Source organism: Streptomyces sp. NPDC048496 (assembly GCF_043200055.1).
Taxonomy (GTDB): domain Bacteria; phylum Actinomycetota; class Actinomycetes; order Streptomycetales; family Streptomycetaceae; genus Streptomyces.
On record NZ_JBICXB010000040.1, the window covers coordinates 1 to 55,098 of the forward strand.

A 55,098-nucleotide genomic window follows, 5' to 3' on the forward strand; every position below is an offset into this window, starting at 1 on the left:
CCTGCATCGAACGCGGCACCCGCCGCGACGACACCCTCGCCAACGCCTACCGCGACTGGCTAACCGCCGCTTGACAGCCAATAGGAGCATCAATCGCCGAGGCCGTTGTGTTCCAGCAACATGTCCTTCACAGAACACGCGCCACAATGAGGAACCATGATCCGTTTCGAGCACGTCACCAAGCGGTACGCCGACGGCACGACCGCAGTCGACGACCTTTCCTTCGAAGTGGCCGAGGGTGAACTGGTCACGCTCGTAGGGCCGTCCGGCTGCGGCAAGACCACCACCATGAAGATGGTGAACCGGCTGATCGAACCGACCGAGGGCCGGATATTCCTCGGCGGTGACGACATATCCGCCATCGACCCCGTGCGGCTCCGCCGCCGTATCGGCTATGTGATCCAGCAGGTCGGGCTGTTTCCGCACAAGACGGTGCTGGAGAACACGGCGACGGTTCCTCATCTCCTGGGCTGGAAGCGGGGAAAGGGCCGCGAGCGCGCCGCCGAACTCCTCGACCTCGTCGGACTCGATCCTTCCGTTTATGGTGACCGATATCCGGACCAGCTCTCCGGTGGTCAGCGCCAACGCGTGGGAGTGGCAAGGGCGCTGGCCGCGGATCCGCCGGTACTGCTGATGGACGAGCCTTTCGGCGCGGTCGACCCGGTGGTCCGTGAACGGCTGCAGAACGAATTCCTCAAACTCCAGGCCCAGGTCCGGAAAACCGTGTTGTTCGTCACGCACGACATCGAGGAAGCCGTTCGGCTCGGCGACCGTATCGCCGTCTACGGGCAGGGCTCCATCGAGCAGTTCGACTCCCCCGCGACCGTGCTCGGCGCCCCGGCCACCCCGTACGTGGCGGACTTCGTCGGCGCCGACCGGGGCCTCAAGCGGCTCTCCGTGACCCCCATCGAGGAGAGCGATCTCGACCAGCCGCCCGTCGTCCATCTGGACGACCCGCTCTCCCGGGCGACCGGGCGGCTGCGTGCCGAGGGTGCGCGCTGGGCCGTCGTCCTGGACGCCGACGACCATCTGCACGGCTGGATCCCGGCAGGCACCGCCCCCACCGAGGCCAAGGGCACGGTCCGCGAACACGCCCGCCGCATGGAGGCGTGGCTCCCCGTCGGCGCCCCGCTCAAGCAGGCGTTCGCCACGATGCTGCAGCACGACGCGGGCTGGATCGCGGTCATCGACAAGGAGAGCACCGGCCGGTTCCTCGGGGTACTCACCCCCGCCCGCCTCCATGAGGCGCTGCGCCGCTCGATCGACGCGGACGCCCAGGACCTGCCGCGCGCCGACGTGAATGTGGAGACGGTGGCCCGGGCAGGCTCGCTCTGAGAGCCCGTCGGGTGACCTTCGTCCGCCCGATCACAGGTCACCCGACAGGCTCTGAGCCGGGGGGCACGCGCCCGGCATCTCCACGAGCCTGCCGCACCCGGTCAGTTCTCGCTCAGCCGGCTGCTCAGCCACTCCAGCGCCGCAGGGATCTCCCGCCGCCAGGTGTTGAAATTGTGCCCGCCACTGTTCAGCACGATCGAGGAGACCTGGGCGGGCGCCTTCACCTTCGCTATGAACCTCCGCGTACTCCGGTAGTCCCCCTCGCCGTGCCGTGACGTCGTCACCAGGAACGACGAGTTGGGCTGGGGCAGATGGTCCAGGCACCACAGCAGGTTCGCGCGCTCTCGCTCCGCCCGGTTCCCGTGGAAGAGATCACCGGTCGTCGGGTCCTCGGCCGCCTTGTAGTACGCGGACAGACCGGCGCTCGCCGCGAACCTGTCCGGGTGGTGCAGGCCGATCTTCAGTGCGCAGTACCCACCGGTCGAGTCGCCGATGATGCCCCAGTTCCGTGCCCGCTTCCCGATCCGGTACGAGTCCGAGACCGCCTGAGGCAGATCCTTCGCGAAGAACGTCTCGGTCTGCGGCCCGCCCGCTATGTCCACGCACTCGGTGTCCCGCGGCGGCGCGACCGTGGGCCTCAGCATCACCAGGATCATCGGCTGTGCCCGTCCGGCTTTCACCCGATCGAGTGCGGTGCGTGGATACGCAAGACCCTTCAGGAGGTTCTCCGCGACGCCCGGATAGCCGGTGAGGACGACGACCGCGGGGAACTTCCGGTTGGCGTACTCCGGCTGGAAGTACTCCGGCGGCAGATACACGTACGCCGAGCTCTTGATCTTCGACCGCCGCCCCGCGATGACGATCTTGTCGATCCGGCCGGCCGTCGTCGGGCGCACATCACCGGGGACGTCCGGCCGCTGTATCCCGACCCGGACAATGTTCTTCGATGCCAGGGTCCTGGCCGCCCCGTCCGTGACCACGCCCAGTTCCTGCTGCCCACCGAAGAGATCGGTCCAGGAGCCGTAGAACAGAAAAGAATTGTTGGCCATCAGGCCGACCGACGTGAAGACCATCACCTGGGTCGCCAGCAGCAGGCCGACCCGGCCGAACACCGCGGGCACACTGCGGCGGGCCAGTCTCGGCCAGATCAGGACCGTGGCAGCGAACAGAACGACGGTCAGCACAGTGGACAGGGTCAGAACTGTCTTGCTGGTGAGCCCCATGGTTGAGTGAACTTTCTTGTCAGGAATTTTCCGGGTTGCGGGTGAACCCACCGCCCGGAAGCCTCGTCCTAGAGGTCGAACATCGTCCGGACCGCTTCGGCCGACGGACTCAAGAATCTCTCGCGGAGCCACGGGAAGCGATGTCTATCACGCTAGATGGGGATAAATCGGAATCGGTTCCGAATGCTGTACGCAAGTTCGTACGCGGACCGCGCCCCGAATCCGTACCGGCGCTCGTCGGCGCCTCTTGCACCCTCGTCGGTCTCATCGACGTCGCCGCAGGGGTGTTCCCCCGCTTCCGGCACAGCCGGATACACACGCTCGCCGAAGTCCTTCCAGGAGCCCTCGGCCCCTTCGCCGCCGCGCTGTCGCTGAGCGCAGGCGTCCTGCTGCTGCTCCTCGCCCACGGCCTCAAGCGGCACAAACGGCGGGCCTGGCGCGCCGCCGTGCTCCTGCTGCCGGCAGGCACGGCAGCGCAGTTCGTCTACCGGCACTCGATCCTCGGCGCCCTCGTCTCCCTCACGCTCTGCTTTCTGCTGGTCCGCCACCGGAGTGAATTCGCCGCGCTCCCCGACCCGCGCAGCCGTTGGCGGGCGCTGGCCAACTTTGTTCTCCTCGGAGCGGGTTCGCTCGGCCTGGGGCTGATCATCGTCTCCGTTCACCCCGGCCACGTCGTCGGCAACCCCTCCATCGCCGACCGTCTCCAGCACGTCCTGTACGGGCTGTTCGGCTTCGAGGGCCCCGTCGAGTACGCCGGAGTGACCTCCTGGACCGTGGCCTACTCGCTCGGCGCACTCGGTCTGCTGACCGCCGTCACCACCATCTACCTGGCATTCCGCCCCGAACATCCGGCCGCCCGGCTCACCGAGGAGGACGAGGTCCAGCTGCGGGCCCTCCTCGACAAGCACGGCGGCCGCGACTCGCTCGGCCACTTCGCGCTCCGTCGCGACAAGGGCGCCGTCTTCTCCCCCAGCGGCAAGGCCGCCGTCTGCTACCGCGTGGTGTCCGGGGTGATGCTGGCCAGCGGCGACCCGATCGGCGACGTGGAGGCCTGGCCGGGCGCCATCGAACGCTTCATGGACGAGGCCAAGGCGCACTCCTGGACCCCCGCGGTGATGGGCTGCAGTGAGACGGGCGGCGAGGTCTGGACCCGCGAGACCGGGCTCGACGCGCTGGAGCTCGGCGACGAGGCGGTGGTGGATGTCGCGGATTTCTCGCTCGCCGGGCGCGCGATGCGCAACGTGCGCCAGATGGTGAAGCGCATTGAGCGGAACGGTTACGAGACCCGCGTCCGGCGCGTCCGTGACATAGGCGAGACCGAGCTCGCCCGCATCCGCCGGGCCGCCGCCGACTGGCGCGGCACCGATACCGAGCGCGGCTTCTCCATGGCGCTCGGCCGGATCGGCGACCCGGCCGACGGCGACTGCGTCATCGCCACCGCCCACAAGGCCGACGAGCACACCGCCGACTCCCCGTACGGCGATCTGAAGGCCGTGCTCCACTTCGTCCCATGGGGCACGGACGGCATGTCCCTGGAGCTCATGCGCCGCGACCGCGCCGCCGACCCCGGGATGAACGAGCTGCTGATCGTCGCCTCCCTGCACGACGCGCCCCGGCTCGGCATCGCGCGTGTCTCACTGAACTTCGCGATGTTCCGCTCGGCGCTCGCCCGCGGGGAGAAACTGGGCGCGGGCCCGGTGCTGCGGGGCTGGCGCGGGCTCCTGATCTTCGTGTCGCGCTGGTTCCAGATCGAGTCGCTCTACAAGTTCAACGCCAAGTTCCAGCCCCGCTGGGAGCCCCGCTTCGTCGTCTACCGCACCAGCCGCGACCTGCCCCGGATCTCGTTCGCCGCGATGCAGGCCGAGGGCTTCGTCAACGTCGGGCTGCCCCGTCCGTTCGGCCGCCGATTCCCGGCCTCCCGGCCCCGGCCCTGCGCACACACACCGGGTCCCGAACCGGAGCGCGGTACCAGCGCGGCGTAACACCGCTCCGTACGGGCCTACGCTGGTCGCATGAGTACGTTGCGTGGACGAGGCACGGTCCAGGGCCTGCCGGAGTGGGACCGCTGTGCGGTCATGGGTGTCGTCAATGTGACCCCCGACTCCTTCTCCGACGGAGGCCGCTGGTTCGACACCACGGCTGCGATCAAGCACGGCCTCGACCTGGTCGCCGCAGGCGCCGATCTGGTCGACGTCGGCGGCGAGTCGACCCGTCCCGGTGCCAGCCGGGTGGACGAGGCCGAGGAGCTGCGGCGCGTGATCCCGGTCGTCCGGGGGCTGGCCCAGGAAGGCATCACGGTCTCCGTGGACACCATGCGGGCCCGGGTCGCCGAACAGTCCGTCGCCGCAGGCGCGGCGCTGGTCAACGATGTGAGCGGCGGGCTCGCCGACCCGGACATGATCCCGGTCGTCGCTGCCGCCGGAGCGCCGTTCGTGGTCATGCACTGGCGTGGCTTCAGCGAGTCGATGAACAGCCGTGCGGTGTACGAGGACGTCGTCGCCGAGGTCGTCGCGGAGCTGCGGACGCGGATGGACGCGGTGGTCGCCGGCGGTGTCGCCCCCGAACGGATCGTGATCGACCCCGGCCTGGGCTTCGCCAAGGACGCCGCCCACGATCTCTCCCTCGTCGCCCACCTCGACGAGCTGCGCGCGCTGGGCCGCCCCCTGCTGGTCGCCGCCTCCCGCAAGCGGTTCCTCGGCCATGTGCTGGCCGGTGAGGGCGCCGCACCGCCGCCCGCCCGGGAACGCGACGCGGCCACCGCCGCGATCTCCGCCCTCTCCGCCCGGGCCGGCGCCTGGGCGGTCCGGGTCCACGAGGTCCGGGCGACTGCCGACGCCGTCCGGGTCGCCCGCGCCGTCGAGGGAGCCGCGTGAGCGACGACCAGGAACAGGTGGCCGCCGACATCGCAGCGGTCGAACAGGCCAACACCGCCTTCTACGAGGCGATGGAACGCGGCGACCTGGACGAGCTCTCCGGGCTCTGGCTGCCCGGCGAGTACCTCACGATCTCCTGCGTCCACCCCGGCTGGCCGGTGCTCAGCGGACGCGGCGAGGTACTGCGCAGTTACGCCCTGATCATGGCGAACACCGAGTACATCCAGTTCTTCCTGACCGATGTCGGGGTCTCGATGACCGGGGACACAGCCCTGGTCACCTGCACCGAGAACATCCTCAGCGGCGGTCCCGCGGAGGACGGCGGCGAGCTCGGGCCGCTGGTCGGCCAACTCGTCGTCGCCACCAATGTGTTCCGCCGCACCGGGGACGGCTGGAAGCTCTGGTCCCATCACGGGTCCCCGGTGCTGACCGAGGACGAGGACGAGGACGAGGACGAGGACGAGTCGCCTTCCTGACCCCCCGCGGGGGCGCGGCCCCGTGCGGATACGCCCCTGAGGGGATTGAACTCCTGGCTGCGGGGTAAGGGACGCGCCCACCAGCCCCGCACGGTCCCGTCCATAGCCCCCGCGGGCGAGCACTGTCCGCGCTCGCAGGTAGATTCGAAACAGGGCACCTTGCCATCCGCACGCGGCCCCGTGTCTCCACGACCAACAACAGCAGGAGTGATTCGCGTGGATCGTGTCGCGCTGCGCGGCCTCAAGGCCCGTGGGAACCATGGCGTCTTTCCCCGGGAACGGGAAGAGGGCCAGACCTTCATCGTCGACCTGGTTCTCGGCCTCGACACCCGTCCCGCGGCAGCCGCGGACGACCTGACCAAGACCGTGCACTACGGCGTGGTCGCCGAGGAGGTCGTCGACATCGTCCAGGGAGAGCCGGTCGATCTGATCGAGACGCTCGCGGAGCGCATCGCCCAGAAGTGCCTGGGACACGAAGGCGTCGAGGAGGTCGAGGTCGTCGTGCACAAGCCGGATGCACCGATCACCGTCCCGTTCGACGACGTGACCATCACCATCACCCGGAGCCGAGCATGACAGCATTTTCTGCCCAGGGGCAGGGCGACCCGACCGTACAGCCGGTGCCCGCCTCCGTGGTCGAGCAGGTCGACGCGGCGGACATCACCCTCTCCAACCCCAAACCGGCCGTGATCTCGCTCGGCTCCAATCTGGGCAACCGCCTGGAGACCCTGCAGGGCGCCATCGACGCCCTGGAGGACACCCCCGGCCTCCGGGTCAAAGCGGTGTCCCCGGTGTACGAGACGGAGCCGTGGGGTGTCGCCCCCGGCTCCCAGCCGTCGTACTTCAACGCGGTGATCGTCGTGAAGACGACGCTGCCCCCGTCCTCCCTCCTGGAGCGTGGCCAGGCCATCGAGGAGGCCTTCGACCGCGTCCGCGAGGAGCGTTGGGGCCCGCGCACCATCGACGTGGACATCGTGGCGTACGCGGATATGGTCTCCGACGACCCGGCGCTGACCCTTCCCCACCCCCGGGCCCACGAGCGGGCCTTCGTGCTCGCCCCGTGGTACGACGTCGCCCCCGAGGCGCAGCTGCCCGGCCACGGCCCGGTGGCGGAGCTGCTCGGCACGATCGGCCGCGACGGCGTACGCCCCCGGACCGATCTGGAACTCCGCCTGCCCGAGTAGTCGTTAGGCTCAGGGCAGGTCAGCACAGGACACAGAACAGACAGCCGGACAGACGGGCGGACGGCCCGGTCGGCTCGGCCGGCGGCGAAGGGCGGCTTTCTCGGTGAAGCAACTACGGCTCGGGGTACTGGCCGGACTCTTCGCCGCGGCCGGCGTGCTGTCCTGGGGCGGTGCCCGCCTCTGGGACTCCCTCTCGACCCTGCCGAGCGTGCCGATCGCCGCGCCCATCGTGCTCGCGGTGATCGCCGTCATCCTGCTCGCGACGGCGCTCTCCATCCGCTCCCGGCTGCGCGCCCAGCGGGAGCGCCGCCCGGGGGCGAAGGGTGTCGAGCCGCTGATGGCCGCCCGCGCCGTGGTCTTCGGCCAGGCCAGCGCCCTCGTCGTGTCGCTGGTCGCCGGCCTGTACGGCGGCACCGGGGTCTTCCTGCTCGGCTCACTCGACATTCCGGCCCGCCGCGACCAGGCGATCTACGCCGGCTTCGCGGTGCTGGCCGGGATCGGGGTGGTCGCCGCCGCCTTGTTCCTGGAGCGCGTCTGCAAGCTCCCGGAGGACAAGGACGACGACAAGAGCGCCGCCTCGGCCTGACGTTCCGCCCCCCGCCCGGCCACCGGCACCGCCTTCGGCTCTCAGCCGGCCATGATCAGGCTCATTGCCTCGGCGCGCGTCGCGGGGTCACGGAGCTGGCCGCGTACCGCCGAGGTCAGCGTCTTCGCTCCGGGCTTGCGGATGCCACGCATCGACATGCACATGTGCTCGCACTCGACGACGACGATGGCTCCGCGCGGCTCCAGGATCCTCATCAGTGAGTCGGCGATCTGCGTGGTCAGCCGCTCCTGGACCTGCGGGCGCCGGGCGTAGACGTCGACCAGCCGGGCCAGCTTCGACAGGCCGGTGATCTTGCCGGTGGTCGCCGGGATGTACCCGACATGCGCGACCCCGCGGAACGGCACCAGGTGGTGCTCGCAGGTCGAGAACACCTCGATGTCCTTGACGAGCACCATCTCGTCGTGGCCGAGGTCGAACGTGGTCGTCAGGACGTCCTCGGGCTGCTGGTTCAGACCCGCGAATATCTCCTTGTACGCCCGCGCCACCCGTCCCGGCGTCTCACGCAGCCCCTCCCGGTCCGGGTCCTCCCCGACGGCGAGGAGAAGCTCACGCACCGCTGCCTCGGCCCGCTTCTCGTCGAACTCACCGATCGAACCCTGGCCGTCCAGCGTCACCGGGTCGGTCATCTGTGCCTCGTTCCTTCAACTGTCACCTGCGCGGACATCGCGCAGACATACAAAAAGCCGCGCCCCCACAGGCTAAAACCTGGGGGGCACGGCATCCATTCCGGGTCGGTGGACCCCCGTGACAGGGGCCACACCGGGGTCCGCACTAGCTCTCGGGACGGTCCTCAGGGATCGCCTCGGTGGCCGCGGCGGTGTCCGCCGGGGTCGACCCGTTGGCCGTGGTGACCCCGTTGGTGAGGGCGAGCTCCTTCGGCGAGAGCACCGGCGGCCGCGTCGACGGCGTACGCCGTGCGGAGCCGGTCCACGCCGGGCGGGCCGGACGCTTCACGATTCCGGCGAAGATCTCGGCGATCTGCTCCTTGCCGAGGGTCTCCTTCTCCAGCAGCTGGAGAACCAGGTTGTCGAGAACGTCGCGGTTCTCGACGAGGATCTCCCACGCCTCGTTGTGCGCGGTCTCGATGAGCTTCTTGACCTCTTCGTCGACGAGCGCCGCGACCTCTTCCGAGTAGTCGCGCTGGTGGCCCATCTCCCGGCCCAGGAAGGGCTCGGTGTTGTCGCCGCCGAACTTGATCGCGCCGAGCCGCTCCGTCATGCCGTACTGCGTGACCATCGCGCGGGCCGTGGCACTGGCCTTCTCGATGTCGTTCGCAGCGCCGGTGGTCGGGTCGTGGAAGACCAGCTCCTCGGCCGCGCGCCCGCCCAGCATGTAGGCCAGCTGGTCGAGCATCTCGTTGCGCGTCGTGGAGTACTTGTCCTCCTCCGGCAGGACCATCGTGTAACCGAGGGCACGACCGCGGGAGAGGATCGTGACCTTGTGCACCGGGTCCGAGTTGGGGGAAGCCGCCGCGACCAGGGCGTGTCCGCCCTCGTGGTACGCGGTGATCTTCTTCTCCTTGTCGGACATGATCCGGGTCCGCTTCTGCGGGCCCGCCACGACGCGGTCGATCGCCTCGTCCAGCATCTCGTTGTCGATCAGCTTCTGGTTGCTGCGCGCCGTGAGGAGCGCCGCTTCGTTCAGCACGTTCGACAGGTCGGCACCGGTGAAACCGGGCGTACGACGGGCCACGGCGCCGAGATCGACGTCCGGGGCGACCGGCTTGCCCTTCTGGTGCACCTTGAGGATTTCGAGACGGCCCTGCATGTCCGGCCGGTCGACCGCGATCTGCCGGTCGAAGCGGCCCGGGCGCAGCAGCGCCGGGTCGAGGATGTCCGGCCGGTTCGTGGCGGCGATCAGGATGACGCCGCCCTTCACGTCGAAGCCGTCCATCTCGACGAGCAGCTGGTTCAGGGTCTGCTCACGCTCGTCGTGACCACCACCGAGACCCGCACCGCGGTGCCGGCCGACGGCGTCGATCTCGTCGACGAAGACGATCGCCGGGGCGTTCGCCTTGGCCTGCTCGAACAGGTCACGGACCCGGGAGGCACCGACACCGACGAACATCTCGACGAAGTCGGAACCGGAGATCGAGTAGAACGGGACGCCGGCCTCGCCCGCGACGGCGCGTGCGAGCAGCGTCTTGCCCGTACCGGGAGGCCCGTACAGCAGGACGCCCTTGGGGATCTTCGCGCCGACGGCCTGGAACTTCGCCGGCTCCTGGAGGAACTCCTTGATCTCGTGGAGTTCCTCGACGGCCTCGTCGGACCCCGCCACATCGGCGAAGGTCGTCTTCGGGGTGTCCTTGGTGATCAGCTTCGCCTTGGACTTGCCGAACTGCATGACCTTGGAGCCGCCGCCCTGCATCTGATTCATCAGGAACAGGAAGACGACCACGATCAGGACGAAGGGCAGCAGCGAGAGAAGGATCGAGATGAACGGGGACTGCTTCGACGGCGAGACGGTGTAACCCTTCTCGATGTCACCGCTCTCGAACTTCTTCTGCAGCGTGTCGGCGAGCTGGACACCCTGGTCACCGATGTAGCTCGCCTGGAACTTGCTGCCGGACTCGCCCGAGAGTTTCTGGCCGTCCTTCAGCTCAATCTTGAGGATTTGTTCGTCGCCGGTGGTCAGCTTGGCCTGATCCACCTGGTTCCTGCTGATCGCCTGGATCACCTTGCCGGTGTCCACCGTCTTGTAGCCGCCCGACGAGCCGACGACCTGCATCAACACAAACACGGCGAGGACGGCCAGCACGATCCACATGACCGGCCCACGGAAGTATCGCTTCACGTCCATCCATACGGAGCGAAGTCGCCCCGTCCCTCCTGCCCGTAGGTAAATGCTGCTGTGAGAAAAGACTGTTCTTCGGACGGTACCCCAGCATTGTCGCCTGCGACCGCCTCGGCCGTCTGTCAAACCCGCCTTCAAAGGCTCCAACGGCGGGAACCCGTCAGGGGTTCCCGGGGGTGCACCCGGGTCGGGTGCGGCCGGAGGAGGGCTGCGGGACCTTCAGCCGCCGTAGACGTGCGGGGCGAGCGTGCCGACGAAGGGCAGGTTGCGATACTTCTCCGCGTAGTCCAGCCCGTAGCCGACGACGAACTCGTTGGGGATGTCGAACCCGACCCACTTGCAGTCGAGCGCGACCTTCGCCGCATCCGGCTTGCGCAGCAGGGTGCAGATCTCCAGGCTGGCGGGTTCACGCGAGCCAAGGTTCGACATCAGCCAGGACAGGGTCAGGCCTGAGTCGATGATGTCCTCGACGATCAGGACGTGCTTGCCCTTGATGTCGGTGTCCAGGTCCTTGAGGATCCGGACGACACCGGAGGACTGGGTGCCCGCGCCGTACGAGGAGACGGCCATCCAGTCCATCGTGACGGGGGTGGACAGCGCGCGCGCCAGGTCCGCCATCACCATCACGGCGCCCTTGAGGACGCCGACGATGAGCAGGTCCTTGCCCGCGTACTCCGCGTCGATCTTCGCGGCCAGCTCGACGAGCTTCGCGTCGATCTCTTCCTTGGTGAGGAGCACCGACTGAAGGTCGGTGCCCATGTCCTTCTCGTTCACCCGCGTCTCTTTCTTTGCCTGCCCGGTCCGGGGCGGTGCCCCGGCCGTGCGCGGCCGCTCGCCTGCATGTCAGCCGCTTGTGCTTCAGCTCTGCCGAATCACCAGTCTGCCACCCTGGCGCCGGGCTTCGACGCGGCCGGGCAGGTTGATGGCCTGCTGGCCGCGCCAGCCGGTGATCAGACGGTCGACTTCCTCGATGTGGCGGGCGAAGAGGGAACCGGCCGGAGCACCTGCCTCTATGGCCGCCCGGCGCAGCACCCGACGGCGTACGGCGGGGGGCAGCGCGTACAGCTTGGCGCAGTCCAGCTGCCCGGCGTCGTCCCGTACGGCGGTGTCGGCCTCGGCGGCCCAGGTGTCCAGGGCGTCGGCGTCGTCGCGGGAGAGCTGCGCGGTCCGGGCCAGGGCCTCGACGACGCCTTTGCCGAGGGCCTTCTCCAGGGCGGGCAGGCCCTCGTGGCGCAGCCGGGAACGGGTGTAGGCGGGGTCGGCGTTGTGCGGGTCGTCCCAGACGGGCAGGGACTGGACCAGGCACGCCTTGCGGGCGGTCTGCCGGTCGAGCTGCAGGAAGGGGCGGCGGTAGCGGCCGGCCGGGCCGGAGGCTGCGGCCATGCCGGAGAGCGAGCGGATACCGGAGCCGCGGGCGAGGCCGAGCAGGACGGTCTCCGCCTGGTCGTCACGGGTGTGGCCGAGCAGGACGGCGGCGGCCCCGTGGCGCTCGGCCGCGGCGTCCAGGGCTGCGTAGCGGGCGTCGCGGGCAGCGGCCTCGGGCCCGCCGTCGCGGCCGACCTGCACGGCGACGGCCTCCACCGGGTCGAGGTCCATGGCGGCGAGGCGGGCGACGACCTCGGCGGCGCGGACGCCGGACCCGTCCTGGAGGTTGTGGTCGACGGTGATGCCGCCGGCCCGGACGGCGAGTTTGCGGGCCTCGAAGGCGAGGGCGGAGGCGAGCGCCATGGAGTCGGCGCCGCCGGAGCAGGCCACCAGCACCAGCGGGGCGTCGGGGCGTTCGGGGAGCGCGGGGCGCCGCCTGCCCGGGCCGGCGTCGGCGAGCTCGGGGCGCGGGGCGCGTTCGGTGCGTTCGGTGCGTTCGGTGCGTTCGTTCAGTACGTCGTGGAGTACGCGGCGGACCGCCAGGCGTATCGCCGCGACCGCAGGATGGGGACCCATGTCCGGTGCCCTTCGTGAAGTTTTGGGGGTGCCTCGGAGCGTCGGGACGGGAAGAGTGCCGTCACCCAGAGTGCGTCGATGGTGACAGAGCCAAGCCGTTCATCGAGCATTGCACGCCTTCCCATGCCCCTACGGTCCCTCGGATGGGTGATTACCGGGGCGTACTTCTTCCGGCTTTCCCCGTCGGCCGCCTCATGATCACGACTCTGCCTTACGGTGCACCCTCGCGATCCAGTCCACCGGTTTGGCGATCTCGGCCTTGGTGGGGAGCGTGTTCGGGGAGGTCCAGACCCGGTTGAAGCCGTCCATGCCGACCTCGTCGACGACGGCGCGCACGAACCGCTCGCCGTCCCGGTACTGGCGCAGTTTGGCATCGAGGCCGAGGAGCTTGCGCAACGCCTGGTCGAGGCGGCTGGCGCCGCGCGCCCGGCGCTGCTGGAACTTCTCCCGGATCTCTCCGACGGAGGAGACGACCTCGGGGCCGACACCGTCCATCACGTAGTCGGCGTGTCCTTCGAGCAGGGACATCACGGCGGTGAGCCGGCCGAGGATCTCACGCTGGGCGGGCGTCTGGACGATCTCGACGAAGCTGCGGCCGCCGTCCTCGCCCTCCTCGCCCTCGGGCGTGCTGCCGGCGAGTGACTGGGCGGCCTCGCGGAGCCGTTCCAGCACGGTCATCGGGTCGACGTCGGTCTCGTCGAGGAACGACTGGATTTCGCCCTGCAGATGGTCGCGGAGCCAGGGGACGCCGGTGAACTGGGTGCGGTGGGTCTCCTCGTGGAGCGCGACCCAGAGCCGGAAGTCGTGCGGGTCGACGTCGAGTTCGCGCTCGACGTGGACGACGTTCGGGGCGACGAGCAGCAGTCTGCCGCCGCCGCTGAGGGAGGCCGGGAGCTCACGGCTCGCGGGGGCGAACGCCTCGTACTGTCCGAGGACCCGGGAGGCCAGGAACGACAGCAGCATGCCCAGCTCGACGCCGGTCACCTTGGAGCCGACCGCGCCGAGCACGGCTCCGCCGGGGCTGCCGGAACGCCGGTTCTCCATTCTCGTCAGGAGCGGGCGGAGCAGTTCGCGGAAGCCCGCGACGTTCGCCCTGATCCAGCCGGCCCGGTCGACGACCAGGACCGGGGTGTCCTTCGGTTCGGCCCCCTCGGAGATCATCCGGGTGAAGGAACGGACGTGCTCCTCCGACGCCTTGGCATGTCTGCGGAGCTCCGCGACGACCTCGCGGGCCTCCTCGCGGCTGATGTCGGGTCCCGGCCGCACGAGCCGGGTCGCGGTCGCGACCGCGAGATTCCAGTCGACCATCTCGGCACCACCGATGCTCGTCATGCGTCAACCGTACGTGCTCGGGTCCGTCCGCGGTGTGCTGTTGACCGGCTCATCGGGTACGGACGACGAGGCTCGTGGCGAGGGCGTCGAGGGCGGACTGTGCCTCGGACGGTGACGTCGTGCCGGACGCCAGGAAGGCGAAGGCGAGCAGCCGGCCCCGTGCGTCCACGACCGTCCCGGCGAGGGTGTTCACTCCGGTGAGGGTGCCGGTCTTGGCGCGGATCAGTCCGGTGCCGCGCGAGGCCGAGGTGTACCGGTGGCTGAGCGTGCCGGTGAAACCGGCCACCGGGAGGCCGGTCAGGACGGGGCGCAGCTCGGGGCGGCCGGGTTCGGCGGCGCGGGCGAGGAGGCCCGCCAGCAGCCCGGCGGTGACCTTGTCCTTGCGGTTCAGTCCGCTGCCGTCGGCGAAGTTCGCGCCGGCCAGCGGCAGGTGCAGCTTCTTCAGTCGGGCGGTGACGGCCCGTCGCCCGCCGTCGAAGTCGGCCGGTTCGCCGGCGGCCAGGGCGGTCTGCCGGGCCAACGCCTCGGCGATGTCGTTGTCGCTGTTGGTCAGGGCCCGTTCGACCAGGGCGGACAGCGGGGCGGAGAGATGCTTGGCGACCGGCAGGGACGCGGCGGCGGCGCGGCCCCGCCCCGGGGCGGACCCGGTGCCGATACCGGCGTCGTTCAGGAGTCCGGCGAAGGTGCGGGCGGCGTCACCGGCCGGGTCGCCGCTGCGCGGGGCGGGTCCGCTGTCCGTCCGGTCGAGCCGCCCCTCGTCCAGCATCAGGGCGCTGACCGGGGCGATGTTCTCGTTGGGGCCGATCGGGTGCAGGGCGGGGCCGGAGTACCGGGAGGTGTCGTACCGGAGCCGGACGGAGTCGACGCCGCGGTCGCGCAGGGCTCGTACGGTCCCGGCGGCGAGTTCGCGCAGCGCCGCCTTGTCGAGGGTGGGGTCGCCGCCGCCCACGAGGGTGAGGGTGCGGGAGTCCGGGGATGCCCGGACGGTCGTGGCGATGCGATGGTCGGGGCCGAGGGCGGAGAGTGCGGCGACGGCGGTGGCGATCTTGACGGTGGAGGCGGGCATCATCGGGGTGTCGGCCCCCTTCCCGTACAGCCGCTTGCCGGTGGCCGTGTCGATGATGACGGCGGTACGGACGGTGCCGAGCGCGGAGGAGTCCAGCAGCTTGTCGAGGGTGGTGCGGAGATCGGCCGCCGCTCCGTCCGGGGCGGCCTTGTCGACCTGGGTGCCGAGGGCCGCGAGGACGGCCGGGGCACTGGGTGCGGGGGCCGGCTGAGCGGGCGCGGCGGACGCGGCGGGTTCGTGATGTGCGCCACCTGTGCGGTCCCGGGCGGCTGCCCACTGCCGCTCGGCCTTACGCTGGCCCGAGTCCCAGGGACCGGCGGCGAGGACGGCGCCGGCCGCGAGCGCCAGGCCGAGGACGGCGGAGCCTGCCGTGAACTGCCAGTTGCTCCATCCGTTCACCTTGTTCAGGCAGCCCGCCACGGTCGGCCTGCGCAACGCGTTCAACGGGTTGATCGACGGTCTTTTCACCGGCTCGGCCACCGTTGACCAGCCCCTTTCGCGAGCACACATCTCCGTGGGGGACACTTAATCACCAGTCGTATGTGTTGATCATGGAGGAGCCACCCGTGGAGTTCGACGTCACCATCGAGATCCCGAAGGGTTCGCGGAACAAGTACGAGGTGGACCACGAGACCGGTCGGATCCGCCTGGACCGTCGACTCTTCACCTCGACCAGCTACCCGGCGGACTACGGCTTCGTCGAGAACACCCTCGGCGAGGACGGCGACCCGCTGGACGCGCTGGTCATCCTGGACGAGCCGACCTTCCCCGGCTGCCTCATCAAGTGCCGCGCCATCGGCATGTTCCGCATGACGGACGAGGCCGGCGGCGACGACAAGCTGCTGTGCGTCCCGGCCTCCGACCCGCGGGTGGAGCACCTGCGCGACATCCACCACGTGTCGGAGTTCGACCGCCTGGAGATCCAGCACTTCTTCGAGGTCTACAAGGACCTGGAGCCCGGCAAGTCCGTCGAGGGTGCCGACTGGGTCGGCCGCGCCGAGGCCGAGGCCGAGATCGAGGCCTCCTACAAGCGCCTCGAGGCGCAGGGCGGCAAGCACTGACACTGCGGTGTCCGTGACCGCCGCACAGGCGTGATCCCGGTTCCGCTTACGGCTTCTCGCACGGTAGGGACCCCACTCCCTGTCGTGGGGCAGGCCGTTACGGTTCCCGCTGCGGTTCCGTAAAGAGTTCGGCGCAAGGAACGGGCGGTACACCCCTCACCGGTGTGCCGCCCGTTTCGCATGTGCGCCCATGACCGTGCCCATACTGGGGCAGGAGCGCAACCCAAGACGCGCAGCCAAGAATGAGCGAGGTCCAGTGGTGGCGGAACCGGGCGGTCCCGAGGATCAGAAGCCCCAGTCCGACGAGGCGCGCAGCGCCTTTGTCCCGCCGGCCGGGGTGGGGCGCCCCGCAGTGCCGCCCGAGGACGACCACCCCACCTCGGAGTTCGCCCTCCCGGCCGGTCTGACGACCGAACCGCAGGCGTCCGGATCCGGCCCGGGACCGGGTTCCGCTTCCGGCTCCCGACCGGATTCCGGCTCGGGTTCGGGCTCGGACACGATCGGTTCGGCCTTCGCCCCGCCGAGCACGTACAGCGCCAGCCAGTCGCCGCCCGCCTTCACTCCCGCGCACGGCATGCCGATGATCCGGCTGACCAAGGAAGCTCCTTGGCAGGACCGGATGCGCACGATGCTGCGGATGCCGGTCGCCGAGCGGCCGGCGCCCGAGCCGGCGCAGAAGCCCGACGAGACGGGACCCGCGGTGCCGCGCGTGCTCGACCTGACGCTGCGTATCGGGGAGTTGCTGCTCGCGGGTGGTGAGGGCGCGGAGGACGTCGAGGCCGCGATGTTCGCGGTGACCCGCAGTTACGGTCTCGACCGGTGCGAGCCGACGGTCACCTTCACCCTGCTGTCGATCTCGCACCAGCCGTCGCTGGTCGACGACCCGGTGACGGCGAGCCGTACCGTACGCCGCCGCGGCACCGACTACACCCGGCTGGCCGCGGTCTTCCGGCTCATCGACGACATCACCCACGAGGAAGTCGAGGTCTCCCTGGAGGAGGCGTACCGGCGGCTCGCCGAGATCCGCCGCAACCGGCATCCGTACCCCGGCTGGGTGCTGACGCTGGCCGCCGGCGGGCTGGCGGGGGCGGCATCGGTGCTGGTCGGCGGCAACGCACTGGTCTTTGTGGCGGCGGCGGTCGGCGCGATGCTCGGCGACCGGCTCGCCTGGCTCTGCGCCGGGCGCGGCCTGCCGGAGTTCTACCAGTTCGTGGTGGCGGCGATGCCCCCGGCCGCGATGGGGGTCGCGCTGACCCTCACCCACTCGACGGACATCCGGCCGTCCGCCGTCATCACCGGTGGGCTGTTCGCGCTGCTGCCGGGGCGAGCCCTGGTGGCGGGCGTCCAGGACGGCCTGACCGGCTTCTACATCACCGCGGCGGCCCGGCTCCTCGAAGTCATGTACCTCTTCATCGGCATCGTCACCGGGGTGCTGCTGGTCCTGTATCTGGGAGTGCAGCTGGGCGCCCAGCTCAATCCGGAGACGCGGTTCGTGGCCCACGACCGGCCGGTGGTGCAGATCCTGGCGTCGATGGCCCTCTGTTTCGCCTTCGCGATCCTGTTGCAGCAGGAGCGGTCCACGGTGCTCGCGGTGACCCTGAACGGCGGTGTGGCGTGGGTGATCTACGGGGCGATGGCCCGGACCGGGGGTATCTCGCCGGTGGCGGCCACGGCGGTGGCCGCCGGGCTGGTGGGGCTGTTCGGGCAGCTGCTCTCGCGGTACCGGTACACCTCGTCGCTGCCGTTCATCACGGCCGCGATCGGTCCGCTGCTGCCAGGCTCGGCGACGTACTTCGGTCTGCTGGGTGTCGCGCAGAACGATCTGGTCCGGGGGCTCGCCTCACTGTCGACCGCGGTGGCGACGGCGCTGGCCATCGCGATCGGGGTGAATCTGGGAAGCGAGATCTCCCGGCTGTTCATGCGGGTGCCCGGAGCGGTCGGCGGGGCGAACCGCCGCGCGGCCAAGCGGACGCGCGGCTTCTGACCCGGGTACGGGACAGCCCTTATGGCCTCCCTGTCCTGGGGGAGGCCGTAAGCGGTCAGCGCTTGGCGTGGCGGCCGCGCTGGCCGGTGGACGGGGCTCCACCACCGACGATCGGGCCGTGGCCCTCGCCGCCCCCGGCGGCTGCTTCCTTCTTCGACTTGCTGCGGGCGCGCAGGAACTCGACAGCGATCGGCACCACCGAGATCAGCACGATCAGGATGAGCATCGCCTCGATGTTCTTGCGGACGAGCTCGATCTGCCCGAGCCCGGCACCGAGCAGGGTGACCCCGACGCCCCAGAGCACGCCGCCGATGATGTTGAACGTGATGAACGAGCGGTAGTTCATCCGGCTCACACCGGCGATGATCGGCGTGAATGTACGCACGACAGGCACGAAGCGGGCCAGGATCAGCGACTTCGGCCCGTACTTCTCGAAGAACTCGTGGGCCTTCTCGACGTTCTCCTGCTTGAAGAGGCGGGAGTCGGGGCGCTTGAAGAGCGAGGGCCCGACCTTGCGGCCGAAGAGATAGCCCACCTGGTCGCCGATGATCGCCGCCAGCGCCACCAGGACGCAGACCAGCCACAGCGGGGTGTGCAGCTTGTCCGTCGTCACCAGCAGACCCGTGGTGAACAACAGGGAGTCGCCGGGCAGGAAGAAGCCGATCAACAGCCCGGACTCGGCGAAGACGACGACCAGCACACCGAGCAGTCCGAACTGCCCGATGAGATAGTCCGGGTCCAGCCAGCTCGGTCCGAGCGCAAGCGTATTCAAGGGTCCGGGCTCCAGGATCGGTCGATGGCGGCTGCGTGGCCGCCCAAAGCTATCAACGCCGGGAGACAGCCCCGGGTTCCAGTGGGCCGCGCGGGGATGAAAAGCTGCCCCCCAGGAGGTGCCACACGATGGGCATTGAGGAATTCGGCGGCGGGCAGACGGCACAGTCCGATGTCCTGGTCGTCACCACGAACGACGTCCCCGGGTACCGGGTGACCCAGGTGATCGGTGAGGTGTTCGGTCTGACCGTGCGCTCGCGTCACCTCGGCAGCCAGATCGGCGCCGGGCTGAAGTCGATGATCGGCGGCGAGCTGAAGGGGCTGACCAAGACCCTCGTCCAGACCCGGAATCAGGCCATGGAGCGGCTTGTCGAGCAGGCGAAGGCGCGCGGCGCCAACGCGGTGCTGATGATGCGGTTCGATGTGACGGAGGCAGCCGACGTGGGCACGGAGGTCTGCGCGTACGGCACGGCGGCCGTCATCGAGAAGGCCTGACCGTCCCGACGGGCACCGACGGGGGTCGAGGCGCTCTCGACCCCCGTACCTGGAGTTACGCCCGGCGCTCCGCATTGGCGTTGATCGCATCCCGCAGGTGTTCGGCCAAGCCGGGCCCGATCGACTCGTAGTAGGCGCGGAACTGCGGGTCGCTGACGTACATCTCGCCGAGCCCACGATGGATCTCGTACGTGCATTCGTAGAACCATGTGGAGATGTGGAGCCGGTGCGCCTCGGCGAGCTCCATCGCCCGCTCCCCGGTGGCGGGTTCGCCCGCCTCCATCACCGCGGTGTACGCCTCGCTCCACTCGGCGATCTCGGCCTGCATCCGCTTCCAGTCGTCCTTGGTGTAGCGGGCCACCCGGCGCTGCGACTCCGCGTACGTGGCGGTGGAGCCCCAACGGCGCTCCGCCTCCTCCGCGTGCTCCTCCGGGTCCTTGGCCCCGAAGACCTCGAACTTCTCCTCGGGCGTGAGATTGATACCCATCTTCCGTGCCTCCAAGGCTGTTTCGACGGCGGCTGCCATCTTCTGGAGTTCGGCGATCCGGCCGGACAGCAACGCGTGCTGACGGCGCAGGTGGTCCCGCGGATCCGCTGCCGGGTCGTCGAGCAGCACCGCGATCTCTTCGAGCGGGAAGCCGAGTTCCCGGTAGAACAGGATCTGCTGCAGCCGGTCGAGGTCGGCGTCGCTGTAACGCCGGTGACCCGCGTGGCTGCGCCCGCCGGGCGAAAGCAGTCCGATCCCGTCGTAGTGGTGCAGGGTGCGCACCGTGACTCCGGCGAACCCGGCGACCTGTCCCACGGAAAAGTCCACGGCTCTCCGCTCCCTTCTGCTTTCGCTCTGTACGTCGGTGCGTCGGTACGGACCCGAGCCTGAGCCCTGACGTGACGTGAGGTGCAAGCCCGAATTGCCCTCACACCCCGATGCAATGGCTCAGTTATGCGACTTTTGCGTAGCTATGGTGACCCGATGGCCTCCGACTCCGTCGCTCTCGCCCGGACCACCCCGGCGCGCCGGCTGCTGCTCCTCATCGTGCCCGCCCTGGTCGTCGGGACGGCCTCGGCCCTGATCCTGCTCGCCGTCAGCCTGCTCGCCGAGCAACTCCAGAACGTGCTCTGGAAGACGCTTCCGGACGCGCTCTCCATCGGCCGCTACTCCTCGCCGTGGATGATCGTGATGCTCACCGCGACCGGCCTCGCCGTCGGGCTGGTCGTCCGCACGGTGCACGGCCACGCAGGCCCCGATCCGACCACCACCGGGCTGGTCGATCCACCCCTGCCTCCGGACGTCATCCCCGGACTGCTGGTCGTGACGGTACTGGCGCTGGCGGGCGGGGTCAGCCTGGGGCCCGAGAGCTCGATCACCGCCGCCAATATCGCACTCGCCTCCTGGCTGGGCCGCCGGGCCGCCCCGGGCAATACGGCCGGCCTCTGGATCGCGCTCGCCTCGGCCGGGACGATCGGCGCCCTCTTCGGCACCCCGGTCGCCGCGGCCCTGATCGTCTCCGAGTCGTTCACCACGCGCGGCGGCGAACCGGGCGCGCTCTGGGACCGGCTCTTCGCCCCGCTCGCGGCGGGCGCCGCGGGGCGCTCACCATGACACTGCTGGCCCATCCCAGTTTCGACCTGTCGCTGCCGCCGTACCCGGGAGCGCACTGGGCCGATCTGCTCTCGTCGACCGTGATCGCCTCGGAGGGGGTGCTGCTCGGTCTGACGGCGGTGTACGCGGTTCCGCACGCGCACCGGGCATTCCGCGCGCTGCGGCATCCGGTCCTGATGCTGACCGCCGGCGGTCTGCTGCTCGGGCTGCTCGGCGCGCTCGGCGGGCATCTCACCCTCTTCAAGGGGCTGGACGAGGTGAAGGAGCTCAGCGCCGATCCGAGCGGCTGGTCGGCCGGGCAGTTCGCCGCCATGGCCGTGGTGAAGGCGGCCGCCCTGGTGATCGCCACGACCTGTGGCTTCCGGGGCGGGCGGATCTTCCCGTCCGTCTTCGTGGGCGTCGCGCTCGGCATGTGCGCCCATGCGCTGGTCGACGCGGTGCCGTTGGCCCTCGCGGTGCCGAGCGCGGTGCTGGGGGTCCTGCTGGCCGTCACCCGGCAGGGCTGGCTGAGCCTGTTCACGGCGGCGGTGCTGGTCAGTGACTCGGGAGTGCTGCCGCTGCTCTGCGTCGCCTCCCTGCCGGCCTGGCTGCTGGTGACCGGACGGCCGCAGATGCAGCTGCGCGCGGACGGCACACCGCTGCGGTGAGCCGGGGCCCCTCCCGGTCCCGTCCGACGCGCCGGTCACGACAGTTGTCCGTATCGTCGCATTCGTACGGTCATGCCTCGCCCTGCCCCACGGAGGTTCGCGCAATGCCCACGCCCGTCGAGTCGCCGTCATCCACCGCTCCTCCACCGGCACCGTGGCCACCATGACCGAGGCGATCGCGGAGGGCGCCGAGAAGGCGGGCGCCGAGGTCCGGCTGCGCGGGGCCGCCGAGCCGGCGCTGACCGCCGCCCGGGTGCGGGCCGATCGCGTCGTGAAGTTCACCCGTGCCATCAAGGACGGCCTCGCGGCCGCGCGCTGACCGAGCACCGAGCAGACCACCGTCAGAGCCACCACCAGCTGAGAAGGGCTGTCCGCCGATGCCTCTCCATCAGGGTTCGAACCACGGCAGGGCACCGTCCGAGAAGCACCGCAGGCTCGCCCTCAACCCCTTTTTCGGGGAGGCGGACCCGACCGCGACCATGACGTCCGCGCCCCCCAGACATCAGCTGCCCGACGGCCCGCTGCCGCCCTCCACCGCGTACGGACTCGTCCATGACGAGCTGATGCTCGACGGCAACTCCCGGCTCAATCTCGCCACTTTCGTCACCACCTGGATGGAGCCCGAGGCCGGCTCACTGATGGGCGAGTGCCAGGACAAGAACATGATCGACAAGGACGAGTACCCGCGCACCGCCGAGCTGGAACGACGCTGTGTGGCGATGCTCGCCAACCTGTGGAACGCCCCCGCCCCGTCGGCGGCCGTGGGCTGTTCGACCACCGGCTCCAGCGAGGCCTGCATGCTCGCCGGCCTGGCGCTCAAACGACGCTGGGCGGCCAGGAACGCCGACCGCTACCCGGCGACCGCCCGGCCCAATCTGGTCATGGGCATCAACGTGCAGGTCTGCTGGGACAAGTTCTGCAACTTCTGGGAGGTCGAGGCCCGGCAGGTCCCGATGGAGGGCGGACGCTTCCATCTCGACCCGCAGGCCGCCGCCGAGCTCTGCGACGAGAACACCATCGGTGTCGTCGGGATCCTGGGCTCCACCTTCGACGGTTCGTACGAGCCCATCGCCGAACTCTGCGCCGCCCTGGACGCGCTGCAGGAGCGCACCGGGCTCGACATCCCCGTCCATGTCGACGGTGCGTCCGGGGCGATGGTGGCACCGTTCCTGGACGAGGGCCTGGTGTGGGACTTCCGGCTTCCCCGGGTGTCGTCGATCAACACCTCCGGGCACAAGTACGGCCTGGTCTACCCGGGCGTCGGCTGGGCGCTGTGGCGCTCGTCGGCCGAACTCCCCGAGGAGCTCGTCCTCCGGGTCAACTACCTGGGCGGCGACATGCCGACCTTCGCGCTGAACTTCTCCCGGCCCGGCGCCCAGGTGGTGGCTCAGTACTACACGTTCCTGCGGCTGGGGCGGGAGGGCTACCGGGCCGTTCAGCAGGCGTCCCGCGATGTGGCGAGCGCACTCGCCGCCCGGATCGAGAAGCTGGGTGACTTCCACCTCCTCACCCGGGGCGACGAGTTGCCCGTCTTCGCGCTGACCACCGCGCCCGATGTGCGGGCGTACGACGTCTTCGACGTGTCACGGCGGCTGCGCGAGCACGGCTGGCTGGTGCCCGCGTACACCTTCCCCGCCAACCGGCAGGACCTGTCGGTGCTCCGGGTGGTGTGCCGCAACGGTTTCACCTCGGACCTCGCGGAACTGCTGCTGGAGGACCTCCGCCTGCTGCTGCCCGAACTGCGCAGCCAGCGGCACCCGTTGAGTCATGACCGGGAGGTCGCGACGGCCTTCCACCACTGACCGAGGAGCAAGCCGGCGCCGGGGGCGGCCGGGTCGGGATCGGATTCGGGTCAGTGGCTCAGCCGGCCGAACCGCCGCACCGCAAGCGGAAAGAAGACCGCGATCAGGGCCACCGGCCAGACCACCGCGAGCAGTCCGGCATGCTCCGCCGCCCAGGATCCCCCGGCCCCGCCCGGGTTGCCGAACAGGTCGCGCACCGCCGTGGCCGTCGCCGACATCGGGTTCCATTCGACGACCGCGCCCAGCCGGCCCGGCATCGACTCCGGTGTGGCGAAGACGTCGAACCCCGCCACCTCGACCCGGCCCTCGTCGTGCCGCAGCAGCGTCGACAGGATGCGTACGGCCGTGGTCTTGCCGGCGCCGTTGGGGCCGAGCACGGCATGCACCGTGCCCTGGGCGACCCTGAGATCGAGGCCGTCCAGGGCGCGCTTGCCCCCGTACCTCTTGTGCACATCTTCGAGAACGATCGCGTCGGTCAAAATCGCCACACCCTCTCGCGGCCCTCTAGTCAAACTTGACTAGAGGCAGAAGATAACTGCGGCTCCCTCATTCGTCAAACTTGATTAGTCGTTGTCCCCGGGATCCTGGACACCGGTCGCGTACGGGTTCTCCTCGCCCTCGGCGAGTACGCCGACGAACGGATCCCCCTCCCCCGCGAAGGTGTACGCGCCGCCCTCGATCCGCGCGATCAGCCCTCGCGTCCACTCGGCCCCGGCGTCCGCAGAGTGGACCCACATGTTCATGATCTCGCCGATGTGGCCCAGCGACTCGGGCCCGCCCTCCGGCGTGTAGTACTCGGTGACCGAGGCCCGCCAGGCCGCCAGCCCCGCCACCCGCTCCTTCAGCAGCGCGACCGCCTCGGACCGCTCCAGGTCGACGATGAAGCCGATGCCCGCCGACAGCACATCCATCTTCTGGTCGTACACGGTCAGCGCGGCACGCAGCAGCGCGAGGTACTCCTCGGTGCCCCGCTCGGTGATCTCGTACTCGGTTCGGGGCGGGCCGCCCGCGGTGCTCGGGGCGATCTCATGGGCGATCAGCAGCCCTTGCTTCGCCATCTGCTTCAGGGCGTGGTAGATCGAGCCCGGCTTGGCGTTGGACCACTCGTGGGCGCCCCAGTACTCCAGGTCGTTGCGGACCTGATAGCCGTGTGCCCGGCCGTGCTGTCGCACGGCTCCGAGGACCAGCAGCCGGATCGCGGACATCCACTCACCCTTCCTATTCAACTTTGACTAGGGTAGCCCGCCTCCTGCGCGATCAACTCGAACGCGGTACGGCCGTCCAGGGACTCCCGGATGATGTCCGCATGCCCCGCGTGCCGGGCGATCTCCTCGACGAGATGGACCAGCAGCCAGCGCATCGAGCACTTCTGGTCCTTCGGGAACCAGGGCGCCTCGGGCAGCGGGAAGGTGTCGTTCATGCTCTCCACCGAGTGGATGAACCCCTCGGTCTCCGCCGCGACCTTCGCCCAGAACTCCAGCATCTGCGGGACGGTCCCGTCCCCGATGAGCCGGAAGCTGTCCCCCCAGGTCTCCTCGGTGCGGGCCTTCTCGTTGGGCCGCTGCTGGGCGAGGCGCAGCCAGTTCAGCTCGGTCTCGGCGACATGCTTGAGCAGCCCGGAGAGGGAGAGTCCACTGGCGCTGGGCCGGCTCGCCGCCTGCTCCTCGGTCAGCCCGATCAGCGAGCGCCGGATCGCGCCGCGTTGTCCTCGACGAAGGAGAGGAGCGCGCCGCGCTCGTCGTCGTGGGCTTCTGCGGGAACGTGAGTGACCATGGTGTCCGCCCTTCGGAACCGTTCGGGCTTGTGCCCGGTGTCTTCCTGACACCGACCAAGCTACGGACCCTCGCGGACAGCTTTGGTCCTCAACAGGCGGGCATCAGAGCGAGAATTCGGTCCGGCCGTGCTGGATCGAGATCCACTTCTGGGTGGTGAACGCCTCCACGGTGGCGTCGCCGTTCAGCCGCCCGGTCCCGGAGAACTTCTCGCCGCCGAACGCCACCAACGGGTCGTCCGCGATCGTGGAGTCGTTGACGTGGAACATTCCGGTCACGATGCGCTGCGCGAACCGCACCCCGCGCTCGGCGTTCCCGGTGTGCACGGCGCCGCTCAGCCCGTACGGAGTGTCATTGGCGATCCGTACGGCCTCCTCCTCGCCGTCGAACGTCATCAGCAGCGCCACCGGGCCGAAGATCTCCTGGGTGAGCAGCGGCGAGTCGTCCGGGAGCCCCGTGAGGACGGTCGGCTCGACGAGATTGCCGCGGGTGCGGCCCCGTACGAGTGCCGTGGCGCCTTCGGCGACCGCCTGGTCGACCAGCGCGGTCAGCGCGTCGGCCTGGAAGGTGTTGATGACCGGGCCGATCTGGGTTTCGGGGTCGCGCGGGTCGCCGGTCCTGAGCGCCGCCACCTTGGCGGTGAACTTCTCGGTGAACTCGGGTGCGAGGGAGCGGTCCACCAGGATGCGGTTGGCGGCCATGCAGACCTGCCCCTGGTAGACGAAGCGACTGAAGACGGCCGCGTCGACCGCGTAGTCGATGTCCGCGTCGTCCAGCACCACCAGGGCGCTGTTGCCGCTGAGTTCGAGGATGGCCCGCTTGAAGAGTCCGCCCGCGGTCGCACCGACATGGCGGCCGACCCGGTCCGAGCCGGCGAAGGAGATCACCTTGGGCACGGGGTGCGCTATCAGCGCGTCGCCGATCTCGGCGATGTCGGTGACCAGGACGTTGAGCAGTCCGGCGGGCAGCCCGGCGTCCTCGAAGATCTTGGCGATCAGTCCGCCGCCGACGACGGGAGCGTTCTGGTTGGGCTTGATGACGACCGCGTTGCCGAGCGCCAGGGCCGGTGCGACCGACTTCATCGTCACCAGGAAAGGGAAGTTGAACGGGCTGATCACGCCTATGACGCCGACGGGCAGCCGGTAGACGCGGTTCTCCTTGCCGTCCAGCGGGGACGGCAGGATCCGCCCCTCGGGGCGCACCGCCTGCTGGATCGCCTCGCGCAGGAAGTCCTTGGCGCAGCGGATCTCGAACTCCGCCTTGAGCCGGGTGCCGCCCAGTTCGTCGCTGATCGCCCCGACGATGTCCTCGGTGCGCTCCTCGGTGATACGCAGGGCGCGTTCGAGGACGAGGCGGCGTTCGTACGGGTTGGTGGTGGCCCAGACCCGCTGGGCGCGCTCGGCGGCACGATAGGCCTCGTCGACCTCCTGCGCGGTGGCGACGGTGATGGTGGCGAGCTTTTCCCCGTTGTACGGATTGAAATCGATGATGTCCCACGAGCCCGTGCCGGTCCGCCACTCACCGTCGATGTACTGGTTGGCCAGCTCGTTGAAGAAGGACATGCGATCCCTTACTGCAGGTGCAGACTCCTGTTGATACGTCATCGTACTGATGAATCAGGACAGTTGGAGAAGACCGCGGAGCAGATCACGGCTCTCTTCGGGACCCGGACTGTCGTGGTGGAGCCGCGTCATCGCCCGTTCGTACTGGGCGACTTCCTCGGCCTTGTCCAGATAGAGCGCACTTGTCAGCTGCTCCAAATAGACAATGTCCGACAGGTCGGATTCCGGGAATCGCAGCATCGTGAAGGAGCCGCTCTCTCCGGCATGCCCGCCAAAACTGAAGGGCATCACTTGAAGCGTGATGTTCGGCTGCTCCGACATGTCGATCAGATGGCGCAATTGTGCGCGCATCACCTCGCGTTCGCCGTACGGGCGGCGCAGTGCCGCTTCGTCCAGCACGGCATGGAAGCTCGGAGCGCGTTCGGAGACGAGGACCTTCTGCCGCTCGAGCCGGAGCGCGACCCGGCGGTCGATCTCGGCGGCGGGGGCGCCGGACATGCCTCGGGAGACGACGGCGTGTGCATAGGCCTCGGTCTGCAACAAGCCGTGAATGAACTGGACTTCGTAGATCCGGATGAGCGAGGCCGCCCCCTCCAGACCGATATACGTCTGGAACCAGCCAGGCAACACGTCTCCGTAACTGTGCCACCAGCCCGCCACGTTGGCCTCGCGGGCCAGGCCGAGGAGCGAGTCGCGCTCCGCCTCGTCCGTGACCCCGTAGAGCGTGAGCAGGTCCTCGACGTCCCTGGCCTTGAAGCTCACCCGTCCCAACTCCATGCGGCTGATCTTCGATTCGGAAGCGCGGATGGAGTAGCCGGCCGCCTCGCGGGTGATGCCGCGCGAGTCGCGCAGCCGCCTGAGCTGAGAGCCCAGCAGGATGCGCCGCACCACGGATCCACTCGACTCGCCTGCCGCCACCGGTCCAACCCTCCCCATCGCTTCCTGGGCATCGGGGCGCCCCCTGAACCCCAAGAGGCGGATTCTGCCATCAAAACGCTTCAGCCCGTACTCATTCGATTACGGAAATGAGAAGACTTCCGGAAAGCCATGAAACTGCCCGTAGGAAGAAATGAGCAAGAATCGGCACGGGGTCGGACAGGTCCGGCGCGTGCACGTGCATCTGCCCTTGCATCTGCTCAGCGCATTCGGAACCATGGGCCCCGCGCACCTGCGTGCTCGTTCGTGTTGTGCCGCTGTACCACCGCAGTACCGCTACAGCCGCGAATCCCGGGAGTGCCTCGCATGGGGACGAATGGATCGACGATGCTCGGGCCGTTACGGCAGGGGCTTCCCCCCGCCGACCCCTCAGCCGCCTCCGGATCAGCCACCTGCACCCTGCCGGCCCGGTACGAAGCCGTCGGTGGGGCCCGCCAGTTCACCAAGGCGACGCTGGCCCGGTGGGAGCTGAGCGACCGTTTCGACGACGTCGCCCTGGTCGTCTCCGAACTCGTCACCAACGCGCTGCGGCACGCGCTGCCCGATGACGCCCCGAGGGACCCTCAGGAGCCTCCGGTAAAGCTGCACCTGATGCACTGGTCCTCACGTCTGGTGTGCGCGGTGCGCGACCCCAGTCAGGCGAGTCCGGTGGCGTCCGAGGCGGCGGACTCGGCGGAGTCGGGCCGCGGTCTGTTCCTGGTCGAGTCGTTCAGTGACGGCTGGGGCTGGCACCCGTCCCCCGCACTGGGTACGGAGAATCCGACCGCGGGCTCGCAGGCGCTGCGCGGCAAGGTGGTCTGGGCGCTGTTCCGGCTCTCCGACACCGTCTGACGCACGCGGCCAGGCGCGGCGTTCCGCGCGCACGGCCTGCGCTTTCCGCCCGTACGGCGGTCAGCCGCCCGCTATCAGATGATCGAACTCCCCGTCCTTCACGCCGAGCAGCAGCGCCTCTATCTCGGCCGGCGTATAGACCAGGGCGGGCCCGTCGGGGTGGCGTGAATTCCGCATCGCCACACCCCCGTCGGGCAACTTGGCGAACTCCACGCAGGATCCCTGGGAGTTGCTGTGCCTGCTCTTCTGCCAGACGACTCCGCGAAGCTCTGTGGCGGCCATGCCGTTGTACACGTGGTGCACAGGACGCTCCCCGAGTTGCAAGGTGCAAGTGTCAACTGGTTCGGATCATAGCTGTGTTCATATGCCGATGCATGAGCAGATGCACGTGCACGCGGGGTGTTCTGTTGATTACAGCTTTACCTTCGCCCGCCCGCTCTCACGGAGAGTCAGACGAACGGGGCGTCTATTTGGCTCCCGGCAGCAGAAGTTGCCCTGAAACTCGATCGGAACTCCCTGGTAACTTTGGGCGGTCTTTCGTCAACAAGGGGGAATTCCAGGTGCACCCACTCGTACGAACCGGCGCCGTCGCTGTCGCGGGTCTGGCCGCCGCGGTCGCGCTGACGGGCTGCGGCAGTGACAGCGGGAAGAGTGACTCGGACACGGGCGCGGCCGGCGGGCCCACCTCGGCACCCGCCGACGGCAGCGACAGCGGTTCCGCGGGAGACGCCGCGGCGCTCGACGGGACATGGGCCGCGGTGACCGACGGCAAGGCCGTCGCCCTGTCGGTCACCGCCGGCAAGGCCGCGCTCGTCGCCGATGGCCACGTCTGCTCGGGCGAGGTGAAGGACATGGGCAAGGTGATGCTGGCGCTGAAGTGCACCGACGGCGACACCGCCCGCACCATGGGAGCCATCGCGTCCAACGACGGCAGGACGATCGTCGTCCAGTGGGACGCCGGCGGCAAGGACACGCTGGCCAAGACGGAGCCGGGTGCGCTGCCGACGGGCCTGCCGGGCCTGCCCACCCCGTGACGCGGGAGCGCTGCCGGACCGTTCAGCTTCGTCCGGCACCGCTCGTCCCGGGCCGGGCGCCCGCGCCGCCGTCCAGCGCCCGGGAGAACTCCTCCAGGGACTCCAGCAGCAGATCTGCCCCGTTCCGTACGACCGGGTCGGATGTCCGCCCGCGCCGCCGGTCCTCCTCGTCCCACCGCTCCAGCGCCTCACGGACCGCGTCCCAGCCCGGCGTGCGGCGCTCCCGCACATCCTTCGCGCCCTGCGCGGTGGCCCGGCGCAGCTCGTCGGCGAGTTCCGCGGCGGCGGGGACGGGAGCGGCGCCGCACTCCGGCAGGTGCGCCTCCATCAGCATCACGGCCCGGCCCAGCTGGGCGAGGGCCTGCTGGGCGTCCTCGGCGGCCGTGCGGGAGAGGCCGCGGTGGCGCACGGGTTCGTGCTGGGCCCTCGCGACCGCCTCCTGCCAGGCCACGCGCGCTTCTCGGGAGGCGAGAAGCGCGGCGCGGACGTCCTCGGGGCCGCGCTCCGCCGGATCCGCGTGCTGGTCGACGACCGCGGCGGCGTACCGCCCGCCGGCCGCCAACCAGTCGCCGAGCCGGTTGCGCAGCCGAGGGGTCTCCCAGGCCGGGTAGACGGCGTACGAGATCATCGCGAGGAGCCCGCCCACCAGGGTGAGGACGACGCGTTCGGCCACGGTCTGCGACCAGTTGTCGCCCGCCATGCCGAGCAGGAAGACGACGTACGCGGAGACGCACGCCTGGCCGACCACGTACCCGGTGCGCATCAGCAGGTACATCAGCAGGGCGCAGCCGACGGCGAGCGCTGCCGCGGGACCGGCACCGGGATGGGCGGCCCGGACGATGGCGGTGGCGACGACGACCCCGACGATCGTGCCGCCGAACCGGCCCGCGGCTCGGGCGTACGTCTGGGAGAACTCGGGCCGCATCACCATGACGGCGGCCATCGGCGCCCAGTAGCCATGACCGAACGGCAGGGCGGCGCCGATGAGATAGCCGACGGCGACGACGGCAGTGACCCGGACGGCGTGCCGCAGGATCGGCGAGCCGGGGCGGAGTTCGGCGCGCATCGCCCGCAGGACGACGGGGACCAGCCGCAGCAGGGTGGGGCGACGGCGGTGCGGGGCGATCGTGTCGGCCGCGTCATCGGCCTCCGCCCGGTCCTCCTTCGTCCCGTCGCCCTCGGCGGTCTCGATGACATCGGCGAGCAGCGCGCTGAGGCGGCGCGCGGCACGGCGCGCGGCTCCGGTGAGGATCGCCCCGGTGTCGGGGGTCTTCAGGACGGCGACCGCGGGGGCGGGAAGGCGCACCGGGGTGCCGTGCCGGATGGCGCGGGCCGCGGCGTCCAGTACGGAGGCTGCGGCGGCGAGGAGTTCGCGGACCCGGCCGCGCTCCGGACCTTCGGCGGGGGCGCCCACCGCCGGGTCCGCGAGCGAGGCGAGCACCGGCCTGATCCGTTCGGCGACGCCGCGGGAGCCATGCAGTTCGGCGGGGCGGTGACGGGCCTGGCGCGGGGTGACGGCGGCTGCGCTGCGGGCGGTCATCAGCGGGACCGGGTCGAACGCGGCGACCGGGTCCTGGCGCAGCCTGCGGGCGTAGTCGGCCTCCGCCGCCAGCGCGTCGGCGAGGGCGTCGCGCTGGGCGCCCCATCTGCGTATGGGAAACAGGACGATCAGCGCCGCCTGGACGACTCCGCCGAACGCGATCATCACAGCGTGTACGGAAGCCTGGGCGACGGAGGTGGGGAGGGTGATCGTGACCAGCATGATGCCGACATTGGACGCGGCGATGATGCCGCCCGTCGGCCCGGCCGCCCAGGCCAGCCCGGCCAGGAACGTCCAGAGGACCAGCAGGACCATGAACAGCGGGAGATGGGCGCCGGTGAGATAGCCGAGGAACGTCGATACCGCGAGACTCGCACCGGAGACCAGGGCCAGGACGGGCCGGGGGCGCCAGCTGCGCTGGAAGGTGGCGATGGCCGCCTGGAACGCACCGAACGCGGAACTGGCGGCGACCACCGGCCCGAAGAAGGCGAGGCCGACCCCGATGACCAGGGCGAGTCCGGCCGCGCCACGGACCGCGACGAGCGGTTCGAGGCGCCGCCGCTCGATCGTCAGCCCCGAGCGGGCGGTCTCTCTCAGCGCCCGGAGCCAGCTCATGGACCGAGCCTAGTCGGAATGCCCCTCATGTGGACTTTCTGGCTATTCGGTCGAGGGAGGGGCGCCGCCTGCTCGCCTACTCCCCGCTACCGGGAACCGTCGATGCCCGGCCACCGCTCGCCCATCCGGGCCCGGTCGGCGGCGGCCGTGCCGTGCGCCCAGCCCTCGCCGTCCGTCACTCCGCGCACCCGGGTGCTGGTCGTCCGAGGGAACATCCGGTCCGCGGCGTCCGTGACCGCCACGTCCCGCGCCGCCAGGACCGGCAGCAGATCGCCGTCGGCGGCGACTCCCTCCGAGACCGAGGCCGCGGTCACCCGGGCGGTGTCGGACGCCAGGCGCGCGCCCAGCCGCTGGACGTACGCCATCAGGAAGGACTGACGGAACGTCTTGGTCCGCTTGCGCCCGCCGGCCCGCTGGCCCGCCTCGACCTTCGCCATCGCCGCCGTGCCCTGGACCAGCAGGGAGGTGTACAGCAGCTCCACGGCCTCCAGGTCCGGCTCGAAGCCGACGACCGTCGAGAAGCCGAGCTCGCTGTTCCACACGGCACGGCAGCGGTTCGCGGAGGCGACGGCGTCGAGCAGGATCGCCTTCGCCGTCTCGTACGGGGCATCGACCCCGATCCGGCAGGCACCCGGCGCCTCCTTGCTGTGCGTACGGGCGGCGAGGAGGGCCTCGTCGATGGAGTGCCGGGCCATCAGCTCCTGCGCCTTGGTGGTGAGGGCCTCCGCCTCCTCCGGGAACCCGGTCGCCTCCGCCTTCGCGAGCAGCGCGCGGATCCGGGTCAGCATGCGGGGTTCGTCGTGCGCGGGCGGCAGATCGAGCCGGCGGCCCGGTGCGCCGGGCGGCGGACCGACCGGCTCGATCGAGGGGAGCCGGAGCAGCAGCCGGCAGAGACCGAGGAGGGCGGAGGCGTACGCGAACCGGTCGGGCCGGTTCCGCGGCGGCGGCGCGGGCAGCTCGGCCAGCTGGGACCGCCAGCGGGGCGGCAGCTGCTCGTACCGGCCGGTCTCCGAGGTGATCAGCCCTGCGGCGAGCCCGGCCCCGGTCTCGTCGAGTTCGCGGCGGACGATCCGTACGACATCGGCGGGCTGCCAGCCACGCTCCCAGGCACGGCGGACGAATTCCTCTCCGCGCCGGACCAGTTCCGCGTCGGCGGCCGGATCGGCGGCGAGGAGGGAGGCACCGGTGTCGAGACCGGCGTCGCCGTCCGAGTAGAGGGCTGCCGCGAATGCCTGGTCGATCACCGAATCCATGAGGTCAGGGTAGGCAGGCGGCGCGGCAGGGCAGGCCTGGCCCTACCCCGGAGACGGGTTCTGGTGGTCGTGTCCGCAGGTTCCGCGCGCGGTTCGATCGAAGACATGACCTCCAGCCTGCCCCACTCCACTGTCAGTCCCACCTGCCAGACTCACAGACATGACCGCACGCTGGGCTCTGGCCACCACGGAGACCGGCGGTGCCCGCCTCACCCCCCTGACTGCCGACGGCCTTCCCGCCGCCCCGGTCCTGACCGAACCCGACCTCGTGGAGGCGGTCCGTTCCCGTCCGGATGTCATCCGCTGGGTCTGGCGGTCGACCGGCGAGATCTACCCCCGCCTGCTCGCCGCGGGCGTACGGATCGACCGCTGCTACGACATCGAGGCAGCCGAGTCCCTCCTCCTCGCACACGAGGGCCGGCTCGGCGAACCCCGCTCCGCCGCGGCCGCCCACGCCCGCCTCCGTAACGCCCCCGTACCCCCCGATCCCCCCTCCCGCGCCGCGGAGCCCGGCTCGCAGTCCTCCCTCTTCGAGCCGCAGTCCGGCACGGACATCCCTTTCGAGGCGCTCCTCCAGGTGTACGCGGAGCAGCTCCGCCGCCACGACGCCACCACCCACCCCGGCCGCATGCGTCTGCTGACGGCCGCCGAGTCGGCCGGCATGCTGGTCGCCGCCGAGATGAACCGGGCCGGCCTGCCCTGGCGGGCCGACCTGCACCGGGAGCTCCTGCACGACCTGCTGGGCGAGCGGTACGCCGGCGGCGGCGAACCCCGCCGACTGGCCGAGCTGGCCGAGCAGGTGTCCACGGCGTTCGGCCGTCGGGTCCGCCCGGACCTTCCCGCCGATGTGGTCAGGGCATTCGCACAGGCCGGGATCAAGGTGAAGTCGACTCGCCGCTGGGAGCTGCAGGAACTGGACCATCCGGCCGTGGAGCCGCTGATCGAGTACAAGAAGCTGTACCGGATCTGGACGGCGCACGGCTGGAGCTGGCTCCAGGACTGGGTGCGGGACGGCAGGTTCCGCCCCGAGTACCAGCCGGGCGGCACTGTCAGCGGCCGCTGGACCACCAACGGCGGCGGGGCGCTGCAGATCCCCAAGGTGATACGGCAGGCGGTCGTCGCCGACGAGGGCTGGCGGCTGGTCGTCGCCGACACCGACCAGATGGAGCCGAGGGTTCTGGCCGCGATCTCCCGCGACCCCGGCCTGATGGAGATCGCGGGCCATGACGGCGACCTCTACACGGCGCTGTCGGACCGCGCCTTCCACGGCGACCGCGACCACGCCAAGCTGGCGCTGCTGGGAGCGATCTACGGCCAGACCTCGGGCGACGGCCTGAAGAACCTCGCGGCGCTGCGACGGCGCTTCCCGCTTGCCGTGGCGTATGTCGACGACGCGGCGAAGGCGGGCGAGGAGGGCCGCCTCGTACGGACCTGGCTGGGCCGGACCAGTCCGCCGGCGGCCGGGAGCGGGGACGACGACGAGGCCGGTATCCCGCAGGAGAGCGACGAGCAGCCGTCCGGAGAGGGCGAGTTCACGCCGGGCTACGCCTCGTCGAACGCCCGGGCGCGCGGCCGATTCACCCGCAACTTCGTGGTACAGGGCAGCGCCGCCGACTGGGCGCTGCTGTTGCTGGCCGCACTGCGTCGGTCCCTGGCCGTCGCCGGTCTCCGGGCCGAACTGGTCTTCTTCCAGCACGACGAGGTGGTGGTGCACTGCCCCGAAGAGGAGGCCGAGGCAGTCGTGAAGGCGATCCGGACCGCCGGTGACCTGGCGGGGCGGACCGCCTTCGGCAGGACGCCGGTGCGCTTCCCTTTTACAACGGCGATCGTGGAACGCTACTCCGACGCCAAGTAGCAGAACTCATCCCTCGGGGCGTTCGGCCGCCTCCGTCCCGGGCTCGCCCTTCCGCAAGGGCTGCGTGGGCTGTGTCGGCTGCGTGGGCTGCACCGTCTCCGCGTGCGGAACGACGCGCCCTGTACCCGCACCCGGCCCTCCGAACCCGCCGAAACCGGCCAGCCCATGGTCGTAGTGCACGGCCCGCAGATGCCGGTGCCGGTGCCGGGAATTGAGCAGATGGATGACGTACGCCGTCAGCGCGATCATCGCCAGGACGACCGCCGCGGTGATCAAGCTGTCCATGAGAGACGGCCCCCTTCGCGCGCAGGCCGAGACTTCTCCAGGCTACTCCGCGAGCCGTCCGCACAGGTCGCCGGCCGGACGGGGAAAGCGGCCCGGACCAGGAACGTTTCCGTTCCGGCCCGAACCTGGGCGAGCCCGCGCAGCGGTGCCGGCCCCGAGGGTTCCGCAGTGCCCGGCGCATCCAGTCCGTGAGCCCGGCACGCAGCGGGGAATCGGGGCTGGTCCGGGGCTCGGCCAGGGAGTGCGTGATGAACGTCCCCGCACCCTGGCGGACCTCGACGAGACCGGCCCGTTCCAGTTCCCGGTACGCCTTCAGCGTGGTGTTCGGGTTCACTTTGGTGGCCGCGGCCACCTGTGCCGCGGCGGGCAAGCGGTCACCCACGGCCAACACGCCCATGCGCAAGGCCTGTTCGACCTGCCGGATGATCTGCAGGTAGGCGGGGACGCCGCAGCGCCGATCAATGCGGAACACCATCGCTTCGTTCCGCGGGACGAAGAGGAGCTGCCCATGGACGCCGCCGGCCATGAAGGAGCCGTACGGATCATCCGGGATCCACCACGGGTCGCGGCACGAGAGGGCGGCGGGCGCCGCGCACAGATGCCCTCTCGTCCGGACAAGGAAGAACCCAGGTCACGGTGAGTGACCTGGGGTTTCCCTGAGTCGCCTCCGGGATTCGAAACATGGGGCCATAAGCACGTATGAGACCACTGGCGCACTGCCGGAGATCAGCTGACCAGCCGGTTCAGGACGTCACGCAGCTTTTCGTCGGCTCGGACAGACCGGGACCGCACATACGGTGGCTCCCGGTGCTCCATATCGACTCGTAAGCGTCAGTCGTCGCCGACGACTCCGTTGTCGATACGTCGCTCTCCCGGGAGCCTAGCCAGTTGCCGAGATGGGTGTCACTCGGGTCGATGGACGTCTCCATCGGCGGTGTGGCTCTCACCGGTCGCCTGGTGTATTAGCTAGCTTCCTCCTTATTTGTCCGTAGTCAAGAGAAGAAACGGAAAAATTCACCACGAATGAAGCGGCCCGGATGCTGCATGGCGGGTGGTGGCCCGGAGGGCTCGCCGAACCGATGAAGGAATGCCGACCGCTCCTCCGTGCCTACTGGACGTCGGTGCTGCTCTCGGTCAGTACTGGGGTGCCGGCGCAATCGGCCCGAGGTCGGGCTGTGCCCGCAGTTCCACGGTGAGTGGTGCGGCGGCCCCGGCGAGGTCCAGCACCAGGACCTCGTTGGCGCCCGCACGCCACAGGGGCGCCGGGGCATAGAGGGTGCGCTGGGGGCCCTGCTCGGTCCGCAGGCGGCCGAGGAGGAAGCCGTTGAGCCAGACCAGGGTGCGGTGGCTGCCCGGGACGGCGAGGAATGCGTCGGCCGCCTCCGGCAGGTCGATGACGGCGCGGTGGAAGACGGGGCCGTCGGCGGTCCCGGCGGCAGGGGTTGCGGGCAGGGCCGCCAGGTCGTCGAGGGGGAGCACGCGGATGTCCCAGCCGAACAGGTGCTGGTAGTCCAGGCGCACGCCTGCGACCAGCCCCTTCCGGTCGGCCAGGTGGGGGCCGTAGTTGACCCGGCCGAAGGGCTCGACAAGGATCTCCAGTTCCGCGCCGCCCTCGGGGACGGACAGCTCGATGGTCGGAGACGGGGCGTCGCGTTCGAGCACGCCGACCAGGTGCCCGTCGAGGAAGACCTGCGCCAGGTCCCGGATGCCGTCGACGGTCAGCGTGGCGCGACCGCCGGGACCGGTGATGCGGTGCCGGTAGTGGACGAGGCCGCGGTGGTGGCCGAGCTTCTCGATCGGTTCGGGGGCCGGGCGGTGCGTCGCGACGGAGAGAAGGTCCAGGCTGTCGCGCAGGGCCGCAACCGGGGTGGCGGTGATGGTCTGGGGGTCGACGCGGGGCGGCTGAGCGGGCAGTTCGGTGTCCGGCAGCGGCACGTAGCGGCCGATGACCTCGCGGAAGGCGTGGAACTTCTCAGTCAGCTCGCCGGCCTCGCCGATCGGCGCATCGTAGTCGTAGCTGGTGATCGTGGGCAGGTAGCCGGGGTCGGCGACGGTCTTGCCGGTGTGGTTGGCTCCTGCCCACCAGCCGAAGTTGGTACCGCCGTGGCCCATGTAGATGTTGACCGATCCACCGGCGGCGAGGATCCCGTCGAGCGCCTCGGCGGCGTCGGTGGTGTCCCGGACGTGGTGGGGGTCGCCGTAGTGGTCGAACCAGCCGTTCCAGAACTCCATGCAGGCCAGTGGGGCGTCCGGCTGGAACTTGGCGAGGGTGGCGAAGGCCTCGCCGGGGCGTGAGCCGAAGTTGGCGGTGGCCAGCACGCCCGGGAGGGTGCCGCCGGCGAGCATGCGGGGTTCGGGGCCGTCGGACGTGAAGAGCAGACAGTCGATGCCCCGCGCGACGAGGCCGTCCTTCAGGTGCTCCAGATAGGCCTTGTCGTTGCCGTAGCTGCCGTACTCGTTCTCGACCTGAACAGCGACGATCGGGCCGCCGCGCGAGGTCTGGAGTTCGGCGAGGACGGGGATCAGCTGGTCGAACCACTGATCCACGGCGGCCAGGTAGGCGGGGTCGGCGGTGCGCAGGCGCAGGGACTCGTCGGCGAGCAGCCAGGCCGGCAGCCCGCCCAGGTCCCATTCGGCGCAGATGTACGGGCCGGGGCGGGCGATCACATCGAGGCCGAGCGAGTCGGCCTCGCGGATGAAGGCCGCGACGTCGTGCCAGCCGTCGAAGCGGGCCGGGCCGGGGGTGGGCTGGTGAAAGTTCCAGGCGATGTAGAGCTCGACGGTGTTGCAGCCCATGGCCTGCAGGCGCTGCAGCCGGTCGCGCCACAGTTCGGGGTGGATGCGGAAGTAGTGCACGGCGGCGGAGACCACGCGGTGCTCGCGGCCGCCGCGCCGGAAGCGGTGGCCGTCAACGGTCAGGTCGGGTCGCGTGCTCATGCGTTGCTGCTCTCGGTCGTTGTTGTTTCTATGCGGCGCCGGGCACCGCCTGGGTCGGTGGGGTTTGCGGTTACTTGACGGCGCCTGCGGTGAGACCACTGCGCCAGAAGCGCTGCAGTACGACGAAGGCGATGAGCAACGGGACCAGCGAGACGAACGCCCCGGTGATCGGGAGCATCGGGGAGACACCGTTGGCGAACTCCGAGCGCCACTGGACCAGGCCGACGGTGACCGGCAGCTTGGAGGCGTCGTTGATCATGAGCGCGGGCAGCAGGTAGTTGTTCCAGACGCTGACGAACTGGAACAGGAAGATCGTCACCAGGGCCGGGGCCATGACCGGCAGCGCGATGCGGAAAAAGGTCCGCTGCTCACCGGCGCCGTCGATGCGTGCTGCCTCCAGCAGCTCGTCGGGGACGGACGCCGACGCGTAGATGCGCGAGAGGTAGACGCCGAAGGGGCTGACGAAGCTGGGGAGCAGGACGGCCCAGTAGGTGTCGGTGAGTTGCATCTTGGCCAGCATCAGGAACAGCGGCAGGGCGAACATCGGCGCCGGGATCAGTACCGAGGCCAGGACCACGTTGAAGATCGCCTCGCGGCCGCGGAACCGGTACTTGGCCAGGGCGAACCCGGCCATGACCGACAGCAGGGTGCTGACCGCCGCGCCGACCAGGCTGTACAGCGCGCTGTTGGCCAGCCAGGAGGAGAAGACCCCGTCCTGGAAGGAGAAGACGCGGCTGAGGTTGCCGCCCAGGTCGAAGTGCGAGAACCACAGCGGGCTGCCCTGATGGAGGTATCCCTCGCCCTTGGTCGCCGAGACGAACAGCCACCACAGCGGGATGAGGGTGTAGAGGGCCATCAGGCCGAGCAGAGCGTTGACGGCCAGGCGTTCGGTGAGTGGGCTGCGAGTGGTGGTCATGCGTCGGCCGTCCTTCGCTGAGTGAACTTCAGGAACCCGAAGGAGAGGACCAGCGTCACGAGGGCCAGCAGAACCGATTCGGCAGCGGCCAGGTTCGGGTCCGCCTGGGAGGCGGTGAGCGTGGTGTTCATGATCGGACTGAACTTGTTGGAGGCGCCGGGTATCCGCGCGGCGGCGAGCACGGCCGGCTCGGTGTAGAGCTGGGCGGTGCCGATGATGGAGAACACCGTCGTGAGGACCAGGGCGGGCCGCACCATCGGGATCTTGACGTACCAGGCCAGGCGCCAGCCGGTGCAGTTGTCGAGGGTCGCGGCCTCGATCACGTCGCCGGGCACGGCCTGCAGCGCCGAGTAGATGATCAGCATGTTGTAACCGGTCCAACCCCAGGTGATCATGTTGCCGATCGACACCGGGATCCAGCCGGCCGACAAGAAGTCGGTGTGGATGCCGATCGCCGCCAGCGGCCCGGTGAACGGCGAGAGGTCCTTGACCAGCAGGAACGACCACATCACCGCTGCGATCGCACCGGGCAGCGCGTAGGGCAGGAAGAAGGTCAGCCGGAAGGTCTTCCTGAATCGGGCCGAACGCGAGTCCAGCAGCAGCGCGAGGACCAGGGCCAGCCCGAGCATCACCGGCACCTGGAAGGCACCGAGCAGCACCACCCGGCCGAGCGAGGCTATGAAGTCGCTGTCGTGGAGGGCGCTGGAGAAGTTGTCGAAGCCCGCGAACCGCTTGGTCTGCGCACCGCCGAACAGGCCCTGGCGTTGGACCTGGTAGAAGCTCTGATAGATCGCGTAGCCGATCGGCGCGAGCATCATCGCGGTGAACAGGACGCCGAACGGAACCAGGAACCCGGCGGCGTTCAGCGCGGTTCGGCGGCGGTGGCGGCTCGGCCCTGCCACCACGCGCGCAGGCGCCGGTGCGGGCGGTGATGCTGTCTGGGTGCTCATAGTGTTCGTTCCTCGCGCGCTTGCGGTATGGACGGGGCCCCGCGGCGCCGCACCCTCGAGCGGCACCGCGGGAGTCCTCGGGTGACCTGACGTCCCCTCGACATCAGCCGCCGGTCACGGAGAGCCCCAGGCTCTTGATCTTCTCGACCGTTTTCTGCTGAACCGTGGCGGTGGCCTGGGTGTAGCCCCCCTTGCCGATCGCGTCCGAGTAGTCCGCCTCGACCTGACCGAACGTCGGCCCGACGACCCAGGTGGTGGGGATGTTCGCCGCGGACTCCTTGAAGACGTCGTAGATCTTCTGTCCGCCGAAGTAGGGGTCGCCCTGGGACAGCAGCGGATTGTCCAGACCGGCCTTCGCCGCCGGGTACAGGCCGCCGACCTTGATGCCGGTGCTGACCGCGTCCGGGTCGCTGGACAGGAACGCGGCGAACTGCGCGGCCTGCTTGGGCGTCTTGCAGCCGGTCAGGACGGAGGTGGCGGAACCGCCGGAGTTCGCGCTGGTCCGGTCGCCTGCGGTCCAGGTCGGCATCGGGGCCACGGCCCACTTGCCGGCGAGGTCCTTGAGGTCCCCCTTGATGCCCGGGACGGCCCAGGCGGCGTTGACGAAGGTCATGACCTTGCCGGCCTCCGACGCCTTGTCGAAGTTCGGGTCCCAGGCGTTGCCGTTGTTCATCACCAACTTCTTGTCCTTCAGGCCCTGCCAGTACTTGGCGACCTGCTGCGTGCCCGGGTTGTCGATGGAGACCTGCCACGAGCCGTTCTGCGTGCCGAACCAGGACTTGCCGGTCTGCCAGGTCAAGGCGGCCATGTCGTAGGCGTCCTGGGGCGCGGTGCCGAAGGCGACCTTCGGGTCGGCCGCGTGGACCTTGGCGGCGTCGGCGGCGTACTCGTCCCACGTCGCGGGAGGCTTGGCGATGCCGAACTTCTTGAACAGGTCGGCGCGGTAGTACAGGGCCATCGGCCCGGTGTCGACGGGGACGCCGTACATCTTGCCGCCGGCCGAGGACGCCGCGACGGTCCAGTCCAGGTACTTGTCGGTGTCGCCGGAGGCGTACGGGGTGATGTCCATCAGCGCTTTCTTGACCAGCATCGACGGGATGTCGTTGTAGGTGACCTGCGCCAGACACGGGGCCTTGCCCGCGGTGATCGCGTTGGTCATCTGGTCGTAGCCGCCCTTGGCACCGGACGGGATCTGCTTGAACGTCACCTTGACGTCCGGGTGGGCAGCGTTCCACTGGGCGGTGATCTTGTCGTAGCCCGGGGCCCAGCCCCAGAACGCCAGCGACACCGGGCCGGCCTTCGACGAACCGCCGGCGTCGTCGGAGCCGGAACATCCGGTCAGCAGCAGGGCAAAGGAGAGGGCTGCCGCACCGGCGGCGGATCTGGATGTGAAGGTACGCATGACTTCCTCATGGGACGGCCGTGATGACGGGATGGCAGATAAAGCAGAAGAGACGAGATCGGAGAAGGCGTCGAACAATCGCGTTCGGAAATTACGGAGAATTATTCAGCGCACCACGACGGGCCGGTCAACACCCTTGCACGGTGTTTTTCAGCGCAATGCAGACGGCGCGGTTTCAGGGCATACTTCACCAGCCCGCGGCCCTGACCTGCAGATTCAGGGAACAGCGGGGCACGCTTCGATGCATCGACAGAAATCTGCCGAGTAATAACTGGCGGACGACACCGAGAGGCGAGAGTCGAATGTCACACCATTTGAATTCCGGCGGCGACGGCTCTCTCCGTAATGACTTTATGTCTTATCGGCTTCGCACGGCAGCTCCGGGAGTTTCGGCGAAGAAGTCGGGACGGGGCGGGCGCTCAGGACAACCGGGCACGGACGCTCTCCCTGATGACCAGACAGGCGGCGCCCCGCGCCCACAACGTCTCGCTGGCCTCGTCGACCTTGATCACACAGTCGCGGGCCGCGGTGGAGACGGCGTGGCGCTCCAATGCCGCAGTCATGGCGGGCCCGAAGTGCTCATAGGCCACCACGCCTTCACCCGCGATCACGACCAGCCCCGGGTTGAGCAGGTTGCACAGGCATGCCAGTCCGCGTCCAAGCGCGTCGCCGGCCACGGCGAACGCATCGAGCGCGGCACGTCGTTCAACCTCCGACCCCGACCGCGCGAGCTCCACAACGGTGTCGTAGTCGGCCTCGGGCCGGCCACCGGCCTCGCGGAACATCCGCAGCACCGCATCGGAGGAGGCCAGCGCCTCCACGCAGCCGCGGTTGCCGCAGGCGCAGTCCGGACCATTCGGCTCGATCGGCAGATGCCCGAACTCGACGGCCAGTCCACCGACACCTGAGTGGAGAACTCCGTGGAGCATCAGCGCACCACCGACGCCGCGTCCGACCGAGATCACGGCGAACGAACCGACATCCCGGCCCTCGCCGAACCAACGCTCAGCAATGACCAGGGCGTTGACGTCGTTGTTCACTACCACCGGAAGCCCGGTGGCCGCGCTCAGCGGAGCAGCGACAGCGACGTCCGTCCAGCCCAGCCGTACCGCCGAACGGCACACCCCGCTCGCCGCGTCGACGTGGCCGCCCACGCCGACCCCGACACCCAGCACCCTCGCGTCGGCACTCGGTGCCTGCGCGATGAGCCGGGCTGTCAGCTCCGCCGCCACCGACAGCACATGAGCGGGCTCCGGGGAATCGAGCACGTGCTCCAGGCGGTGCAGCGGACGTGCACCGAGGTCGGTGAGCACGGCCGCAACATGTGTGCGCGCGATCTGGATCCCCACGACCAGGTGCTGCTCGGTGTTGACCCGCAACAGGCGTTGCGGGCGACCCAGACCCGACGCGCTCTGCTGTCCGGTCTCGCTCAGATAGCCGTCCTCGATCAGCGGCGAGAGCAGCCGGGTCACCGTGGAGGGTGACAGCCCGAGCCGCTGCGCGATCACTGTTCTGGAGATCGGGCCGGCGGTCAGCACCTGGGCGAAGATCTCGGCTCCCGTCTGGTCCGGGACCAGGGCCGTCATCGCGCTCACATCACGCCTCTCCATCACATGGCCGACTCAGTGTTGCCAAGAGTTTGATGGAGATATTTTTGCGCGTCAAGAAAAGAAATGGCAAGAGAGGGGAGGGCAGCAGAGTCCTCGGGTGCCGTCGCCGACTCACCGGCGGCAAGCTCCCGGGCGGCGACCGCGTCGGCGAGGACTGCTCTCTCTCCAGCGACTGCTCCACCGCGGCCGGCACCGGGCTCGAGACGGGATGCCCGGCCTCGGCAGCCAGGCACTGCCCTCCGCAGTCAGCCCGGCGCCCATGGGACGCACCGGGAGGTGAGCTCGCGCGGGCGGGGCCCGGACCAGGAAGCCTGCGCCTCGCGCAGGCCTCCCCCAGGAAGAGCAGCACACGTACGTCTTCCACACGGAAGACGTACACCCATGAAAAAACCCCAGATCAGATGCCTGACCTGGGGTTCATAATGGAGCCGCCTTCGGGATTCGAACCCGAGACCTACGCATTACGAGACCGTGAGCGTTCGTGTTGCCTGGTACCTCGTCGTGCTGCGTGGTGACGTTTTTCCTGATCAGAGCACGTGCGACAGGTTGACCTGGGCTACTCAGTGATGCGCCGTCCAAAGGCGTCCGGCCACCGAATGGCCACCGAGACCGGCCGCAGTAGGTTCTGTGCGACCGGAAAGCTCTCTTGTCGCCCTCCTACAGTAGCCCTGCCTGCGGCGGCTGATGTGCTCGTTGCTGGCCAAGCAGGTACGGCGAGGACCCGTCCGGTACACCATGAATCGAGACGCACTCGGGCACTATCGAAGGGCAGTGGATACACGCTGCCAGCATCAAGCGAGTGGCCCCGGAAGGAAGCCGATCTTCACCCCAACGTGGGGGCTTACAGCGCCGCCGGGCTCTTGTCAGTCCGGACTTCTATGGTAATAAGTGAAGATTCTGTGACGGGGGAAGGCTGGGCGGCGGATGACCACGACGAGCTCAAGTGGCCTATCGGATGTGGTCCGGCGCGGCAAACTGCGGCGTCGGGTCTCCGGCATGGGCGTCCGCAAGTTCGGGGCCACTCGATTCGACGTGGAATTGCTGGAGGCCGTCGATGCCGCCAGCGCGCGGGAAGTGCCGCTGGCCTTGGTCATTCCCCTGCCAGCCGCCGATATCCCGATCGCACTCGGTGCCGCCAGCCTCGTGGCGCAGGTCGTTCGAACCGGCAGTCTCGACGTCACCGCGACGGTGGTCTCCAAGCGGCTCTCGCAGCGTGCCGCCTATGACCAGCTGTACATCGAGAGTCACAGGCTGGCCGATTTCATCCCCCGGGCACGGCTCACGGCCAACGGCAAGGTCGAGGTCATCGGAAGTCCCGTTCGTGACCGGGCCGGTCAGCTGATTCTCACGTCGGAGATGAACCGAGTAAGCGGTCGTGGGGCGCTGGTAGTCGACGGGACGGCGGCTGATCTAGGTGATCTCGGGCCGTGTCTGCGCCGGGACCAGGACCTGGTGTACATCACAGACACGCCGTTCGACTCGAATCTGGACGCCATCCGCGAGGCAGGCGGCGTCGTATGGGCGTTTGACCCACCGTCGTTCGAGGACCTGGCGGCGCCTTTCAAACCGGGTGAGGCAACAGGCGAGTTCGCTGCGCCCTCTGAGTTGCTGCGTGCCACCGCTATGGCCGAGCGTGTCGTGCGAGCACCAGAGGCCGCGACATCGCTGGATCAGGCTTTGAGCGGCACGTGGAAGGCACTCGGGCGACTCGCCGCCGTGACCGGCGACTCAGGGAATCTCGCGATGACGCACGCCATTCGCTGGGCGTGGGGAGTCCTGTCCACATTCAGTTTGTCGGTCACCTCTCCCACCTCCTACGACGCGCGCGTCTCCCGAGGTCCGTTCTCCGTCCTCCTGGGGGATGCCACCAGCCACGCGCGCGCGGTATCCCGCCATAGCGCGGGACCGACCAGGGATGCTTGGGCGGCGGTCGCCGACGGCTTCGACGACATCTACGAGGCCGCCCGTGAACGGCCGAAGTTCGCTCTCGTCCAAGATTGGGTCCGCGAGGAGGCCGGGCGGCGCGGAACGGGGATGATCGTCACACGCAACCAATCCGCCGTGGCGGCACTGACGGCCGACTTGGACGAGTCGCCGCTGGTCCCGCACGGTTGGGCGGAGCGAATCAGGGTGGTTTCCATCCGTGACCTCGCCTGCGGACGGGTCTCCGGTCTGCCAGTGTCGTCGATGCTGGTCACAGGTCCGCTGCCGCGAGCCTACGCCAGCTTGCTGGCCGCTCCTGCGGCGACGAGGCTGCTGGTCACAGCCGCTGGGGAATGGGAGGCAGGGCGAGCGGCGCGGCAGGCGAGGACCACATTCCTGGCGCTGGCGGAGTTGCGCGCGAGGACTGCGGCGGGCAGCGCAGTCCGACTCGGGACCCACCCGATAGTGGTCCGTCCAGCCGATGCGCATATCGTCGTCCGGCTGGACACCACTGTCGTCAAGGCCACCGACGTGGCGCGGGACGTGGACGACTCGCCGTGGGAGCCGTTTGGTCTCGACGTCCTGAAGGTCCTGGCCAGGATTGGGTCGGCTGGTTCCGACGCGGCGGAGAGCCCGCCACCGGCGCGTGGCTGTAACGGCGGCTCCACGGCCCGAGTGGACGCGATCACCGTTGAGTTCGCCGACGGCCGCGCGATGCTGATGGACCCCAATGACATGGTTTATCGCAAGCGGCAGAAAAACACACGCCAGGTCGCGGCCAAGTCCCTTCAGGCCGGTGACGTCATCGCGCTCGTCGACGCCGCCGCGCGCAGAAACCTGTTCGACTCGGTCATCGACGTCCTGTCGGAACTGCCCACTTACGCGCCGCTCGCCGCGCTGATCGCGTTCTGGCACGAGCGGGTCGCGCGCGTCTCCTCCAGCGGTTGGACCTATCGCGAGATACTCGCGGCGATGCGACGCAACGCCGATCCGACCACGATCACGAGCGAGCAGACCATCGGGACCTGGGTCCGCGGGAACTCCGAGGGCCCGGAGGACCCGGCTGACGTCAGACGCTTCGCGGAGGCTGTCCGCGACACCGAGTTGCTTCGCCGCGCGGACCCGGTGGGCAAAGCGCTGTGCACGAGCCGCACCATTCACCGGACAGTGGGGCGCTGGCTGTCCGGACAAATCACCGGCGCGCGCATGAATGATGACGACGCGCTGATCGACCCGGCCCTCGGGATCCACGTCGCCGACCTCCTGGAGGCCGTGACCTTGCACCAGGTCACGGCCGTGCACGCCAAGCTGGCGAGTGTGCCGGCCAGCGCGATCGGCGTCCTCGTAGAGGAATCCGTTATCCCGCAGCTGACAGCCATTCAACTCGCGAGGGAGACAGCGCGCTGATCTGAGCAAATGGGGCCCACCATATGAGGCCTGGCCCCACCCTCCGCGTCCGGGCAAGCGACGAAGTCCCTGCCCCAGACGCCTTCCATGTCCTTCGTATCGCTTGGGACGGAGCGAGAGATGACGGCCACCACACCGGCGGCACCCGCAGACGGCGACACCGCTGGGAACTTCGAGGCGAAGATCCGCGACGCGTTGCTCGCCTCACTTGAACGGCACATTCTCACCGAGGCAGCGGGTGGGCACCTGCCCACCCGAGTTCGCCTCACCGACGCGCAGAGGCGCGCGATCTGGCTCGGACAGCTGTCCAGCGAACCGCAGTTGACCGTCGATCGCGCCAAGGGCCTCAGCGGCGATCGCCTGGTCCCGGCGGCGCAGGGCTTCTCATTTCGGCTCGCCGGATCGGCTCCCGCCGAGATCGACGTCGAGGTCAGCTTCGCGGTGTACATCGCGTTGCACGCCTCCCAGACCGAGCAGCACGCGTTCACACACGCGGTCACAGACAACAGCAACACCTCAGCGGCCGCCAAGTCCGCCGCCCGGGTCGGCGGGAAGACACTCGGCCGCCAACTGGCCGCAGTGTGGATGAAGGTGCCCGTCGGACCGGTCAACGTGCGCGTGGAGGTCCACGACGGGGCACGCGGGTCGACGCGCTTCGGCGCGCAGGCCATCGCGGACGCGATTCGAGCCGCTGTGCGTCCGGCCGCAGGTAGCGAGCCTTTCCGCCCCCGGCGTACGGCGTCACCAGCCGGATCCCTGCCGCGCGACCCCGACATGGCCGACGACGCGGCATGGGCGTCATACTGCGCCAACAACCTGATCGCTGTGGCCGACGCCGCCCTCCCCCAGTTCGCCGCCGCACTCGACGTCGATGTCTTGACCACCGAGGCAGGACGCGACGTCCTGATCACCCTCGTGAACACTACTCCGCCCGAGGATGCCCAGTTCGCCGACCAGGCTCGTACGATCCCATTCGGCCGACAGCACTTGGACACCCGGCTATACGAAGCCAAAGTCGCGGCGCGCACCAACGCCGTCCTGGCCCCATACACCCTGGAACAGGTGGCGAACTCCCACCGCTACGACCGCACTGTTCCCGCCTTCGGGCAGGCCTCCCCGGTGGTCGCCGCAACTGACCCTGCCACCGGCGGGACGACGTTCGAAACCGGCTATGGGGCGACTGCCCTGACCCAGCGCCCCCACCCCCGGACAACCTCGGGCACGGGCGAGACCATCGACGCCAGGTTCGACACCGTGATCGCCGACCCGGTCGGGGCGGTCACCGCGATCGTCGAGGCCCACGCCGCATGGGTGGCCGAGCACTGGTCGGATGCCGCCCTGACGGCGCGCGCGACAGATCGAGGCTGGAGCGACGAAGCCATCGCAGAGGCCAAGAGGGACGCTGACACCGCCCGGGGCGAGGTCGAGTGGATCCGCGCCGGCGTCCGCGCCATCGAGCGAGACGCGGTTCTGCGTGAAGCCTTCGTCCTCGCCAACCGGGCCATGAAGAAGGTGGGAGCGAACAAGGGTTACGACTCGTGGCGCCTGTTCCAGATCGCCTGGATGGTCGGCTGTCTGCCGGCCGTCGCGGACCCAGAAGCCGACCCCAGCGTGCAGATCGAGACCGTGCAGACCGGTGGCGGTAAGTCCGAGGCCTACCTCGGCGTCATGCTCATTCATCTGTTCCACGCCCGCCTCACAGGGGGAACGGCCGGCGTGAACGTCTGGGCGCGCTTCCCGTTGCGACTTCTGTCCACGCAGCAGACGACTCGCTTCGCCGAAGCCGTGTTCGCGGCCGAGGTCCTGCGTCAGGACGATCCGCGAATCAGCGCCGGAGATCCGTTCGGTGTCGGCTTCTTCGTAGGCAGCACCAACACCCCTAACCGCATCTACGCGGCCAACAGTCGGTTCTCGAACGGCGTCGACCCGCACTCGCCGAATCTCGCCGAACGCTGCCGTGTCCTCGAGTACTGCCCTGCCTGCGACCCGTCTGGCAGTGGCCGCAAGGTCCTCGTTCAGTTCGACGAGGCCAGTTGGACCATGCGGCATACATGCCAGAACCCTGCGTGTCGGCTCTTCGGAGTCCTGCCAATCTGGGTCGTCGACGACGACATCTACCGAAACGCCCCCTCCGTACTAGTCGGCACTGTCGACCGGCTCGCTCAGATCGCCCACAGCAAGGGGTTCCAGATCATCTTCGGCCAGGCGCAGTCCCGATGCCTTCTCCACGGATATACGCCGGATCCGACTTACTGTGCCGTCTTCGGCTGCACAGCTCCGCGAGCGCCGATCCCGCCCGGGTTCGGCTCCCTGCGCTGCGAGATCGCCGACGAGCTGCATCTCCTGGAGGAGAGTCTGGGCGCCCTCGACGGCATGTACGAAACGCTCCTACAGCAGATCGGTGCGAGGCTCGGCAATCGGCCCCTCCACATCGTGGCCGCGACCGCCACCCTCGAGGGCTACGAGAACCAGGTGCTCCATCTCTACCAACGCTCGGCCCGCCGTTTCCCCGCCCCGGGTCCTGACGCGGGCGAGACGTTCTTCTCCTACACCGACCCTGAGGATCCCTTGCGCCGCTACGTCGGCGTGCGGCCCCGCGGCATCACCATGGTCACCGCCGCCGCAGAGGTGACCCGCATGTACGCCGCATGGCTCGAACGATCCGTCGCGGACCCCGCCTCAGCGGCCGTCGACGCCGGACTCAACCACGCCGAGCCGCACGTCCTCACGGTGGTGGAGAAGGCGCTACGCGACGACTACGCGGTCCTGCTTGGGTACTGCCTGCGCAACGAGGACCTCTCCTCGTACACTCGCGACGATCGCGTCAGGTCCCTGGTCGAGACCAGTGACAACCTCGCGATCATCTCTGGCAGTGCCGAGCCCGCCGCAGTCCGCGAAGCGGTCCGGCGGCTCGCTGCACCACCAGAGGATCCCAGCCGCCGGATCCGCCTCATCGCCGCCACAAGGGCAATCGGCCACGGCTTCGACTCGCCGCGTCTCGGCTTCATGGTCCTCATGGGCACGCCCACCCAGGCGGCGGAAGTCATCCAGGCCACGGCCCGGGTCGGACGCACGCACCCCGGCATGATCGTGCACATCTTCAATCCGTCACGAGACCGCGATGCGTCTGTCTTCCGCTACTACAGGGCCTGGATTACCTACCTCGACCGACTCGTGCACAAGGTACCGGTCAATCGCGAGTCTCTACCCGTACTCCGCAGAGTGCTCTCTGGGGCTCTCATGGCCTGGGCCCTCCAGGTCTACGAGGTCGCATGGACCAAGTCGGGCAAAGGCCGGTACGCCCTCAGTAAGTCTGACCAGTTCCGCAAGGCCCTCGACGAGGGATTCCTCGATCGGACTCGCTTGATCGAGGATCTGTCGGCCGGCCTCGGTCTCAACCCGGATAACCCCTACCACGACATGCACCGCGCGGAAGTCGTGCGGTACGTCGACGAGATGATGTCCGTCCTGGCCGTATCTGGGGAGTCCAACACGAGGACGGCCGAACTTCTGGACCCGTCGGTTCCGCGCTCGCTGCGCGACATCGAGGCACCGATCACCATCCACGGAAACGTGTGAGGAGCGCTCCATGACCTACGACACGTTGCACCGCACTGCCACCCAGGCGCTGTGGAACCACATGCCAGGCCAGCCGTACAACTGGGACAACCAGGTGTCCGTCATCGGCGAGCCGCCCCGACACGCCTCACCACTCGATGTTCCGGAAGCATGGCTCGCCCCGCAGTTGAGGCGACTGATCCGACCCTTCGCCCAGCAGCATTCCGGAATCCCAAACTCTGGTCCAGAACTCGACATCATCGAGCGTGGGCAATACAGCATCGTCGAGGCCCATGACCTACAGGCATCACGATTCCCAAACACATTCATCTGCCACGAGTGTGGACACCTGAGCACCGTCAATCCCACCAACCAGACACCAGCTTGTCCCCTCGGGCACAGACTCAAGACCCAGTTCCAGTTCGCTGAGGCTCACAACTGTGGTCTCCTTCGCGAGATCCGGGCCCCCAGATGCGCCAACAACTGCTCCGGGCCAATGCTCCTGCGGAACTGGCGCGTGCTGGACACCCGCCAGTGGGTCTGGCAATGCGGCAAGTGCAGCACACGCGCAGAGCGACGTGTTGTCTACTGCCCCGATTGCAAGACCAGTCCCACCTCTGTGCTTCGGGTGCCGCAGACCTCGCTCCACTACCCGCAGTCCTTGACCGTGATCAATCCGCCCACTCGCTCCGAGTACACCGGCCTAAAGGGCGACACGATCGGCGCCGCCGCCGTCGGACAACTCATCGGAGCTGTGGCCCCGGGCCTCGACGCGCTCCGCGCCGCAACCAGCGGAGGCGACGGTGACGACAAGCTGGCGCAGGCCAAGGCGACCTGCGAGGCACTCGGGATCCACCCCGGCGATCCTTTGTACGAGTCGATGATGGACAAGGCGCGTCAGGCCGCCGTGGCCGTCGGCGGATGGCAAAAGGAAGTCGAGGCTCTGGTACTTCCCCCAGAAACCCTTGAGGTCATCGGCGACGAGGTGTTTTCCCTCAGCCGTGCTACAGCGGCGCCATCGCTCACCGTCGATGACCTGCTGCGGAACCCCCCGTCGGCCGACCTGGTCCCCACCTACGGCGGATACCGCGCGTTGTTCGACCGCTACAAACTGGCTGACGTTACCCTGCTGCGCGAACTTCCGATCGCGAACGTCGTCGCGGGCTACACGCGGATCTCGGCCCACGCCGTACAGCAGACACGCGCCGGCGACAAGGGCACGTGGTTCAAGTTCTTTCCAGCGTCCAACGGCAAGTACCCCATGTACGGCAAGCGGACCGAGACCGAGGGTTTGCTCGTCCGCGTCAAGCCGCTGGAAGTCATCCGCTGGCTCGTCGACTCCGGCGTCGTTCCCGACCCCAAGGTCACGGACGAGTCGAACGCGTACAAGTGGCTGCTACGGGTCCGAGAACCAGTCGTCGACATGTTCAACGCCCCGGAGCAGCGGATCACCCGCAGCGTCCTCGGGCTGGTCCACTCGATGTCCCACCGGTTCATGAAGTCCATCGCAGCACGCTGCGGACTCAATATCGACTCGCTCGCCGAATACCTCTTCCCATCCGCACTGGCATTCCTTGTCTACGCCAACACCCGCAGCGACTTCACGTTGGGCGGCATCGAGCACGTATATCGCTACGACCTCGCAGAGGCGTTGTCCGAGCTCGCCGCCGATCCGCGGTGCGTCTTCGACCCGCCATGCCGCCGCTCCTTCGGGGGCGCATGCGCGGCCTGCTTGCACACCAGCGAAATCTCCTGCGAGCGGTTCAACACCGTCCTGGACCGGAACCTCCTGTTCGGGACCCTGCCCTCTGCGGATGACACGGATCCTGCTCGGACATCCGACGAGATCACATGGCAGGCGTTCTGGGCTCCATGAACTTGACAGCCGCACCAGGACGCCTCGGCCTCTCGATCCTACGATTGACCGGGACCACTCCCACTCAACAAGCTAGAGAGTCGGTAGCGCCCCCGAATGAAGGACTCCGCCAATGATCCGCTCGCCGTCCGAAGTCGTCGTCGACGAGCACAGCACCGTCGCCCTGCCCATGAGCATCCTCGCCGAGGCCGGAATCAATCCTGGTGAGACCCTGCTGGCGTTCAGCGAGGGCGACGGCAGGATCGTCCTTCGACGTCTGGAGGACAGCATCACGGACCTACTCAACGGCCGGCCGCTGTAGCACCCCACCGGACTCCGGCGGCTCGCCACCGCCGGAGCTGTTGCTCGATCTCGTCTGCGGCCCGGGTCGGATCTTCGTGCTCCCAGACTCGGATCACTCTCCACCCAGCTGCGAGCAACTTCTCGTTGGTCTCGGCGTCTCTGGCCCGGTTGCCGTCGATCTTCTCTCGCCAGAAGTCCGCGTTCTTGACCGCCGGGCGGTAGTGGTCGGGGCAGCCATGCCAGAAACAGCCGTCAACGAAGACCGCGACGCGGTCACCAGGAAAGACCAAGTCCGCCTTGCGTCGGATCTCGACGAGCGGCCTGGCGTTGACTCGATAGCGCAGTCCGCGCTGATAGAGCAGCTTCCGCAACGCCAGCTCGGGTCCGGTGTCCTTGCCACGGTTAGCACGCATGGCAGCCCGGACCTCAGGCGAGGAGGCGGTTGACTCGGGCGGGAGTGTCTCCACCGCCAACAGTCCTCTGTCCTTCGCGCGTTGCCACGCCTCCGCCAGGTTCTCGCCTCTGGACGCGTGCTCAACCTCGCAGACGTACCTCTCCTGAGTCTTGCCATCCTTCGACCAGCGCAGATACGCACGGATGCGCCGCGTCCGCCGGTACAACCGCAAGCTGATCGAAGCCCGCGCGAGGCGGCCGTCCGCTAGCGCGACATTGCGTCGGGCGCGACCTCCGGCCGCGCGGTCCTGCTCCACCGCTGGTGCCACGGCACCAGCGCGCCGCTTGTACGCCCGCTCCGGGGGAAGTTGTTCTTTCCAGTGCCCCCCGGCCCGTTGTTCCTGCATGACCTCAGTGTCCAGCCGCTGAGAGCGCGTCGGCGACGGCGTTGGCGAAGAACTCACCGAGAACGACCGGGACGGCGTTGCCGAGCTGGCGCATCTGCTCCCCGCGGGGGCCGGAGCCCAGCCATTCATCGGGGAATGTCATCGCCCGAGCCGTCTCCCGAACCGTCATGTAGCGGTGATGATGGGTCCACCCGTCCGGTGATGTGCGGTCCGCGTAACCAGTGTCGAGCAGCACGACGGACTCTCCACCGGGCACACCGTGCACGCCGGCCTTGACCGTCTTGGCGGGCCTGTCGAGCTCGTTCGGTGTGTGCCCCTGGTAGATACGCGCGCCCGGCCAGCCGATGTGGTCGACGACGCCGATCTCCTTGCCAAAGTCGAACTTCTCGTCGAGACGGGTGAGGTCCACTGGCGGAAGCGCCGGGAGTTTGACATCGGTGCCGTAGCCCTGGATGGCGTCACGCAGCGTGCGCCATGGCCTGATCTTGGGGTCTTCTTCCTTGGTCGGCTTCGGCAGCTTGGCCCGAGCCCACGCACGCGCCCGTTCTTTCGCTCGCGGAGTCACGTCCGAGTGGCGCCGCCAGTACGGTCCGTCCTCATCGAGCATCGAGCGCCACAGGGCGGTCTCCGAGAACTGAGGTGTGTTGACATACTTCTCGAATGCCTCGATATCAACCGGAATGTCGGCACGGAAGGCCACGAGCACGATGCGGTTACGGATCTGGGGCACCCCGTAGTCCGCCGCGTTCACAGGCACCATCACGACCTTGTAATGGTCGGGATCGGTGTCGTTCTCGGGGAGCCCGCCGATGATGCCCTTCAGGTGCTCATTGTGCGATTCCCAGCTGACCTCATCGTCCCGCTTCTCGAAGGGGAGCGTCAGTTCGTTCTGGATGTACTGGAAGTAGTCCGCGAAGGAGGGCCGCCGCAGACCGCGGACGTTCTCGCAGATGACCGCCTTGGGCCGCATCTCACGGACGGCCTTGAACATGGCCGGGAACATGTTGCGCTTGTCCTCGTCGCCCTTGGCGACGCCGCCGGCGCTGAACGGCTGGCACGGCGGGCCGCCGGCCAGGACATCCACCTTCCCCTGGAATGCCGTCATGTCAAGGTCCCGGACGTCCCCGGGGTAAAGCGGCGCGGGCCGCCCGGGACTGGGAGGCTCGGGCTTCGTATCCTCGATGCGCTCGACCCCGTCCGCGCCCAGCGTCTTCCGGGCGCTCGCCACGAGCGTCTCGCACGCGCGCTTGTTGAACTCGTTGAACAGGAGCGGGCGGAAGCCCGCTTGGTGGACCGCCATGGCAAGGCCACCCCCGCCCGCGAACAGCTCAACACTCGTCCGCGGCTTCTTCGTCTTTTTGGGCTGGTCAACCATGCGAGAACCATACCGCGGAGTTGGTGATCATGGGACTGTTTCACTCGAATGAGTCGCCAGAGAGTGAGCAAGACCATAGGGTTCGTGGTGATCCATCACCCCGAAGGAGCAGGGCGAATGTCTTTCGGCGTTGAAGGCTGCCAGCCCGATTCGCAGCCGCGTCAGAGCAGCGACGGCCCCTCCGGCACAGACACGCCCTTGTAGATCAGGAAGCCATGCCCTCCGAGTACACGCCCGCTTCGTTCGACCCGCTGTCGACCGAACAAATCGCGAACACCGTCTGCGAGACCTTCGAGCGCCAGCCCCTGGTTTCCATGACTACGGAGATCCCGAGGTTCGAGGGATCCGGGCTGTACGCGCTCTACTACCGTGGGGTCGACGTAGCCCTGTACCTGCCCTTGGCGGGCCTTCAGATCCCCGTGTACGTAGGGCAAGCCACCAGCAACAGCGCCACCGGGGCAAGGGTCCGGGAGCGGTTCCCTCTCCATAGCCGCCTCAAGCAGCACCGGATCTCGATCATCGAAGGCGGCCTCCCCATCGATGAGTTCCGGTTCCGGGCGCTGCTGCTGCCGGACGTGCACGCGAATCTGGGTGAGAACGGCCTGCGCGTCGGCTACCAGCCGGTGTGGAACAGCATCCTCACCGGGTTCGGCAGCAAGGAGCAGGGGGCAACGACCCGGCAGAGCCGGAAGAGCAAGTGGGACACAGTGCATGATGGGCGCCGGCGCACCCACGGGGGCGTCGTCCATGACGTCGAAGCCCTCGTTTTGGTGGTCAAGGCACACATCGAGCGGCGGGTCGACGGATACGACGCTCTTCCGTGGTTGCACCCGAGCACCGAGACGTTCCTGGACCTCGACGCCCCCTGAGAGCGGCGCTCTTCGGCGGTGATCAACGGCTAAGTTGGGCTCCGAGCCACGAGGCCGCCCTGGATGACCTCGCCCACGATGCCGCAGAGAAGGTCGCCCAGCTCGTGCCGCCATCGCGGCTGCATCTGGCTGCTGTCCCCAGACTGCCCCCGCACATCTGCGGGGTGCGCCAGCCGCGGCGTCGGGCTGACGCGGCCCGCAGCAGGACATCGCCCGACGCCCCTCAGAGCCTGTCGGGTGGCCGGTCATGCGTGAAGCGTGACAGTCGCGATCTGCCCTCCGGGCATGGCGACGGCCCCGGAATGATCACGTGGTGTGTG

The 55,098-nt window shown here is 69.0% G+C and carries 42 protein-coding genes and 5 pseudogenes; 21 read left to right on the top strand and 26 right to left on the bottom strand.

What is annotated here, in order from left to right; genetic code table 11:
• The first annotated feature begins 156 nt into the window (after window positions 1-156).
• Window positions 157-1,335, top strand: coding sequence for an ABC transporter ATP-binding protein (locus tag ACGFSA_RS27210; RefSeq protein WP_393308551.1), 1,179 nt, complete (start codon window positions 157-159; stop codon window positions 1,333-1,335).
• Window positions 1,336-1,436: 101 nt separating this feature from the next.
• Here the strand turns inward: ACGFSA_RS27210 and ACGFSA_RS27215 are convergent, their stop codons facing one another.
• A complete protein-coding gene (locus ACGFSA_RS27215; RefSeq protein ID WP_393308553.1) occupies window positions 1,437-2,558 on the bottom strand; it encodes an alpha/beta hydrolase in 1,122 nt (373 codons plus the stop codon).
• 140 nt (window positions 2,559-2,698) lie between these two features.
• On the opposite strand from ACGFSA_RS27215, the gene ACGFSA_RS27220 reads away from it, so the two are divergent.
• From ACGFSA_RS27220 to ACGFSA_RS27245, 6 genes are all read left to right on the top strand, one after another.
• Window positions 2,699-4,540, top strand: coding sequence for a phosphatidylglycerol lysyltransferase domain-containing protein (locus tag ACGFSA_RS27220; RefSeq protein ID WP_393308555.1), 1,842 nt, complete (start codon window positions 2,699-2,701; stop codon window positions 4,538-4,540).
• Window positions 4,541-4,633: 93 nt separating this feature from the next.
• Entirely contained in the window at window positions 4,634-5,431 is a 798-nt protein-coding gene (gene folP, locus ACGFSA_RS27225) for a dihydropteroate synthase (RefSeq protein ID WP_393308617.1), read from the top strand.
• Window positions 5,428-5,907 (top strand): nuclear transport factor 2 family protein, encoded by a 480-nt coding sequence (locus ACGFSA_RS27230; protein ID WP_393308557.1) that lies wholly within the window; start codon window positions 5,428-5,430, stop codon window positions 5,905-5,907. The genes folP and ACGFSA_RS27230 overlap by 4 nt, the downstream gene beginning before the upstream one ends.
• Before the next feature lie 216 nt (window positions 5,908-6,123).
• A complete protein-coding gene (folB, locus tag ACGFSA_RS27235) occupies window positions 6,124-6,483 on the top strand; it encodes a dihydroneopterin aldolase (protein WP_266984344.1) in 360 nt (119 codons plus the stop codon).
• The gene (gene folK / locus ACGFSA_RS27240) at window positions 6,480-7,091 is read left to right on the top strand and encodes a 2-amino-4-hydroxy-6-hydroxymethyldihydropteridine diphosphokinase (protein ID WP_393308559.1); all 612 of its coding nucleotides are present in this window, start codon (window positions 6,480-6,482) and stop codon (window positions 7,089-7,091) included. The genes folB and folK overlap by 4 nt, the downstream gene beginning before the upstream one ends.
• Window positions 7,092-7,194: 103 nt before the next feature.
• Window positions 7,195-7,677 (top strand): DUF3180 domain-containing protein, encoded by a 483-nt coding sequence (locus ACGFSA_RS27245; protein WP_393308561.1) that lies wholly within the window; start codon window positions 7,195-7,197, stop codon window positions 7,675-7,677.
• 41 nt (window positions 7,678-7,718) lie between these two features.
• On the opposite strand, the gene folE is transcribed toward ACGFSA_RS27245, so the two are convergent.
• The 6 genes from folE to dacB form a co-directional block, all read right to left on the bottom strand.
• On the bottom strand, window positions 7,719-8,324 hold the full coding sequence (gene folE / locus ACGFSA_RS27250; RefSeq protein WP_393308563.1) for a GTP cyclohydrolase I FolE: 606 nt from the start codon (window positions 8,322-8,324) through the stop codon (window positions 7,719-7,721).
• Window positions 8,325-8,469: 145 nt separating this feature from the next.
• Window positions 8,470-10,497 carry an ATP-dependent zinc metalloprotease FtsH gene (ftsH, locus tag ACGFSA_RS27255; RefSeq protein ID WP_393308565.1) on the bottom strand — a complete coding sequence of 676 codons (2,028 nt, stop codon included), beginning with the start codon at window positions 10,495-10,497 and terminating at the stop codon, window positions 8,470-8,472.
• A gap of 213 nt (window positions 10,498-10,710) precedes the next feature.
• The gene (hpt, locus tag ACGFSA_RS27260; RefSeq protein WP_072487175.1) at window positions 10,711-11,250 is read right to left on the bottom strand and encodes a hypoxanthine phosphoribosyltransferase; all 540 of its coding nucleotides are present in this window, start codon (window positions 11,248-11,250) and stop codon (window positions 10,711-10,713) included.
• Between the two features lie 99 nt (window positions 11,251-11,349).
• The gene (gene tilS / locus ACGFSA_RS27265; protein ID WP_393308567.1) at window positions 11,350-12,432 is read right to left on the bottom strand and encodes a tRNA lysidine(34) synthetase TilS; all 1,083 of its coding nucleotides are present in this window, start codon (window positions 12,430-12,432) and stop codon (window positions 11,350-11,352) included.
• 198 nt (window positions 12,433-12,630) lie between these two features.
• Window positions 12,631-13,764, bottom strand: coding sequence for a zinc-dependent metalloprotease (locus tag ACGFSA_RS27270; RefSeq protein ID WP_393308569.1), 1,134 nt, complete (start codon window positions 13,762-13,764; stop codon window positions 12,631-12,633).
• A 49-nt stretch (window positions 13,765-13,813) separates the two neighbouring features.
• Entirely contained in the window at window positions 13,814-15,310 is a 1,497-nt protein-coding gene (gene dacB, locus ACGFSA_RS27275; protein ID WP_393308571.1) for a D-alanyl-D-alanine carboxypeptidase/D-alanyl-D-alanine-endopeptidase, read from the bottom strand.
• Between the two features lie 86 nt (window positions 15,311-15,396).
• Between dacB and ACGFSA_RS27280 the strand changes: the two genes are divergently transcribed.
• Both ACGFSA_RS27280 and ACGFSA_RS27285 read left to right on the top strand, forming a co-directional pair.
• A complete protein-coding gene (locus tag ACGFSA_RS27280; RefSeq protein ID WP_037691000.1) occupies window positions 15,397-15,891 on the top strand; it encodes an inorganic diphosphatase in 495 nt (164 codons plus the stop codon).
• A gap of 256 nt (window positions 15,892-16,147) precedes the next feature.
• Window positions 16,148-17,875, top strand: coding sequence for a threonine/serine exporter ThrE family protein (locus tag ACGFSA_RS27285; protein ID WP_393308573.1), 1,728 nt, complete (start codon window positions 16,148-16,150; stop codon window positions 17,873-17,875).
• 55 nt (window positions 17,876-17,930) lie between these two features.
• Here ACGFSA_RS27285 and ACGFSA_RS27290 read toward each other — a convergent pair whose 3' ends face one another.
• On the bottom strand, window positions 17,931-18,647 hold the full coding sequence (locus tag ACGFSA_RS27290) for a DedA family protein (RefSeq protein WP_393308575.1): 717 nt from the start codon (window positions 18,645-18,647) through the stop codon (window positions 17,931-17,933).
• A gap of 128 nt (window positions 18,648-18,775) precedes the next feature.
• On the opposite strand from ACGFSA_RS27290, the gene ACGFSA_RS27295 reads away from it, so the two are divergent.
• Entirely contained in the window at window positions 18,776-19,141 is a 366-nt protein-coding gene (locus ACGFSA_RS27295; protein ID WP_393308577.1) for a YbjQ family protein, read from the top strand.
• 55 nt (window positions 19,142-19,196) lie between these two features.
• Here the strand turns inward: ACGFSA_RS27295 and ACGFSA_RS27300 are convergent, their stop codons facing one another.
• Window positions 19,197-19,955 carry a MerR family transcriptional regulator gene (locus ACGFSA_RS27300; protein ID WP_393308579.1) on the bottom strand — a complete coding sequence of 253 codons (759 nt, stop codon included), beginning with the start codon at window positions 19,953-19,955 and terminating at the stop codon, window positions 19,197-19,199.
• A gap of 156 nt (window positions 19,956-20,111) precedes the next feature.
• Between ACGFSA_RS27300 and ACGFSA_RS27305 the strand changes: the two are divergent.
• From ACGFSA_RS27305 to ACGFSA_RS27315, 3 genes and pseudogenes are all read left to right on the top strand, one after another.
• Window positions 20,112-21,388 (top strand): annotated as a pseudogene (locus ACGFSA_RS27305) (ion channel protein).
• A 104-nt stretch (window positions 21,389-21,492) separates the two neighbouring features.
• A pseudogene (locus ACGFSA_RS27310) lies at window positions 21,493-21,638 on the top strand (NAD(P)H dehydrogenase); the annotation flags it as partial.
• Between the two features lie 127 nt (window positions 21,639-21,765).
• Window positions 21,766-23,190 (top strand): glutamate decarboxylase, encoded by a 1,425-nt coding sequence (locus ACGFSA_RS27315; RefSeq protein WP_393308581.1) that lies wholly within the window; start codon window positions 21,766-21,768, stop codon window positions 23,188-23,190.
• A gap of 50 nt (window positions 23,191-23,240) precedes the next feature.
• On the opposite strand, the pseudogene ACGFSA_RS27320 reads toward ACGFSA_RS27315, so the two are convergent.
• The 5 genes and pseudogenes from ACGFSA_RS27320 to ACGFSA_RS27340 form a co-directional block, all read right to left on the bottom strand.
• Window positions 23,241-23,576, bottom strand: a pseudogene (locus ACGFSA_RS27320) (ATP-binding cassette domain-containing protein); the annotation flags it as partial.
• 177 nt (window positions 23,577-23,753) lie between these two features.
• Complete coding sequence (locus ACGFSA_RS27325) at window positions 23,754-24,395, bottom strand: PadR family transcriptional regulator (protein ID WP_393308583.1); 642 nt, start codon at window positions 24,393-24,395, stop codon at window positions 23,754-23,756.
• A gap of 17 nt (window positions 24,396-24,412) precedes the next feature.
• Window positions 24,413-24,963: pseudogene (locus tag ACGFSA_RS27330) on the bottom strand (DinB family protein).
• Between the two features lie 103 nt (window positions 24,964-25,066).
• Window positions 25,067-26,524, bottom strand: a complete 1,458-nt coding sequence (locus ACGFSA_RS27335; protein WP_393308585.1) for an aldehyde dehydrogenase family protein — start codon at window positions 26,522-26,524, stop codon at window positions 25,067-25,069.
• Window positions 26,525-26,578: 54 nt separating this feature from the next.
• On the bottom strand, window positions 26,579-27,460 hold the full coding sequence (locus tag ACGFSA_RS27340) for a helix-turn-helix domain-containing protein (RefSeq protein ID WP_393308587.1): 882 nt from the start codon (window positions 27,458-27,460) through the stop codon (window positions 26,579-26,581).
• A 327-nt stretch (window positions 27,461-27,787) separates the two neighbouring features.
• On the opposite strand from ACGFSA_RS27340, the gene ACGFSA_RS27345 reads away from it, so the two are divergent.
• Window positions 27,788-28,291 (top strand): ATP-binding protein, encoded by a 504-nt coding sequence (locus tag ACGFSA_RS27345; protein WP_393308620.1) that lies wholly within the window; start codon window positions 27,788-27,790, stop codon window positions 28,289-28,291.
• Between the two features lie 60 nt (window positions 28,292-28,351).
• Here ACGFSA_RS27345 and ACGFSA_RS27350 read toward each other — a convergent pair whose 3' ends face one another.
• On the bottom strand, window positions 28,352-28,594 hold the full coding sequence (locus ACGFSA_RS27350; RefSeq protein WP_384364997.1) for a DUF397 domain-containing protein: 243 nt from the start codon (window positions 28,592-28,594) through the stop codon (window positions 28,352-28,354).
• A gap of 257 nt (window positions 28,595-28,851) precedes the next feature.
• On the opposite strand from ACGFSA_RS27350, the gene ACGFSA_RS27355 reads away from it, so the two are divergent.
• Window positions 28,852-29,325, top strand: coding sequence for a hypothetical protein (locus ACGFSA_RS27355; protein WP_393308589.1), 474 nt, complete (start codon window positions 28,852-28,854; stop codon window positions 29,323-29,325).
• A gap of 22 nt (window positions 29,326-29,347) precedes the next feature.
• Here the strand turns inward: ACGFSA_RS27355 and ACGFSA_RS27360 are convergent, their stop codons facing one another.
• A complete protein-coding gene (locus ACGFSA_RS27360) occupies window positions 29,348-31,480 on the bottom strand; it encodes an FUSC family protein (RefSeq protein WP_393308591.1) in 2,133 nt (710 codons plus the stop codon).
• An 86-nt stretch (window positions 31,481-31,566) separates the two neighbouring features.
• Window positions 31,567-32,733 carry a DUF2786 domain-containing protein gene (locus ACGFSA_RS27365; RefSeq protein ID WP_393308593.1) on the bottom strand — a complete coding sequence of 389 codons (1,167 nt, stop codon included), beginning with the start codon at window positions 32,731-32,733 and terminating at the stop codon, window positions 31,567-31,569.
• A 160-nt stretch (window positions 32,734-32,893) separates the two neighbouring features.
• On the opposite strand from ACGFSA_RS27365, the gene ACGFSA_RS27370 reads away from it, so the two are divergent.
• Entirely contained in the window at window positions 32,894-34,588 is a 1,695-nt protein-coding gene (locus tag ACGFSA_RS27370; protein WP_393308595.1) for a bifunctional 3'-5' exonuclease/DNA polymerase, read from the top strand.
• A gap of 6 nt (window positions 34,589-34,594) precedes the next feature.
• On the opposite strand, the gene ACGFSA_RS27375 is transcribed toward ACGFSA_RS27370, so the two are convergent.
• The 7 genes and pseudogenes from ACGFSA_RS27375 to ACGFSA_RS27405 form a co-directional block, all read right to left on the bottom strand.
• Window positions 34,595-34,873 carry a hypothetical protein gene (locus ACGFSA_RS27375; RefSeq protein WP_393308626.1) on the bottom strand — a complete coding sequence of 93 codons (279 nt, stop codon included), beginning with the start codon at window positions 34,871-34,873 and terminating at the stop codon, window positions 34,595-34,597.
• Between the two features lie 169 nt (window positions 34,874-35,042).
• A pseudogene (locus tag ACGFSA_RS27380) lies at window positions 35,043-35,348 on the bottom strand (GntR family transcriptional regulator); the annotation flags it as partial.
• A gap of 659 nt (window positions 35,349-36,007) precedes the next feature.
• Window positions 36,008-37,810 (bottom strand): beta-galactosidase family protein, encoded by a 1,803-nt coding sequence (locus tag ACGFSA_RS27385; RefSeq protein ID WP_393308597.1) that lies wholly within the window; start codon window positions 37,808-37,810, stop codon window positions 36,008-36,010.
• 70 nt (window positions 37,811-37,880) lie between these two features.
• Window positions 37,881-38,726 carry a carbohydrate ABC transporter permease gene (locus ACGFSA_RS27390; RefSeq protein WP_393308599.1) on the bottom strand — a complete coding sequence of 282 codons (846 nt, stop codon included), beginning with the start codon at window positions 38,724-38,726 and terminating at the stop codon, window positions 37,881-37,883.
• A complete protein-coding gene (locus tag ACGFSA_RS27395; protein ID WP_393308601.1) occupies window positions 38,723-39,676 on the bottom strand; it encodes a carbohydrate ABC transporter permease in 954 nt (317 codons plus the stop codon). The genes ACGFSA_RS27390 and ACGFSA_RS27395 overlap by 4 nt, the downstream gene beginning before the upstream one ends.
• A gap of 103 nt (window positions 39,677-39,779) precedes the next feature.
• Window positions 39,780-41,078 (bottom strand): ABC transporter substrate-binding protein, encoded by a 1,299-nt coding sequence (locus tag ACGFSA_RS27400; protein ID WP_393308603.1) that lies wholly within the window; start codon window positions 41,076-41,078, stop codon window positions 39,780-39,782.
• A 419-nt stretch (window positions 41,079-41,497) separates the two neighbouring features.
• Window positions 41,498-42,664, bottom strand: coding sequence for an ROK family protein (locus ACGFSA_RS27405; RefSeq protein ID WP_393308622.1), 1,167 nt, complete (start codon window positions 42,662-42,664; stop codon window positions 41,498-41,500).
• Between the two features lie 948 nt (window positions 42,665-43,612).
• On the opposite strand from ACGFSA_RS27405, the gene ACGFSA_RS27410 reads away from it, so the two are divergent.
• The 4 genes from ACGFSA_RS27410 to ACGFSA_RS27425 all read left to right on the top strand — a co-directional run bounded on the left by ACGFSA_RS27410 (window position 43,613) and on the right by ACGFSA_RS27425 (window position 51,753).
• Entirely contained in the window at window positions 43,613-46,018 is a 2,406-nt protein-coding gene (locus ACGFSA_RS27410) for a hypothetical protein (RefSeq protein ID WP_393308605.1), read from the top strand.
• A 120-nt stretch (window positions 46,019-46,138) separates the two neighbouring features.
• On the top strand, window positions 46,139-49,597 hold the full coding sequence (locus ACGFSA_RS27415) for a hypothetical protein (RefSeq protein WP_393308607.1): 3,459 nt from the start codon (window positions 46,139-46,141) through the stop codon (window positions 49,595-49,597).
• A 10-nt stretch (window positions 49,598-49,607) separates the two neighbouring features.
• Window positions 49,608-51,452: a hypothetical protein gene (locus ACGFSA_RS27420; RefSeq protein ID WP_393308609.1), complete on the top strand. Its 1,845-nt coding sequence runs from the start codon at window positions 49,608-49,610 to the stop codon at window positions 51,450-51,452.
• 112 nt (window positions 51,453-51,564) lie between these two features.
• A complete protein-coding gene (locus ACGFSA_RS27425; RefSeq protein WP_393308611.1) occupies window positions 51,565-51,753 on the top strand; it encodes a hypothetical protein in 189 nt (62 codons plus the stop codon).
• On the opposite strand, the gene ACGFSA_RS27430 is transcribed toward ACGFSA_RS27425, so the two are convergent.
• Together ACGFSA_RS27430 and ACGFSA_RS27435 are read right to left on the bottom strand one after the other, a co-directional pair.
• The gene (locus ACGFSA_RS27430; RefSeq protein ID WP_393308624.1) at window positions 51,734-52,201 is read right to left on the bottom strand and encodes a very short patch repair endonuclease; all 468 of its coding nucleotides are present in this window, start codon (window positions 52,199-52,201) and stop codon (window positions 51,734-51,736) included. The genes ACGFSA_RS27425 and ACGFSA_RS27430 overlap by 20 nt on opposite strands.
• A gap of 337 nt (window positions 52,202-52,538) precedes the next feature.
• The gene (locus ACGFSA_RS27435; RefSeq protein WP_393308613.1) at window positions 52,539-53,909 is read right to left on the bottom strand and encodes a DNA cytosine methyltransferase; all 1,371 of its coding nucleotides are present in this window, start codon (window positions 53,907-53,909) and stop codon (window positions 52,539-52,541) included.
• 215 nt (window positions 53,910-54,124) lie between these two features.
• Between ACGFSA_RS27435 and ACGFSA_RS27440 the strand changes: the two genes are divergently transcribed.
• Window positions 54,125-54,778 (top strand): Eco29kI family restriction endonuclease, encoded by a 654-nt coding sequence (locus ACGFSA_RS27440; protein ID WP_393308615.1) that lies wholly within the window; start codon window positions 54,125-54,127, stop codon window positions 54,776-54,778.
• Window positions 54,779-55,098 lie beyond the last annotated feature (320 nt).

Bases quoted from the DNA above. Each gene is read 5' to 3' on its own strand.
- ACGFSA_RS27210 (WP_393308551.1), top strand. From the start codon at position 157: ATGATCCGTTTCGAGCACGTCACCAAGCGGTACGCCGACGGCACGACC.
- ACGFSA_RS27215 (WP_393308553.1), bottom strand. From the start codon at position 2,558: ATGGGGCTCACCAGCAAGACAGTTCTGACCCTGTCCACTGTGCTGACC.
- ACGFSA_RS27220 (WP_393308555.1), top strand. From the start codon at position 2,699: ATGTCTATCACGCTAGATGGGGATAAATCGGAATCGGTTCCGAATGCT.
- folP (WP_393308617.1), top strand. From the start codon at position 4,634: ATGGGTGTCGTCAATGTGACCCCCGACTCCTTCTCCGACGGAGGCCGC.
- folK (WP_393308559.1), top strand. From the start codon at position 6,480: ATGACAGCATTTTCTGCCCAGGGGCAGGGCGACCCGACCGTACAGCCG.
- folE (WP_393308563.1), bottom strand. From the start codon at position 8,324: ATGACCGACCCGGTGACGCTGGACGGCCAGGGTTCGATCGGTGAGTTC.
- ftsH (WP_393308565.1), bottom strand. From the start codon at position 10,497: ATGGACGTGAAGCGATACTTCCGTGGGCCGGTCATGTGGATCGTGCTG.
- hpt (WP_072487175.1), bottom strand. From the start codon at position 11,250: ATGGGCACCGACCTTCAGTCGGTGCTCCTCACCAAGGAAGAGATCGAC.
- tilS (WP_393308567.1), bottom strand. From the start codon at position 12,432: ATGGGTCCCCATCCTGCGGTCGCGGCGATACGCCTGGCGGTCCGCCGC.
- ACGFSA_RS27270 (WP_393308569.1), bottom strand. From the start codon at position 13,764: ATGACGAGCATCGGTGGTGCCGAGATGGTCGACTGGAATCTCGCGGTC.
- ACGFSA_RS27295 (WP_393308577.1), top strand. From the start codon at position 18,776: ATGGGCATTGAGGAATTCGGCGGCGGGCAGACGGCACAGTCCGATGTC.
- ACGFSA_RS27315 (WP_393308581.1), top strand. From the start codon at position 21,766: ATGCCTCTCCATCAGGGTTCGAACCACGGCAGGGCACCGTCCGAGAAG.
- ACGFSA_RS27325 (WP_393308583.1), bottom strand. From the start codon at position 24,395: ATGTCCGCGATCCGGCTGCTGGTCCTCGGAGCCGTGCGACAGCACGGC.
- ACGFSA_RS27335 (WP_393308585.1), bottom strand. From the start codon at position 26,524: ATGTCCTTCTTCAACGAGCTGGCCAACCAGTACATCGACGGTGAGTGG.
- ACGFSA_RS27340 (WP_393308587.1), bottom strand. From the start codon at position 27,460: ATGGGGAGGGTTGGACCGGTGGCGGCAGGCGAGTCGAGTGGATCCGTG.
- ACGFSA_RS27345 (WP_393308620.1), top strand. From the start codon at position 27,788: ATGCTCGGGCCGTTACGGCAGGGGCTTCCCCCCGCCGACCCCTCAGCC.
- ACGFSA_RS27360 (WP_393308591.1), bottom strand. From the start codon at position 31,480: ATGAGCTGGCTCCGGGCGCTGAGAGAGACCGCCCGCTCGGGGCTGACG.
- ACGFSA_RS27365 (WP_393308593.1), bottom strand. From the start codon at position 32,733: ATGGATTCGGTGATCGACCAGGCATTCGCGGCAGCCCTCTACTCGGAC.
- ACGFSA_RS27370 (WP_393308595.1), top strand. From the start codon at position 32,894: ATGACCGCACGCTGGGCTCTGGCCACCACGGAGACCGGCGGTGCCCGC.
- ACGFSA_RS27375 (WP_393308626.1), bottom strand. From the start codon at position 34,873: ATGGACAGCTTGATCACCGCGGCGGTCGTCCTGGCGATGATCGCGCTG.
- ACGFSA_RS27385 (WP_393308597.1), bottom strand. From the start codon at position 37,810: ATGAGCACGCGACCCGACCTGACCGTTGACGGCCACCGCTTCCGGCGC.
- ACGFSA_RS27390 (WP_393308599.1), bottom strand. From the start codon at position 38,726: ATGACCACCACTCGCAGCCCACTCACCGAACGCCTGGCCGTCAACGCT.
- ACGFSA_RS27395 (WP_393308601.1), bottom strand. From the start codon at position 39,676: ATGAGCACCCAGACAGCATCACCGCCCGCACCGGCGCCTGCGCGCGTG.
- ACGFSA_RS27400 (WP_393308603.1), bottom strand. From the start codon at position 41,078: ATGCGTACCTTCACATCCAGATCCGCCGCCGGTGCGGCAGCCCTCTCC.
- ACGFSA_RS27405 (WP_393308622.1), bottom strand. From the start codon at position 42,664: ATGACGGCCCTGGTCCCGGACCAGACGGGAGCCGAGATCTTCGCCCAG.
- ACGFSA_RS27410 (WP_393308605.1), top strand. From the start codon at position 43,613: ATGACCACGACGAGCTCAAGTGGCCTATCGGATGTGGTCCGGCGCGGC.
- ACGFSA_RS27415 (WP_393308607.1), top strand. From the start codon at position 46,139: ATGACGGCCACCACACCGGCGGCACCCGCAGACGGCGACACCGCTGGG.
- ACGFSA_RS27420 (WP_393308609.1), top strand. From the start codon at position 49,608: ATGACCTACGACACGTTGCACCGCACTGCCACCCAGGCGCTGTGGAAC.
- ACGFSA_RS27425 (WP_393308611.1), top strand. From the start codon at position 51,565: ATGATCCGCTCGCCGTCCGAAGTCGTCGTCGACGAGCACAGCACCGTC.
- ACGFSA_RS27435 (WP_393308613.1), bottom strand. From the start codon at position 53,909: ATGGTTGACCAGCCCAAAAAGACGAAGAAGCCGCGGACGAGTGTTGAG.
- ACGFSA_RS27440 (WP_393308615.1), top strand. From the start codon at position 54,125: ATGCCCTCCGAGTACACGCCCGCTTCGTTCGACCCGCTGTCGACCGAA.